Annotated in this window: 55 protein-coding genes and 2 pseudogenes; 33 read left to right on the top strand and 24 right to left on the bottom strand. The window is 37.4% G+C overall.

What is annotated here, in order from left to right; translation table 11 throughout:
- Positions 1–15 precede the first annotated feature (15 nt).
- From HUS24_RS16515 to HUS24_RS16465, 11 genes are all read left to right on the top strand, one after another.
- Positions 16–1,170, top strand: coding sequence for an HlyD family efflux transporter periplasmic adaptor subunit (locus HUS24_RS16515; protein ID WP_173913047.1), 1,155 nt, complete (start codon positions 16–18; stop codon positions 1,168–1,170).
- 6 nt (positions 1,171–1,176) lie between these two features.
- Entirely contained in the window at positions 1,177–2,703 is a 1,527-nt protein-coding gene (locus tag HUS24_RS16510; protein WP_173913046.1) for a DHA2 family efflux MFS transporter permease subunit, read from the top strand.
- 256 nt (positions 2,704–2,959) lie between these two features.
- Complete coding sequence (locus tag HUS24_RS16505; protein WP_173913045.1) at positions 2,960–3,349, top strand: ribonuclease E inhibitor RraB; 390 nt, start codon at positions 2,960–2,962, stop codon at positions 3,347–3,349.
- A 154-nt stretch (positions 3,350–3,503) separates the two neighbouring features.
- Positions 3,504–3,950 (top strand): SRPBCC family protein, encoded by a 447-nt coding sequence (locus tag HUS24_RS16500; protein WP_173913044.1) that lies wholly within the window; start codon positions 3,504–3,506, stop codon positions 3,948–3,950.
- A gap of 72 nt (positions 3,951–4,022) precedes the next feature.
- A complete protein-coding gene (locus HUS24_RS16495) occupies positions 4,023–4,382 on the top strand; it encodes a DUF488 domain-containing protein (RefSeq protein WP_173913043.1) in 360 nt (119 codons plus the stop codon).
- Between the two features lie 87 nt (positions 4,383–4,469).
- Complete coding sequence (locus HUS24_RS16490) at positions 4,470–4,814, top strand: zinc ribbon domain-containing protein YjdM (protein ID WP_173913042.1); 345 nt, start codon at positions 4,470–4,472, stop codon at positions 4,812–4,814.
- 472 nt (positions 4,815–5,286) lie between these two features.
- Positions 5,287–5,751, top strand: coding sequence for a nuclear transport factor 2 family protein (locus tag HUS24_RS16485; protein WP_173913041.1), 465 nt, complete (start codon positions 5,287–5,289; stop codon positions 5,749–5,751).
- A gap of 205 nt (positions 5,752–5,956) precedes the next feature.
- Complete coding sequence (locus HUS24_RS16480) at positions 5,957–8,443, top strand: AI-2E family transporter (protein ID WP_254433892.1); 2,487 nt, start codon at positions 5,957–5,959, stop codon at positions 8,441–8,443.
- A 23-nt stretch (positions 8,444–8,466) separates the two neighbouring features.
- A complete protein-coding gene (locus HUS24_RS16475; protein WP_173913040.1) occupies positions 8,467–9,636 on the top strand; it encodes a low temperature requirement protein A in 1,170 nt (389 codons plus the stop codon).
- A gap of 12 nt (positions 9,637–9,648) precedes the next feature.
- Complete coding sequence (locus HUS24_RS16470) at positions 9,649–10,053, top strand: NUDIX hydrolase (protein WP_173913039.1); 405 nt, start codon at positions 9,649–9,651, stop codon at positions 10,051–10,053.
- Positions 10,054–10,151: 98 nt separating this feature from the next.
- Positions 10,152–11,204, top strand: a complete 1,053-nt coding sequence (locus HUS24_RS16465) for a DUF1176 domain-containing protein (protein WP_173913038.1) — start codon at positions 10,152–10,154, stop codon at positions 11,202–11,204.
- Positions 11,205–11,232: 28 nt separating this feature from the next.
- Here the strand turns inward: HUS24_RS16465 and HUS24_RS16460 are convergent, their stop codons facing one another.
- Positions 11,233–12,168 carry a tRNA-dihydrouridine synthase gene (locus HUS24_RS16460; protein WP_173913037.1) on the bottom strand — a complete coding sequence of 312 codons (936 nt, stop codon included), beginning with the start codon at positions 12,166–12,168 and terminating at the stop codon, positions 11,233–11,235.
- A gap of 146 nt (positions 12,169–12,314) precedes the next feature.
- On the opposite strand from HUS24_RS16460, the gene HUS24_RS17145 reads away from it, so the two are divergent.
- The gene (locus HUS24_RS17145) at positions 12,315–12,449 is read left to right on the top strand and encodes a hypothetical protein (RefSeq protein ID WP_302476110.1); all 135 of its coding nucleotides are present in this window, start codon (positions 12,315–12,317) and stop codon (positions 12,447–12,449) included.
- Positions 12,450–12,624: 175 nt separating this feature from the next.
- On the opposite strand, the gene ccsA is transcribed toward HUS24_RS17145, so the two are convergent.
- Positions 12,625–13,434, bottom strand: a complete 810-nt coding sequence (ccsA, locus tag HUS24_RS16455; protein ID WP_173913036.1) for an inner membrane protein YpjD — start codon at positions 13,432–13,434, stop codon at positions 12,625–12,627.
- Positions 13,435–13,578: 144 nt separating this feature from the next.
- On the opposite strand from ccsA, the gene ffh reads away from it, so the two are divergent.
- Together ffh and HUS24_RS16445 are read left to right on the top strand one after the other, a co-directional pair.
- Complete coding sequence (gene ffh / locus HUS24_RS16450; protein ID WP_173913035.1) at positions 13,579–14,988, top strand: signal recognition particle protein; 1,410 nt, start codon at positions 13,579–13,581, stop codon at positions 14,986–14,988.
- A 121-nt stretch (positions 14,989–15,109) separates the two neighbouring features.
- The gene (locus tag HUS24_RS16445; protein ID WP_173913034.1) at positions 15,110–15,694 is read left to right on the top strand and encodes an alpha/beta hydrolase; all 585 of its coding nucleotides are present in this window, start codon (positions 15,110–15,112) and stop codon (positions 15,692–15,694) included.
- A 59-nt stretch (positions 15,695–15,753) separates the two neighbouring features.
- Here the strand turns inward: HUS24_RS16445 and HUS24_RS16440 are convergent, their stop codons facing one another.
- From HUS24_RS16440 to HUS24_RS16430, 3 genes are all read right to left on the bottom strand, one after another.
- A complete protein-coding gene (locus HUS24_RS16440; protein WP_254433891.1) occupies positions 15,754–16,437 on the bottom strand; it encodes a toxin-antitoxin system YwqK family antitoxin in 684 nt (227 codons plus the stop codon).
- 174 nt (positions 16,438–16,611) lie between these two features.
- Positions 16,612–17,355, bottom strand: a complete 744-nt coding sequence (locus HUS24_RS16435; protein ID WP_173913033.1) for a type III pantothenate kinase — start codon at positions 17,353–17,355, stop codon at positions 16,612–16,614.
- Positions 17,352–18,116 carry a biotin--[acetyl-CoA-carboxylase] ligase gene (locus HUS24_RS16430; RefSeq protein ID WP_173913032.1) on the bottom strand — a complete coding sequence of 255 codons (765 nt, stop codon included), beginning with the start codon at positions 18,114–18,116 and terminating at the stop codon, positions 17,352–17,354. The genes HUS24_RS16435 and HUS24_RS16430 overlap by 4 nt, the downstream gene beginning before the upstream one ends.
- Before the next feature lie 29 nt (positions 18,117–18,145).
- Between HUS24_RS16430 and HUS24_RS16425 the strand changes: the two genes are divergently transcribed.
- From HUS24_RS16425 to HUS24_RS16400, 6 genes and pseudogenes are all read left to right on the top strand, one after another.
- A complete protein-coding gene (locus HUS24_RS16425; protein WP_173913031.1) occupies positions 18,146–18,955 on the top strand; it encodes a sulfite exporter TauE/SafE family protein in 810 nt (269 codons plus the stop codon).
- A 440-nt stretch (positions 18,956–19,395) separates the two neighbouring features.
- Positions 19,396–20,091: a GntR family transcriptional regulator gene (locus HUS24_RS16420; protein ID WP_173913030.1), complete on the top strand. Its 696-nt coding sequence runs from the start codon at positions 19,396–19,398 to the stop codon at positions 20,089–20,091.
- Positions 20,092–20,118: 27 nt separating this feature from the next.
- Positions 20,119–23,571 carry a chromosome segregation protein SMC gene (gene smc / locus HUS24_RS16415; RefSeq protein ID WP_173913029.1) on the top strand — a complete coding sequence of 1,151 codons (3,453 nt, stop codon included), beginning with the start codon at positions 20,119–20,121 and terminating at the stop codon, positions 23,569–23,571.
- A 1-nt stretch (position 23,572) separates the two neighbouring features.
- Positions 23,573–24,595 carry a cell division protein ZipA C-terminal FtsZ-binding domain-containing protein gene (locus tag HUS24_RS16410; RefSeq protein WP_173913028.1) on the top strand — a complete coding sequence of 341 codons (1,023 nt, stop codon included), beginning with the start codon at positions 23,573–23,575 and terminating at the stop codon, positions 24,593–24,595.
- A gap of 236 nt (positions 24,596–24,831) precedes the next feature.
- The gene (ligA, locus tag HUS24_RS16405) at positions 24,832–26,856 is read left to right on the top strand and encodes an NAD-dependent DNA ligase LigA (protein ID WP_173913101.1); all 2,025 of its coding nucleotides are present in this window, start codon (positions 24,832–24,834) and stop codon (positions 26,854–26,856) included.
- A 245-nt stretch (positions 26,857–27,101) separates the two neighbouring features.
- Positions 27,102–29,212, top strand: a pseudogene (locus HUS24_RS16400) (TonB-dependent receptor).
- Between the two features lie 185 nt (positions 29,213–29,397).
- On the opposite strand, the gene HUS24_RS16395 reads toward HUS24_RS16400, so the two are convergent.
- Together HUS24_RS16395 and HUS24_RS16390 are read right to left on the bottom strand one after the other, a co-directional pair.
- Positions 29,398–29,712, bottom strand: a complete 315-nt coding sequence (locus tag HUS24_RS16395; protein WP_173913027.1) for a hypothetical protein — start codon at positions 29,710–29,712, stop codon at positions 29,398–29,400.
- Between the two features lie 560 nt (positions 29,713–30,272).
- Entirely contained in the window at positions 30,273–31,547 is a 1,275-nt protein-coding gene (locus HUS24_RS16390) for an MgtC/SapB family protein (protein WP_173913026.1), read from the bottom strand.
- Between the two features lie 798 nt (positions 31,548–32,345).
- Here HUS24_RS16390 and bfr point away from each other — a divergent pair.
- Positions 32,346–32,810: a bacterioferritin gene (bfr, locus tag HUS24_RS16385; protein WP_173913025.1), complete on the top strand. Its 465-nt coding sequence runs from the start codon at positions 32,346–32,348 to the stop codon at positions 32,808–32,810.
- 85 nt (positions 32,811–32,895) lie between these two features.
- Here the strand turns inward: bfr and HUS24_RS16380 are convergent, their stop codons facing one another.
- Together HUS24_RS16380 and HUS24_RS16375 are read right to left on the bottom strand one after the other, a co-directional pair.
- On the bottom strand, positions 32,896–33,291 hold the full coding sequence (locus HUS24_RS16380) for a hypothetical protein (protein ID WP_173913024.1): 396 nt from the start codon (positions 33,289–33,291) through the stop codon (positions 32,896–32,898).
- A gap of 2 nt (positions 33,292–33,293) precedes the next feature.
- A complete protein-coding gene (locus tag HUS24_RS16375) occupies positions 33,294–33,860 on the bottom strand; it encodes a peroxiredoxin (RefSeq protein ID WP_173913023.1) in 567 nt (188 codons plus the stop codon).
- Between the two features lie 132 nt (positions 33,861–33,992).
- Here HUS24_RS16375 and HUS24_RS16370 point away from each other — a divergent pair.
- The 6 genes and pseudogenes from HUS24_RS16370 to bioD all read left to right on the top strand — a co-directional run bounded on the left by HUS24_RS16370 (position 33,993) and on the right by bioD (position 39,199).
- Positions 33,993–34,316: pseudogene (locus HUS24_RS16370) on the top strand (DUF6176 family protein).
- 83 nt (positions 34,317–34,399) lie between these two features.
- Positions 34,400–35,119, top strand: a complete 720-nt coding sequence (locus tag HUS24_RS16365; protein ID WP_173913022.1) for a YqiA/YcfP family alpha/beta fold hydrolase — start codon at positions 34,400–34,402, stop codon at positions 35,117–35,119.
- Positions 35,120–35,300: 181 nt separating this feature from the next.
- On the top strand, positions 35,301–36,605 hold the full coding sequence (gene bioA / locus HUS24_RS16360) for an adenosylmethionine--8-amino-7-oxononanoate transaminase (protein WP_173913021.1): 1,305 nt from the start codon (positions 35,301–35,303) through the stop codon (positions 36,603–36,605).
- A complete protein-coding gene (locus HUS24_RS16355) occupies positions 36,602–37,762 on the top strand; it encodes an 8-amino-7-oxononanoate synthase (protein ID WP_173913020.1) in 1,161 nt (386 codons plus the stop codon). The genes bioA and HUS24_RS16355 overlap by 4 nt, the downstream gene beginning before the upstream one ends.
- 7 nt (positions 37,763–37,769) lie before the next feature.
- Positions 37,770–38,558: a malonyl-ACP O-methyltransferase BioC gene (gene bioC, locus HUS24_RS16350; protein ID WP_173913019.1), complete on the top strand. Its 789-nt coding sequence runs from the start codon at positions 37,770–37,772 to the stop codon at positions 38,556–38,558.
- On the top strand, positions 38,555–39,199 hold the full coding sequence (gene bioD / locus HUS24_RS16345; RefSeq protein WP_173913018.1) for a dethiobiotin synthase: 645 nt from the start codon (positions 38,555–38,557) through the stop codon (positions 39,197–39,199). The genes bioC and bioD overlap by 4 nt, the downstream gene beginning before the upstream one ends.
- A 148-nt stretch (positions 39,200–39,347) precedes the next feature.
- On the opposite strand, the gene rluB is transcribed toward bioD, so the two are convergent.
- The 3 genes from rluB to HUS24_RS16330 are packed head-to-tail and all read right to left on the bottom strand — an operon-like array spanning position 39,348 to position 41,874.
- On the bottom strand, positions 39,348–40,442 hold the full coding sequence (rluB, locus tag HUS24_RS16340) for a 23S rRNA pseudouridine(2605) synthase RluB (RefSeq protein ID WP_173913017.1): 1,095 nt from the start codon (positions 40,440–40,442) through the stop codon (positions 39,348–39,350).
- Positions 40,443–40,483: 41 nt separating this feature from the next.
- Positions 40,484–41,086 (bottom strand): SMC-Scp complex subunit ScpB, encoded by a 603-nt coding sequence (gene scpB, locus HUS24_RS16335; RefSeq protein WP_173913016.1) that lies wholly within the window; start codon positions 41,084–41,086, stop codon positions 40,484–40,486.
- Entirely contained in the window at positions 41,083–41,874 is a 792-nt protein-coding gene (locus tag HUS24_RS16330; RefSeq protein WP_173913015.1) for a ScpA family protein, read from the bottom strand. Before HUS24_RS16330 ends, scpB begins: the two co-directional genes overlap by 4 nt.
- Before the next feature lie 314 nt (positions 41,875–42,188).
- Here HUS24_RS16330 and HUS24_RS16325 point away from each other — a divergent pair, with 314 nt between their 5' ends.
- Positions 42,189–42,902: a GNAT family N-acetyltransferase gene (locus HUS24_RS16325; RefSeq protein WP_173913014.1), complete on the top strand. Its 714-nt coding sequence runs from the start codon at positions 42,189–42,191 to the stop codon at positions 42,900–42,902.
- Positions 42,903–42,936: 34 nt separating this feature from the next.
- Here the strand turns inward: HUS24_RS16325 and HUS24_RS16320 are convergent, their stop codons facing one another.
- From HUS24_RS16320 to HUS24_RS16270, 11 genes are all read right to left on the bottom strand, one after another.
- On the bottom strand, positions 42,937–43,686 hold the full coding sequence (locus HUS24_RS16320; protein WP_173913013.1) for a hypothetical protein: 750 nt from the start codon (positions 43,684–43,686) through the stop codon (positions 42,937–42,939).
- A 115-nt stretch (positions 43,687–43,801) separates the two neighbouring features.
- Positions 43,802–44,074 carry a hypothetical protein gene (locus HUS24_RS16315; protein WP_254433890.1) on the bottom strand — a complete coding sequence of 91 codons (273 nt, stop codon included), beginning with the start codon at positions 44,072–44,074 and terminating at the stop codon, positions 43,802–43,804.
- A 472-nt stretch (positions 44,075–44,546) separates the two neighbouring features.
- Positions 44,547–45,026, bottom strand: coding sequence for a flavin reductase (locus HUS24_RS16310; protein WP_065994158.1), 480 nt, complete (start codon positions 45,024–45,026; stop codon positions 44,547–44,549).
- Between the two features lie 125 nt (positions 45,027–45,151).
- Positions 45,152–46,180: a methionine synthase gene (locus HUS24_RS16305; RefSeq protein ID WP_173913012.1), complete on the bottom strand. Its 1,029-nt coding sequence runs from the start codon at positions 46,178–46,180 to the stop codon at positions 45,152–45,154.
- Between the two features lie 27 nt (positions 46,181–46,207).
- Positions 46,208–47,200, bottom strand: coding sequence for a DUF1852 domain-containing protein (locus HUS24_RS16300; protein ID WP_173913011.1), 993 nt, complete (start codon positions 47,198–47,200; stop codon positions 46,208–46,210).
- Positions 47,201–47,557: 357 nt separating this feature from the next.
- Positions 47,558–48,031: a peptidoglycan-binding protein LysM gene (gene lysM / locus HUS24_RS16295; protein WP_171531651.1), complete on the bottom strand. Its 474-nt coding sequence runs from the start codon at positions 48,029–48,031 to the stop codon at positions 47,558–47,560.
- A gap of 210 nt (positions 48,032–48,241) precedes the next feature.
- Positions 48,242–48,478 (bottom strand): acyl carrier protein, encoded by a 237-nt coding sequence (acpP, locus tag HUS24_RS16290; protein ID WP_065994154.1) that lies wholly within the window; start codon positions 48,476–48,478, stop codon positions 48,242–48,244.
- A gap of 85 nt (positions 48,479–48,563) precedes the next feature.
- Positions 48,564–49,298: a 3-oxoacyl-ACP reductase FabG gene (gene fabG, locus HUS24_RS16285; protein WP_173913010.1), complete on the bottom strand. Its 735-nt coding sequence runs from the start codon at positions 49,296–49,298 to the stop codon at positions 48,564–48,566.
- Positions 49,295–50,281 (bottom strand): ACP S-malonyltransferase, encoded by a 987-nt coding sequence (fabD, locus tag HUS24_RS16280; RefSeq protein WP_173913009.1) that lies wholly within the window; start codon positions 50,279–50,281, stop codon positions 49,295–49,297. The genes fabG and fabD overlap by 4 nt, the downstream gene beginning before the upstream one ends.
- Before the next feature lie 162 nt (positions 50,282–50,443).
- Complete coding sequence (rpmF, locus tag HUS24_RS16275; protein ID WP_004723964.1) at positions 50,444–50,629, bottom strand: 50S ribosomal protein L32; 186 nt, start codon at positions 50,627–50,629, stop codon at positions 50,444–50,446.
- A gap of 75 nt (positions 50,630–50,704) precedes the next feature.
- Positions 50,705–51,268 carry a DUF177 domain-containing protein gene (locus tag HUS24_RS16270; RefSeq protein WP_171531648.1) on the bottom strand — a complete coding sequence of 188 codons (564 nt, stop codon included), beginning with the start codon at positions 51,266–51,268 and terminating at the stop codon, positions 50,705–50,707.
- A 97-nt stretch (positions 51,269–51,365) separates the two neighbouring features.
- Here HUS24_RS16270 and HUS24_RS16265 point away from each other — a divergent pair, with 97 nt between their 5' ends.
- From HUS24_RS16265 to HUS24_RS16255, 3 genes are all read left to right on the top strand, one after another.
- Entirely contained in the window at positions 51,366–52,028 is a 663-nt protein-coding gene (locus HUS24_RS16265; RefSeq protein WP_173913008.1) for an elongation factor P hydroxylase, read from the top strand.
- Between the two features lie 82 nt (positions 52,029–52,110).
- On the top strand, positions 52,111–52,728 hold the full coding sequence (locus HUS24_RS16260) for an L-threonylcarbamoyladenylate synthase (RefSeq protein ID WP_065994149.1): 618 nt from the start codon (positions 52,111–52,113) through the stop codon (positions 52,726–52,728).
- Between the two features lie 235 nt (positions 52,729–52,963).
- On the top strand, positions 52,964–54,193 hold the full coding sequence (locus HUS24_RS16255) for an NADH:flavin oxidoreductase/NADH oxidase family protein (protein WP_173913007.1): 1,230 nt from the start codon (positions 52,964–52,966) through the stop codon (positions 54,191–54,193).
- A 196-nt stretch (positions 54,194–54,389) separates the two neighbouring features.
- On the opposite strand, the gene HUS24_RS16250 is transcribed toward HUS24_RS16255, so the two are convergent.
- Positions 54,390–55,502, bottom strand: a complete 1,113-nt coding sequence (locus HUS24_RS16250; RefSeq protein ID WP_173913099.1) for an acetoacetate decarboxylase — start codon at positions 55,500–55,502, stop codon at positions 54,390–54,392.
- A 151-nt stretch (positions 55,503–55,653) separates the two neighbouring features.
- Here HUS24_RS16250 and HUS24_RS16245 point away from each other — a divergent pair, with 151 nt between their 5' ends.
- Both HUS24_RS16245 and HUS24_RS16240 read left to right on the top strand, forming a co-directional pair.
- Positions 55,654–56,070 (top strand): MerR family transcriptional regulator, encoded by a 417-nt coding sequence (locus tag HUS24_RS16245; protein WP_173913006.1) that lies wholly within the window; start codon positions 55,654–55,656, stop codon positions 56,068–56,070.
- Between the two features lie 216 nt (positions 56,071–56,286).
- Positions 56,287–57,066 carry a type 1 glutamine amidotransferase domain-containing protein gene (locus tag HUS24_RS16240; RefSeq protein WP_254433895.1) on the top strand — a complete coding sequence of 260 codons (780 nt, stop codon included), beginning with the start codon at positions 56,287–56,289 and terminating at the stop codon, positions 57,064–57,066.
- Positions 57,067–57,671 lie beyond the last annotated feature (605 nt).

Here is a 57,671-nt window from a genome sequence, read left to right as displayed (position 1 = left end):
CAGCTAGGAAATGCGATGACAGATGCCCAACAAACTTCTGTACCACACAACGAGTCAACAGACCTCAAAGATGTAGAAAATCAAAGCAAACGTAAAAAGTTATTGAAAATTTTTGCAGTGATGATTGTGATTGTTGCGATTATTTATATGCTTTGGCACTTTCTTTTTAATCGCTCTGTCAGTACTGATAATGCCTATGTGGGGGCTGAAACTGCCGAAATTACCTCGATGGTCAGTGGACAAGTTGAAAAAGTTTTAGTCAGTGACACACAAACGGTGAAAAAAGGCGATACTTTGGCAATCATTGATCCTCGTGATGCCAAAATTGCATTGGCGCAGGCACAAGCAGAGTTAGCAAAAGCACAACGCCAATATACGCAAAGTTCAGCCAATAGTAGCGCATTGAACTCGCAGATTTTGATGAGTGATGATGATATTCATAGTGCCAAAGCACAGGTTGCACAAGCACAAGTGGCTTTGCAACAAGCACAACAAGAGTTTGAACGTCGTAAGGCTTTAAGTGCTTCAGGGGCGATTTCCAAAGAGGAATTTACCAAGTCGCAAAGTGCTTTAAATAATGCACAAGCTAGTTTAGATGTTGCCAAAGCAGGTGTGGCACAAGCAGAGTCTAAACGTAAAGCAGCACAAAGTAATTTAGATGCCAACGAAGCTTTAATCAAAGGAGCTTCTCAGCAGTCAACTCCCGATGTTTTGGTGGCACAAGCCAAAGTTGAGCAAGCCTTGTTAGACTTACAACGTACTGAAATTAAAGCGCCATTGGATGGTGTGGTTGCACGCAGAACAGTTCAAGTGGGGCAAAGAGTAGCACCAGGCACGTCTTTGATGAAATTAATTCCCCTGTCTGAATTGTATGTCGATGCTAATTTTAAAGAGAGCCAATTGAAAAATGTCAAAGTTGGTCAAAAGGTTGAGTTAACTTCAGACTTATATGGCAAAGATGTGAAATATCATGGCACTGTAATTGGTTTTTCAGGTGGGACAGGTTCAGCATTTGCGTTAATCCCAGCGCAAAATGCCACAGGTAACTGGATCAAAGTGGTGCAGCGTTTACCCGTACGTATTCAACTGGATAAAAAACAATTACAACAACATCCATTGCGTGTGGGCTTATCTATGGAAGCCGAGGTTGATACCTCAACAGCGAAGTAAACGCTTATGAATAGCACAGTTTTTCAAAGCGAGCTAAAAGGCACGAAGTTATTATTCGCTGCTTTATTTCTTTCATTGGCAAATTTTATGGTGGTCTTGGACATGACCATTGCCAATGTGTCCGTACCGCATATTACTGGGAGTCTTGCTGTTTCAAGTTCACAAGGGACTTGGGTGATCACTTCCTATGCCGTTGCTGAGGCGATTTGTGTACCATTAACAGGTTGGTTGGTGGGACGCTTTGGTGCTGTTCGCGTCTTTAGTATCAGTTTGATTGGATTTACCATCTTTTCAATCTTATGCGGTTTGTCCACCAGTTTAACCATGTTGGTGATTTTCCGAATCGGACAAGGTTTATTTGGTGGCCCAATTATGCCACTCAGTCAAATGCTACTGATGCGTATTTTCCCACCTGAAAAGCATTCGCAAGCGATGGGCATGTGGGCAATGACCACCGTTGTAGGTCCGATTCTCGGTCCTATTTTAGGTGGTACCATCAGTGACAATATGTCATGGCACTGGATTTTCTTTATCAATATTCCTGTTGGTATCGTGTGTGCCCTTGGCGTGATGCGTTTGCTGAAATCTGCAGAAACACCAATTGAAAAGTTAAAAATAGACAGTATTGGCTTAGGGTTGTTGGTGTTGTGGATCGCTGCTTTACAGTTAATGCTTGATTTTGGGCATGAAAAAGACTGGTTTAATAGCAGTTTTATCTGTGCGCTGGCGGTGATCATGGTGATTGGTTTTATTGCCTTTGTGATTTGGGAATATTACGAAAAGCATCCTATCGTAAATATCCAAATTTTCCGTTATCGTGGCTTTACCATCGCAACACTGTCTTTGGCTTTTGCCTTTGCTGCGTTTTTCGGCAGTATTGTATTAATTCCACAATGGCTGCAAATGAATTTAGGTTATACCGCCTCATGGGCAGGTTATCTCACCGCCACAATGGGCTTGGGAAGTCTGACCATGTCACCTATTGTAGCTAAGTTAGCCACCAAATATGACCCTCGTGCATTGTCGAGTTTTGGTTTAATGATCTTAGGTGGTGTGACTTTGATGCGTGCTTTTTGGGTCACAGATGCTGACTTTATGGCATTGGCTTGGCCGCAGATTATTCAAGGTTTTGCAGTGCCGTTTTTCTTTATTCCTTTATCAAATATTGCTTTAGGTGCTGTTCAACCGAATGAAGTGGCTTCTGCTGCAGGCTTAATGAATTTTTTAAGAACGATGGCGGGGGCAATCGGGGCTTCCATTGCAGTGACGTTGTGGGATGATCATGCCAAACTTGCACGAAGTGAAATTGTGTCAACAATGCATGTTGCGGATACCCAACAAGCACTGATGCAAAATGGATTTAGCTCAGAAACCGCCTTAGGCATTATTTCGGATTTGGTCAATAAAGAAGCTTTAACTTTATCGGTGAATCATGTGTTTTTAATCTTTGCCATGGTATTTATCTTTGCTGGATTGATCATTTGGTTGTGTCCTAAACCGAAAAATGTAGTTGAGGCAGGAGCTGCACATTAATCTCTAACTAAGGTGAATTTATGCTAAATGACTTAAAATGAATTCACCTTATGTTTATATTTCTTAAAAAAATCAATTAAGGTTAAGACATTTTTAAGATGATGTGATGGGAATGATCAACCAAATATTCTTACTATAATTCTTAAAATCATATTTGTAATCTATTTATATTCAGTAAAACTTTAATCGCCAAATTGAAACAAAACTCAGTTAATCTAAATTGAACCTGCATGGCAAACATAACAAGGATACTAAAATGACACGTGATTTTGAACAATTCCCAGATAATGATAACGGCAATTTATTGTGGCAAATGCAAGAAGATGGTGATGATTTAAGCGAGGTTCATGAGCTTGAATTTTCAATGTATTTTAAAACGCAAGCGCTTGCGGAAAAGTGTGCTTTATATTTATTGCTTGAAGAACAAAAAATTTCAATGTATCTCGATGAAGAGCTTGAACCAAATGAGTGGGTCATTACGGTATATGTGAATTTACTTCCTGAATACGCAGATATCGTTGATCTAGAAGAATGGTTTAATAAAATCGCAAGCCAATTTGACGGTGAATATGATGGTTGGGGATGCACTACTTATGTATTTGACAATGAATACTATGATGATGAAGAGTTGAGTGAAATAAAGTAATTTTCATATAAGTCGATGATAAAAAGCATATTTAACCGTATGCTTTTTTTATTGAAGCAATAGTTTTTAAGTTTGCACATACCAAAGAAATACATAGCCTATAGACACATAGCAGTACACTAAGTTGACAACAATAACAGCAAGGAAAGTAAAAATGGGCAATACAATTCAACTACATCGAGTTTTTAGTGCACCGCCAGAACGGGTCTATAAGGCATTTTTAGATCCAGATGCGTTGGTAAAATGGATGGCACCACATGGATTTACTGCACAAGTTCAGCATTTAGAAGCTCGTGTTGGTGGTACCTATAAAATGTCTTTTACGAATTTCTCCACAGGGACAAGCCATTCTTTTGGTGGAACTTATCAAGAACTAATTCCGAACCAGCGTATTCGTTATACAGATCAATTTGATGACCCAAATTTACAAGGTGAAATTGAAATGTTAATAGAATTAAAAGCGGTTATGGTTGGCACAGAAGTTACTATTACACAATCAGGAATTCCTGCAGTTATTCCTACAGAAGCGTGTTATCTCGGATGGCAGGAGTCCTTACAGCTTTTATCATTACTGGTAAATCCAAATATTCCTGATCAATAAACCTTTTTGTTATTGGAATTCATTACTGAAACTCTAAAGTGATCTGATGTTGATATAGAGATTGAAAATAAAATGAATATTCAAATAAAACGGATTTATGATCCCATAGCACAAACAGATGGTAAGAGAGTGTTAGTAGATCGTTTATGGCCTAGGGGAATTAAAAAAGAAGCAGCTCAACTAGATTTATGGGCGAAACAAGTTACCCCTTCTAATGCCTTAAGGAAATGGTATCACCAAGATCCACAGCAACATTGGGAGGAGTTTCAACAACGCTATTTGTTGGAACTAGAGCAGGTGAAGCCCGAAGTAGAGCGATTACGCCAGTTGGCGCTACAAGGAACAATAACCTTATTAACTGCTGCAAAAAATCAAACCCATAATCATGTGATCGTACTCAAAGATGTTTTGCAAAATTCGGGTAAATTTTAATTCCATAGTTGAAATAAGGAATTAACTACACTTCATCGCCTATATGGGCTATAGTGTAGACTATTTTTCCTTTATTTTGAGGTTGTTATGTCTTTACCCAATTGCCCAAAATGTAATTCTGAATATACCTATGAAGATGGTGAATTATTGATTTGCCCTGAATGTTCACATGAATGGAAAGAAGGAGAATCCTTAAAGCAAGATGAAGAAAGTATTATCAAAGATGCATTTGGCAATATTTTAAATGATGGCGATACTGTGACCGTCGTGAAAGATTTAAAAATCAAAGGCTCTTCATCCATTGTGAAACTTGGAACCAAAGTTAAAAATATTCGTTTATTACCCGATGCAAGTGATGGTCACGATATTGATTGTAAGATTGATGGGATGGGAACAATGAAATTGAAATCTGAGTTTGTGAAAAAAGCATAAACATCAATAAGGCTAATGTTATAAAATGTATGCTGAGTTGATCATCGAAAAACCAGCAAAATATTATTTTGTACTGCCGTATTTATATTGCAAAGTTCGAGTTCATTTGTGTAGGTAATGTATTATTTTTAAGGATAAAATTAACAAAAATCCTTTGTTGGGTATGAGAAGTTAAGCTTCGCAAGATGTCCATATCTTGCAGAGTATTGCTCTTCATGCCCAACGCGATATCCATGTCGCCTACGATAGCTCCAGTCACTCCGTTAAGTTTTCATTGCATATCATGGACTAGCAAGTTCGCTACAGTTGATCTGTATTCAACCTATCTGATTATTAAAATGAACTACATTTTAAATTAAAACAATCTAATTGATTATTATAAATAAATTTATATTTTTTTGAATTTTATCTTGTTCTTTTTATTTAATAGTGAGGAATTAATCACACTAATAAATAAAAGTGAGATTTTAGCGTGATTGCGGAAATAGATGGTGATCAAGCAAGTGCAAATGAAATACTAAAACAAATAAAAAAATGGGATAATGCTTTGAAAAATAATGATATTGATCAAATTATTCAAAGTTATGCCGATGATTTTAGTCTTTTTGATGTGAGTTCTCAGCTCAGTGGACTGGTGCAATATAAAGCAGAACTAGAAAAGCTCAGTCCATATTTGACTATGAATAGTGATATTCGTAGACGCAACATAAAAGTCCATGTTTCAAGTGATCTTGCCTTTTTATATTTTTATATCAAGATTGAAAACAAACAGATCAATCCATTGTTAAAAATGCCATGGTGTCGTACAACATTATGTTTACAAAAGAAAAATCAAAGATGGATAATATTACATCAACATATTTCTATACCAGTAAATATCGTCACTAAAAAAGCAGTAGACCTGCAAGTAAAAGCAAAACTAAAGTTGGTGGGTTAATGGATTTTCATCTGTTGTTAATGGCTAGGTCATTATTTTCGTATTTCTAAGCAATGAATAGTGAACAGCATAAGATTTTAATTAATTTTTGTGTCATAGGTTTGATTTTTACTGAACTGAATCAAAAGATTACAGGAATATATTGGTAAATTATCGTAATTTCTTGAAGAATAATCATATAAATATAAGAATCGTGAGAACATGGATGAAAAATGAAAAAACGAGTGATTTGCAGCAAAAAATAATTGCGCAACAAAACTCACTGCATTTGGAACAACAGGATATTCAAAAGCTTCCAGATGAGTATGCTCCTATTATTTTAGCGCGATTGTTGAAATTACTCGAAATTTCTTCAATGTTAAAAATTATGGCAGGTTTTTTCATCGCTGCTATTTTAATCGTCGCCTTATACGTCGGAAAAGATATTCTGATTCCGTTGGCATTGGCAATTTTATTTGGTTTTTTACTCAACCCATTGGTGAATCGACTCAGTAAATGGGGCTTGCCACGTATTGCTGCAATCATTTTGGTGGTGATGAGTACATTGGCTGTATTGGGTGGTGCAGCAAGTTATTTATTTTTACAACTCAGTGATTTAAGCCAAGAATTACCGCAGTATCAAACCACGATCAAGCAAAAATTACAGTCTGTGCAACGCTATACACAAGGACCAAGTGTATGGGATGGTGCGATTCGAACCGTGGAAACCGTTGAACATTCCATTGAACAAACACCTCAACAAAAGGTCGACAAACCGCATGTGCAACAAGTCGAAGTTGTGGGAGAGGAACAAACATTTGCTGAATCTGCACAAGTATGGGCAGATAAAATTCTTAGTCCAATTACTACAGCAGGGATTGTATTTGTCTTCGCCATACTGATTTTAATTGATCGTAAAGACTTACATGATCGGCTGTTAAAACTGTTTGGAAATAATCTGAATGTGGGCACAGATGCTTTAGATGAAGCAGCGCAGCGAATTGGTAAATATTTGCGAATGCAGTTGATCGTTAACCTGAGTTATGGCGTGCCTATGGCGATTGGCTTATGGTTTATTGGCGTGCCTGCTGCGATTATGTGGGGAATGGTTGCAGTGGTCATGCGCTTTGTTCCTTATGTTGGCCCTTTAATTTCAGCCGCATTTCCTATTATTTTGGCGTTTGCAGTAGACCCAAGTTGGAATATGGTGCTGTTGACAATGGGATTGGTGCTACTGTTAGAGCTTATTACCAATAACATCATTGAACCGTGGCTGTATGGGGAAAGTACAGGATTATCTACCTTAGCCATTATGGTGGCTGCAACATTTTGGACAGCAATTTGGGGGCCGATAGGTTTAATTTTATCAACGCCATTAACTGCTTGTATTTTAGTGCTTGCAAATTATATTCCTGCTTTAGCATTTGTAAAAATACTGATTGGGAATGAGCCTGCACTGCGTCCACCTGAACGTTTTTATCAACGTTTGGTGGCTGATGATACGGACGCTGCGATGGAGGATGCTGTCTGTCGCGTACAACAAGATTTACCACGTAAAGCAGCAGCGGATGTGGTCGCTCGTAAAGTGATCGCATTTTATGATGATGTTGCTGTGCCAGCGATCCAACTTTTTTCAGAGAGTCACAATCAGCGAGCAACAGCAGAACATCGGCTACGGATGAATCAAGGATTGAAGCGTTTCAACCGAGATTTTCAAATAAAATATTCCACTAAAAATGCTGAAGCAGCCAAGATTCTATGTTTAGGTGCACGCTGGGAAATAGATGTGCATAGTTCAGCCATGTTGGCACACGCTTTAACACTCAAAGACATGCCTGCGACCTATATGCAAGATGCCATTTTGCAGACACAGACCAATATTTTAGATGAACTTCCTGAGCAGATAGAAGTACTGTGTATTTCATTGTTTCATGCCCATCCTATTGCGCAAATTCGTTTGATTTTAAATAAAATTCGAGCAAAACGTCCTGATCTTTATGTGATTTTTGCGACATGGAATTGTGATGTAGAACAACTTGAAGAGAAAATCCAGCAGCGTTTTCAGATCGATGCTTTGGTGAATGATGTCAATCAGTTGATATTAAATGTTGAAGCATTCTTTATTGCAAAAGGCGAAAAGTCGATGACCGCTTTATTGCCTGAGGATGAGGCTGAGCGTTTGGCGACGATGCAAGACTTAGATTTATTGAATATCAACAATATACCCATATATGCACAGTATATTGATGAAACCATGCAAGCTTTTGATGTGGGTTATGCTCAAATCTCATGGGTAGATCAGGCACAAGTTTTTACTCCCGAAAGTCCATTAACAGATCGTACACAGGCTTTATCAGCACAATATATTTCACGAGATGAGTCGATTTGTAATCATGTGGTGTATCAAAACGAGGATTTGATTATTGAAGATATTCAACGAGATCCACGCTTTCGCAATGTAGCAGAACTTAAAAAAAATCATATTCGTTTTTATGCAGGCGTACCTTTAAGAAATAAAAAAGGTTTTGTTTTGGGCAGTTTATGTATTTTAGATCGTCAACCCAAAGTCTTGGATGAAGGAGATTTAGACTTATTACATGCGTTGGCCAATGATCTTATGCAAACCATAAGCCATGATAAAAAGCGTGATGAAAAACTGGATGATATTCAACATTTAGAGCAGAACACGCCAAATAATCAGGATAAAATATAAATCAACAGATAGAAAATATACCTATGCCAAACCCACTTTTTGCCAAACATGAATGGCTTAAACCATTGTTGCCACGTAATCCACATGAAAAACATCGTGTTGCGACTTCATTGGAGTTACTGTTTGATTTGATCTTTGTGGTTGCTATAGCGACTGCAGGGCAGCAATTGCATCATGCCTTGATTGAAAATCATATCCAAACGGGTTTGCTATTTTACAGTATGGTGTTTTTTGCATTGTGGTGGGCATGGATGAATTTTACATGGTTTGCCTCAGCCTACGACAATGATGATGCGATTTATCGTGTGATGACTTTGTTACAAATCATCGGGTCTTTAGTCTTAGCCGCAGGCATTCCTTTGGCATTTCAACAGCATAATTTTGATGTCATCATTATTGGCTACGTGATTATGCGTTTAGCTTTAGTCAGTCAATGGTTTCGAGTCGCTAAAAATGATCCAGAGCGCAGGATCACTGCTTTACGTTATGCATTTGGAATTATTCTTGTGCAAATGGGGTGGCTGTTTTTTCATTTTAGCCCTGTGGCTTTTAGCATTTATATTTTTGTATTTTTAGTGATTGCTGAGCTGGCTGTTCCTATTTTTGCTGAATCACATCAAATGACGCCATGGCATCCTCATCATATTGCAGAGCGTTATTCGTTATTAACGATTATTGTTTTAGGTGAGTCAATTGTGGCGTGTTATTCTGCAATTACAGATGCTTTGACAACGCAAGCTTTTGACCAAGCGCTTATTTTGTTAATGATCGGTGGCGTGATTTTAATGTTTACCATGTGGTGGGCATATTTTGATCATGAAATTGCTGAGCGTTTAGACAGTCGGAAACGTGCATTTACTTGGGGATATGGACATTTTTTTATTTTTATAAGTATTGCAGTGATTGGTGCAAGTCTAGCTGCTTCAATTGATGTTGCAACCCATCACGCAGAAATTTCTACACAAATGATGGGCTATTTTATCGCTGTTCCAGTGGTGGTTTATACAGCTTCTTTATGGATATTACATGAGGCACATCATTTACAAGGTATTAAAAAATGGTTATACCCACTGACGTCATTGATTGTATTAGCGATTCCTTTATTTTCAACGGCAATTGGATATACTGTTTTCGCAATTTCAATTACTTATGCTGCACGATTAATATTTTCTAAATGCTATTTGGCTCGATAAGGTAATAATAGTATGGGCTTTCATGATTTTTATCGAATGAGTTCACATGCAGTTATATGTAATGCTCAGAATCAAATTTTAATGCTTAAAGCAAATTATGCTGATTGTGCATGGGGCTTACCAGGCGGTGGTTTGGATGTGGGTGAAACGATTCATGAAGCATTGATTCGAGAATGTCATGAAGAAATTGGCTGTGATGTTCAAGTGGAATATCTATCGGGTGTTTATTTTCATGCGAGCGTAAATTCACATGCTTTTATTTTTAAATGTAGCTTGCCTGAAAATGCCAAAATTCAACTTAGTGCTGAACATTCAGCATATCGCTGGTTGAGTCTAGATGAATTATCAACAATACAAAAAATACGCATTGAAGATTGCTTAAATTTTACTGGAACGGTACAAAGCCGAGCCTTCTAAATGTATAAAGGCTACATTTACAAGAATGCTGCATGAAAACTTAAAAGTCCGATTTAATATGATCAATATATTGAAAAATTTAAAAATAGGATAATGTCATGACAACGCATATAAAACAAAAAATCATTTTAGGGCTTTGCTTGAGTCTTTTAAGCGGCGTAAGTTCGGCAGCCATTCAAGGTATGTCCTTTGAACATAAAGATTGGGAGTTGGCATGTGACAATACAGGGACTTGTCGTGCGGCAGGTTATCAAACAGATGACAATTATGAACATCCTGTCAGTGTGTTGTTGACCCGAAATGCAGGTGCAAATACGCCTGTAGTTGCAGAAGTGCAGTTTGGTGAAAATGAAGAAAATCAAACAAGCAGTGCTAAATATGAACTAAAAATAGATGGAAAATCTTATGGTTGGGTTAAAAATAGTACGCAGTCTAATCTAACTACAAATCAACTCAATGCTTTGTTAGCCACAGCTCAACGTGATGCAGTGGTTGAGTTTGTTGCGGGCAAACAACGATATATTTTGTCTGGGCAAGGCATGAGTGCTGTTTTATTGAAAATGGATGAGTTTCAAAAGCGTCTAGGAACATCGTCTGCATTGATTAAAAAAGGACAAAATTCCAATCAAAATGTTTTAAAAGCCGAAGCTAAACCAATCGTTGTTGCAAAAGATCTGCTCAAAGCCAAAGAAACTAAACTCTTACCTAAAAGTGAGAAAGCACAAAAAATTATTGCTGTGTTAAAAAAGACCACCAACAGCGAAGATTGTCCTATTTTATTTGGTGAATCTGATTATTTTGAATCAGATCGTTTAGTGATTACACCGCTCACCCAAAACTTAACAGCGGTATCCAATGCCTGTTGGAAAGGTGCTTATAATTTTGGCTGGGGAACATGGGTCATGAATAAGAACCTGACTGAAGTGAAGCAATTTGTCAGCAGTGCTATTAGTGATGAAGGGGATAATCAATTGTTTGAAAACCATAAAGGACGCGGTGTAGGTGATTGTTGGTCACAAGCAGAGTGGACATGGGATGGACAGCGTTATATAAAAACTTTTGATGCAAGTACAGGGCAATGCAAAGGCTTTGCGGGTGGAGCATGGCAATTGCCTACTGTGGTTACAGAAGTAAAAGGTTTAAAGCAATAACGGTCTAAATCAAAAACTAAACATAAAATTAGCTTTTGGAGAGGTTGAGCTTTTCAACCACTTCATCAATTTTTTTCAAACGTTTGACTTCATCCCAAAGAGCTTTGGCTTCAGGATAATGTTTTGACATCATGCCTAGCCATTGCTTATAACGACCGACCATATTCATTTCTTTTTTATAAGAACCATTTAAAAAACGAATCTGTAAAGTAAGTAGTTCATTCCAAGTGATCAAAGGTGTGTCGATATTTTGACGAATACATTGGGTTAAATCAGGTGTGGTCACAGCACCACGCCCAATCATCAAATCCTCACAACCTGACTCAACTTGGCATTGTTTGGCATCAGCATTGGTCCAAATTTCACCATTGGCAATCACATTGATTTTTAAGTTTTCACGAATGGGATGCAGCAAATCCCAAAATGCAGGTGGTGTATAACCGTCAGCTTTGGTACGTGCATGTACAGTGACCCATGCTGCTCCAGCATCTTCAATCGCATGGGCATTTTCCATCGTGAAATTTCGATCCATATAGCCTAAGCGCATTTTCGCAGAAACAGGAATATGAGTCGGCACAGCATCACGCACGGCTTTGACTAACTCATGCACAACCTCAGGTTCATCAAGTAATACTGAACCACCACGATGACGATTTACTGTTTTTGCAGGACAGCCAAAGTTCAGATCAATCGCAGGCGCACCCAGTTCAGCCGCTCGAACTGCATTGGCCGCAAGCATGTGAGGATTATTTCCTAAAAATTGCACATGCACAGGTGTACCTGCAGCAGTTTTGCCGTTATGTTTCAGCTCTGGGCAGTACGTATGATAAATATGATCAGGCAGCACAGCGTCTGTCACTCGGATAAACTCAGTTACACACCAGTCAAAGCTGCCAACCGATGTCAAAACATCACGCATAATTGGGTCAGTTAAGCCTTCCATAGGAGCGAGAACGAGTTTCAAAGAATTATCCTAGCGTACGAGTTAAACAAGAGCGTTATACGGTTTTTTACTGAACTTGTCTAGCAATGTAAATTATCAAAGATGCTGGAATGATAAAATGTTTGAGTCAGCGTTTTGAAAAATCAAATGAAAGAATGGACGAAAATATGAATTTAAAGCAAACTCTAGAAGAAATAAATACCTTCTTAAATCTAGATGAACTATTTACACAGTCAAATCATCACATACAGCTTGAACGGATTCAAACTGAATTTAAGCTAAAACTTCCTGTAGAATTATAACAATATATTCAATCATTCTGAGATTGCAAACTGGTATTTTCCGCAAATGAAAAATATGCCAAGCAGTATTATGCAGAATGGTGTGGTTTTTTGATAACGCTTAGATTTAATTTTTTAAATCAATACTTTACTTGGTTTTTCTGACGAGAAAATTCATCCCACCATCAATAAAAACTTAGCGATGCAAAATCATTTCCAAAATAAACTTTGAACCAATAAAACCAATGGCTAACAAGAAAAATCCAATAATGGTAAAACGAATCGCTTTTTGACCACGCCAACCAAACTTATAACGCCCTATTAATAAAGCACCATAGACAAACCATGAGATAATACTAAAAGCAGTTTTATGGGCTAAATGCTGTGCAAAGAAATGATCAACGGTAAAGAAACCAAACACTAAGGCAACCGTTAATAGAGAAAATCCTGTCATTAACATATCAAATAACAAAGATTCCATCACTTGAAAGGGCGGTAATAGATTGACCCAGATACGTGTTTTTTGTTTTTTCTTTAATTCTCTATTTTGCTGCCACATCAAAACGGCTTGAATCGTTGCCATTAACAACACAGCATACGCAGACAAAGACAAAATAATATGAATATCTAAACCAAGAGAATGTACTTCGGTGAACTGACGAGGAACACTAAAAGCAAAACCTAAAATTAAACCCAAAGCAGCAACAGGAATACCCAATAAATTCAGTGCAAGCACAGGTCGATAGGTACTAAATAAAACACTCAGTAACAACATTAAACCTGATGTAAATGACATCAAGTTAAACACATCATAATTAATACCCTGTGGTGTGACCATGTTGTTATAAACTACAACAGCATGTAACAGCAGCCCTAAGCCTAAAACAACGCTAATAAACCAATGATTTGGCGCACGTTTAGACATTAGATGCATAAATAAATACCAAAATGATGTGGTATAGGCAATTAATGCTAAAATGGTGTAAACCAAGGGGAGGCTAATCATGTCAAACCTTTTTCGGGATGATAAATATTCATGTGATAAGATATAAATTCGATATGAACTCAAGTATCCTATAGCATCTTATGCATAAATTTTCTATTTTAAGAAAGATTTTTTTGCTACTAGCTATTTTAAGCGGATTTTGCAATGTTTGATACCTTAACAGAACGACTCACGCAGAGTTTAAGAAATGTTACTGGCTCAGGGCAGCTAACCGAAGACAACATTAAAGACACGTTGCGTGAAGTGCGTATGGCACTTCTAGAAGCGGACGTTGCCTTACCTGTAACTCGTGAGTTTATTGCGAAAGTTAAGGAAGAAGCATTGGGTCAGGAAGTCATGACTCAGCTTTCTCCAGGTCAAGCTTTCGTGAAGATCGTCTATGACGAATTGACCAAAATGATGGGCGCAGCGAATGAAACACTTGACCTTGCTGCAAAACCGCCTGTTGTTGTTTTATTGGCAGGTTTGCAAGGTGCGGGTAAAACCACAACTGCTGCAAAACTGGCACGTTTTTTAAAAGAACGTCAAAAGAAAAAAGTGGCAATGGTATCTGCCGACGTTTATCGTCCAGCAGCAATTAAACAGTTACAAACTGTTGCAGCTGAGGTGGGTGTAGACTTCATCGAGTCTGATGCCGCGGAAGATCCGATCAAAATTGCACAACGTGCAATTGGACAAGCCAAAATTAATTTTAATGACGTTTTGATTGTGGATACCGCAGGTCGTTTACATATCGATGACGACATGATGGACGAGATCAAGGCATTACATGCTGCGATTAATCCAACTGAAACTTTGTTCGTGGTCGATGCCATGACAGGTCAAGATGCGGCAAATACAGCCAAAGCATTTAATGATGCTTTACCTCTTACAGGTGTGATTCTTACCAAAACTGATGGTGATGCACGTGGTGGTGCAGCACTTTCTGTTCGTGCGATCACTGGTAAGCCGATCAAATTCTTAGGTATGGGTGAAAAGCTCGATGCCTTAGAGCCATTCCATCCTGAGCGTGTTGCACAACGTATCTTAGGTATGGGTGACGTACTTTCTCTTGTCGAAGAAGTTGAACGCAAAATCGACAAAGAAAAAGCTGAAAAAATGGCGAAAAAATTGCAAAAAGGCGGCAGCTTCAACTTTGAAGATATGCTGATGCAATTTGAACAAATGAACAAAATGGGCGGCATGATGGGCTTCTTAGACAAGTTGCCTGGCATGAGTAATTCAGGGATTCAAGATGCAATTGCACAAGCAAATCCTGAAAAACAAGTGAAAAAAATGGAAGCGATTATCCAATCGATGACCATCAAAGAGCGCCGTAACCCAGATTTGATGAACCCAAGCCGTAAAAAACGTATCGCAGCAGGTTGTGGTATGGATGTGGTTGAAGTCAATAAATTGATTAAACAACATGCACAAATGGCGAAAATGATGAAGAAATTTGCTAATCCATCAGGTATGGCAAAAATGATGCGTTCATTGAGCGGTTTGCAAAAGCAATTCGGTGGCGGTGGTGGTATGGGACCTTTATTTGGCAACAACGAACCGAAAAAATAAGTCTGACCAAATATCCAAAAGAGCGCTTTAAGCGCTCTTTTTATATAAAAAATTACATTTAAAAATTTAAATTTGCATTATGCTAGTTTTGCTAAAGCAATTGATAAGAAGAACTATTTAAATGAAGACCGTTTTTGTTGTGCATGGCTATCAAGCCTCTCCAGAAAAGCACTGGTTTCCTTGGCTTTCCCAAAAAATTCAAGCTGTAGGCGTTGCCTGTGAAATTATCCATTTAGAAGATCCAGATATTCCAAACTATGCTGTGTGGAAAGAGTGTTTACATATGCAAGTTTCCCCTTTAGATGAAAATAGCATTGTCGTGGCACATAGTTTAGGTTGTATAAGTGCGTTGGACTTTTTATCCCAAGCATTAAAGGGAAAGAAAATTAAAGCGATATTTTTGATTTCACCTTTTAAAGATCCTTTATCATCTTTACCTGAACTCAATGGATTCATACAACATACCCAAATAGATGACTTTGTGATCAGAACATCTATTCAGAAACGCTTTGTATTTTTGTCTAATAATGATCCTTATGTTGCAGCACCAATGAGTATTCGTTTGGGACAAGCGATTCATGCCCAATTGATTGAGGTGAAATATGCAGGACATTTTATGCAAGAAGATGGATTTACTGAGTTTCCTCAACTGTGGGAGAAATTGGCATTACTTTTAGATCAACCTGTGCTCTCTAGCGTAGAATAAATAATTAAAAAAACGGCTGAGTTTAGCCGTTTTTCTCACATGATCTGCTCGCAGAGTGATTAAATTTGACTATAAATTTGTTGAATAATTTCATCACTTTGTTCAATGTCTGAAATTACATTACCATTTTGATCCCAGACTTTACTGTCGATAATTTGAAAATCTTGCTCAGCATCCATTTTTAAATCAGCCGCAATTTTACCATTTTCATACCAGAGTTTTTGTAGAACTGTTTTTTCATCTATAAACTCGGTTTTTAAAGCAATTTGCCCATTAGGATAATAATTTTCAGATTTTCCTATAGCGACTTGATTTTGATAGGTGCTTTTAAATTCAACTTTTCCATTTTCATAATAGCCAACAACATCGCCATCAGTATATTGTCCTTCAAAGCTGTTTAAACCTTTAGGTTCAATCATCCAAAACGGATCAGTTTGTTTGTTATGACTATTTTGATAAAAGTCTTGTACTAAGAAACGGCCATTTTTGTCACGACCTAAAAGCTTACGATAGTAACCATTTTCAACGGGGGTAGCAGAGTAGCCGTGTCCTACGTTGCTATTGCAGCTACAGTTTTCCTCTTCACCTGCATCAGGTGTGAAATAAGCAATAATAGGCTGAGAGGTTGTGAGTTGCTGTTGTAATTCACTTGGAATATGTTGCGTTGTACTTTGTAAGTTTGCACAGCCTGTCATCATCAGCCCCATCAAGCTGGCAATAACGAATGGTTTTATTTTATTCATTTTGTATTTCCTTATATGATTATGAGTTTAAGAATAATTCGAGCTTTATAAGTAGTCTATACAAATTAAACATGTAATAAATTTCCTATAATTCATACAAAATAAGCAATACAAATCTTTTATTACATGTTTACTTAAAGTGTATTACTTATTTAAACTTTAAGTTTTAATACATCAAGCCTGATGCTCAATATAAATTTGTAAGCCTTTGAGCAGTAAATCAGGCTCAATATGTGGTGCATATTCTCCAAGAAATTGGGCAAATAATGGCGCATCACCACCTGTTAAAATGAGTTTACGTGGAGATTGTTTAAGCACATGCTGAATGGTACTGAGCAGACCTAAAAAAATGCCATGATGCACAGCATCAATGGTATTGCGTCCGGGACTGAGTTCCTCAAATGCCGCATCAGGAATTTTAATACCTTTGGTGTTTTGAATGAGTGAATCTCGTTGTAAGTACAGGTTTGGTACGATATAGCCGCCCAAGTGTTGTTTACCATGCGTAAGGTCAATAGTTAGTGCTGTACCACAACTAATTACACACAAATCTTCTTCGGCATTGGCAACTGCTAAAACTTGCAGCCAACGATCAATTCCGAGTTGTGTTGGATCATCATAACCACATTCTAGCCCCGCATATTCAGTATGTACTTTGGCAAAAGATACCGGTACACCGAGTAATTCTAAAATTTGCGCAATGCGCTGGTTATTTTTCTTATCTTGTACAGAAGAAATGCCGACTCGGACAATATCTAAATTTTTAAAGTGTTGAATCAAACCTAAAAGTAAGTCCGCAGGAGATTGTAAATGCAACTCTGCCACATGTTCTACAATGCTATTCGCTTCTGTTACCCAATATTTTAAACGGGTATTACCAATATCGAGCCACAGTTTTTTTTCATTTAATGTATTCATGCTTGATCTTGCTCCGCCAAACGTAAACGTCCTTGATAGACATTGAGCAAGCCTTGAGGGGTTTGTAGATTTACAGAACCATCATCACAAATGCCTTTGAAAATACCTTCTACATTGCCTTTAATCTGCTCAAAATGAACATTCTTGTCCATAAAGGCAGCATAGTGATTGAAACGTGAAGCAAGGTTATAGCAACCATGTTCAAACCATTGTCCCGCCTGTTGAATAGCAAGATATAATTCACTGATCATTTGGATACGATTAGGAAATTCTACACCGAGCTGTACGATTGAGGTGGCTTGTTGGTCGATTTGTTCTTGAGGTAAAGGTAATAAGTTAATTCCCACACCTACAATTGCTTCATTTGAAGAAATTGGTTCAACCAAAATACCGCCCCATTTGCCTTGTGTACTGTATAAGTCGTTAGGCCATTTGATTTGTAAATTATTTAAGTTCTTAAGACTCGGCATTTGTAGAATATTTAATGCTATTTCTAAAGCCAAACGTCCATCTATTGTTGTTTGGGTTTGTAACAATGTGCTTAAATAAATATTCCCGATCGGAGAAACCCATTCACGTTGATGCTGTCCTCGACCTTGAGTTTGTACTTCACTACAAACTAATACCGTTTTAATGCCTTTTTGAGCAATGTCACGAACATCATCATTGGTTGATGTAGTGCTATGTTTTAATAGCAAAATTTCAGGAAGTTGTTGTGCATTGGTCAGTAACTGACGTAAATGACGAGTTTCTAAATCCATGTTGAATAGAAGATAATGGAAGAATATTTATGGAGTTAATCATATATCTAGGGATTGGTGCAATCGCTGGTTTTGCTGCTGGGCTATTTGGTGTAGGTGGTGGCTTAATTATTGTACCGATTCTATATGTGGTTTTTACCCAAATGGGCTATGACCCTGCGGTGATTATGCACCTTGCGTTAGGGACTTCACTTGCCACCATTATCGTGACCTCGATTAGTTCCTTGATGGCACATCATAAAAATGGTGCTGTGCTTTGGGATGTGGTGAAAAATCTTGCACCAGGCTTAGTGCTCGGTTCATTTTTAGGGGCAGGTATCGCAGGTGTACTTTCAGGTGCAAACTTGCAATTGATCATTGGATTATTTGCGATTTGGGTTGCTTATAAAATGTTTAAGGGCGCAAATGTCAAAGTGGATCAGAGCAAACAATTACCTTCTACGCCGATGCAGATGTTAGCTGGTGGCGGTATTGGAATTGCTTCTGCAATTTTTGGGATCGGTGGGGGAAGTTTAACTGTACCCTATTTAAATAAAAATGGGGTAGTGATGCAAAAAGCGGTTGGCACATCTGCAGCATGTGGTTTACCGATAGCAATTGCAGGGGCGTTAGGCTTTATGTTTTTTGGTGCGAAAGAGCAAGTAAGTGTTCCAAACACGATTGGTTTTGTACATCTTTATGCTTTTATTGGCATTAGTATCATGAGTTTTATTACCGCAAAATTTGGTGCAAAAGTTGCACATGCACTTTCCCCAGCGATGCTGAAAAAGTGTTTTGCGTGTTTACTGACAACCATTGGTTTGTTCTTTATTTTTAAAGGTGTTTCCGCTTTTTTCTAACTAAAGTTTTAGAGATGAGTTGATGGATTATTGAGCGTGTATTTTTATATCATGGACTTCTTGCGTAAGTCATAAAATGTTCAAACTTTAGATTTAAAACCTATTGAAAATATTGTGAGTTCCTTCTCTTCTTGTGAGAGGGAAATCACGAGAGTTTTAGTATTGGAGCTGAATCAATAGGGAGCTAACTTTCGCAAAAGTTTTAAACTATTTGAGTAAATAGGATGTTATCGTTTAGTTTGAATAAAACACGATTGAACAATAAGAATATATTCAGCAAAAATTTAAAAATTTTTCTATTCATCGAAATCTAGGTGCAATTGGCTCAAAATCCAATAAAATTGTCTGACAATGACATAGAAATATCAGCATTGAACAGGTTAAATAAAAAACTCAATGATTGATATTGATCATAATAAAACAAATAAGATAGGATTTTTATGCATTTGGAAGAAGTCGAAAGCCTTTCAGAGCAAATCGCCAAACATATCAGTGAACAAATTATCAGTGGTGAGTTGGTCGAAGGGGAACGTATACAAGAATTACGCATTGCTAAAGAACTTGACGTGAGCCGTGGCTCAGTACGAGAAGCATTATTGTTGCTAGAGCGTACTCATTTAATTGAAATTTATCCAAGACGTGGTGCGATTGTTTCCGAAATGTCGCCGCAACAAGTCCGTGCTTTATTTGACACAAGTAGTTTATTTTTAGGGCAAATTGTACAGCGTATCAGCGAAACATGGCGTAACCACGAAGCAGAAGGTTTACAAAAGCTGATGCAACAACTCAATGAGCATGTCAAAAACAGCAATACCGAAAAATTTTATGACAGTATTTTTCAATATTTGGCTGAACAAGCAGATATGGTCGGCAATCCTTACCTAATGAAGTTTTATAAAGAATTGTTACCTTCTTTACGCAGAAGTTATTTTTTAACCTTAAATACCTCAAGACGTGAGCTACAAGAGGCTTTAGAACTGATAAAACTGGTGATTGATGCAATTTTAATCCGAAAATCACAACAAGCTACTTTATTTATGGAAGATTTTTGTCGACACTTGCGTAATCTCGTGTTGGAATCGCTAACACGTATGAAACAAATCGAACTCGCATGGGCGAGGAGATCACGTCGCTAAATGGCGTTGGCAAGTAACTAGGACATTATGCGTTTAAGCAGCTTAAAACTTTCAGGCTTCAAATCTTTTGCTGATAGTGCAACATTACAATTCAAAGCAAACCGTACTGCGGTCGTTGGCCCAAACGGTTGTGGTAAATCCAATGTGATTGATGCCATCCGTTGGGTAATGGGGGAGTCGAGCGCGCGTCAACTGCGTGGTGGCAGTATGCAAGATGTCATTTTTACAGGAACGAGCAAACGTAAACCTGTAGGGATGGCAAGTGTAGAGCTACGTTTTGAAAATACCTATGGCAAGCTCGGTGGCGCATACAATGCCTATAGTGAATTAGCGGTTCGGCGTCAGGTCAACCGAGATGGCAAATCTGAATATTTTTTAAATGGCACCAAATGTCGTCGTCGTGATATTACTGATATTTTCTTGGGAACAGGTTTAGGGCCGCGTTCATATGCCATTATTGAACAAGGTATGATTAACCGTTTGGTGGATGCCAAACCTGAAGAAATGCGTGTCTTTATCGAAGAAGCGGCTGGGGTTTCTCGTTATCAAGCGCGTCGTAAAGAAACGTTGCAACATCTAGAACATACCACGCAGAACTTAGAACGTTTAGAAGATATTTCCAGTGAATTACAGTCACAACTCAAAACCTTAAAGCGTCAGTCTGAATCTGCGGTGCAGTACAAAACATTAGAAACGCAAATTCGCACTTTAAAAATTGAGATTTTATCTTTTCAATGTGAACAAAGTTTTCGTTTACAAGAACAATATTCGATAGAAATGAATGAATTGGGCGAACATTTTAAGTTGGTTCGTTCAGATATGAGCACGTTGGAGCATGATCTTGCCGCTACGAGTGAGTTATTTCAACGGCTGATTCAACAATCCTCACCCTTGCAACAAGAATGGCAATTGGCAGAGAAAAAACTGTCTGAATTAAAGATGACTTTAGAGCAAAAGCAGACTTTATTTCAACAAAATTCAGAAATGGTTGGACAATTACAACAACAAAAAGTTCAAACCAAAGAACGTATCCAACTGCTTGAATTACAATTGGATACTTTATTTGCGCAGGTTGATGAGCAAAGCCAAAATTTACAACAATTAGAGTCTGAAACCCAACTTGCTCAGCAAAGTGGTGTAGATTTAAAAGCGCAGCAAATCGAAGCACAACAACAATTTGAACAGATCAAAACTCAGGTTGAAAAACAGCAACAACAAAAAGCACAAATGCAGGCACAGATTGAGCATTTAAGTAAAAATGTCAGCCGACTTGAGCAGCAAAAAGATACGTTGAAACAACAGGTTGTACAGATTCAAAATCAATTTCAAAACGAAGATTTAAGTCAATTTGTGCAAGAGAAAAGTTCAATTCAAGCGCAGACTATTGTGTTGGAAAATGAAATTATTGAACTTAAAACACAATCTGAGCAAGCGCAGGAACAGTACAATCACCAGAAAATAGTTTGTGCCAATCTAAAAGCTGAGATTCAGGTCTTACAATCTGAACAAAAAAATCTTAATCAATTGATGGCAAAAACTAGCCTCAAAATAGATAGCAATGCTGTACCGTTGATGCAAGTTTTACAGTTGACTGAGCAAGGTAAAGCCCATGCACACCTTGTAGAAAAATTTTTAGCAAAATGGTTGTCGGCACATCTTATCGATGCGCAGCTTGATTTTGCTGAAAGTGCCGCACGTCAGCTTAAAGCATCTGATGCACAAGCGCAGATTCAACTGAATGATTTAACGTGTTTAGCAGATTGGATTGAAACACCACAAAACTCATTGTGGAATCAAGTCGCAATTGCTGAAAATTTAGCGCAAGCTTTAGCTACACAAAAGCAGTTAACTGCTGGACAAAGTATTCTGAGTCTTGATGGTTATCATGTGGGACAAGATTGGGTGATTGGACTGTTCTATGATGAAGCCAGTCAAGCAGCACAAGGGGCGCTCAGCCATCGGATTCGTTTAGATGAAATTGAGCAAAAACTTGTTGAATTACAACCGCAGTTGACGGCTGCAGAAGTATTATTACCTCAAGTACAACAACAGATTGCTGCGTTAAAAACACAATTACAACAGCAACAAGAACAACTAAAATCACAGCAAAAACAGTTGCAAAGTGTTGATGTGCAGATCGCCAAACAGCAAAGTGCAAGCCAAGCTTTTGATTTACAAAAGCTACAGCTCAATCATCAATTACAACAGTTGGATGAGCAGCTTGAAGAAGATGCCATGCAAAAAGATGATTTGGACATTGATTTGCACGCTTTGCAATTTAAACTTGAGCAAAATCTGCCTGAATATAAAACTTGGCAATATAAACTTGATCAGCTCAATGAACAGTTAGAAGCACAGCAACAGGCAGCACAAAGCAAACAACAAAATTTAGAAGCGACACGTCGTTTGTTGGAACAAAATAAACAACAAACAGAGTTATTAGAAAAAGATCTAAATTTTTCTAAAGTACAGTATCAACAAGTCTTGGCACAAATGGAGCAAGCTAAAAAATTTGTTGATCCGATTCAGCTCGAATTGCCAACGCTACAAACACAATATACAGAACAATCACAACTGACTGAGAAGTTGCAAAAAACTTGGGCAGAATGGCAAGTTGAGTTAAATAGTGTACAAGCGAAACAGCAAAATCTTACTGAAATGCGCCATTTACATCAGCAAAATGATGAAAAATTACGTACGCAGTTAGAAGAAAAACGTTTGGCATGGCAAGTGGCAAAGTCTGACTTACAACATTATTCAGAACAGCTCAATGATCTAAATGCCAAAGTCAAACAAGGTCTTAGCATTGATATGGCGAGTCATCAACAAAATCTAGAAAAAGCGCAACGTCAGTTTGAAAAATTAGGTGCGGTAAATTTAGCAGCATCAGAAGAATATTTAGAAGTATCGCAGCGTTATGAAGAACTCAGCCATCAAATGCAAGACTTGGAAAATACTGTTGAGCAACTCAAAAATGCCATGAAAAGTATTGACCAAGAAACTAAAAAATTATTTATGAATACCTTTGATCGGGTCAATGCCGAACTCAAACATTTATTCCCTAAAGTATTTAATGGTGGTGAAGCCAGTTTAAGCCTTGAAGATGACTGGCAATCAGGTGTTAAATTAATGGCACGTCCACCAGGTAAACGTAACAGTTCACTGGCATTATTGTCAGGGGGCGAAAAAGCACTCACTGCGTTGGCATTAGTGTTTTCTATTTTTAGATTAAATCCTGCGCCTTTTTGCGTGTTGGATGAAGTAGATGCACCATTAGATGATGCGAATGTAGGAAGATTTTGTAATTTGGTAAAAGAGCTTTCTGAACAAGTACAATTCATTTACATTACGCATAATAAAGTTGCAATGACGATGGCAACCGATTTGCTGGGTGTGACGATGCCCGAACCGGGAACATCAAAACTCGTCACTGTAAATTTGGAAGAGGCAAAAGAATACGGTTTAGCCGCGGAGTCTTAGTATGGAAATCACCACAATCGTTGGGATTGTTGTTGCAGTCATTATTATTCTTATTGGTCTAAGAATGGTTTTACGCAAATCAGATGATACAGCACCTTCTTTAGAATCAGAGTTACACATTAACTCAGAAAGTAATCAGCCTGTTATTCCACGTCATGTTCGTGATCAACTTCAAGCCGTTCCTGTAAAAGAAACAGCGCGTGTTGAACCTGACTTACACAATTTAGATGCAGCACCTATTGCTGAAGCAGCCCAAGGGATAGAAAAAGAACAAACTGTTACTACACCTACTACACCAGTGACAGCATCTGAAACCCATTCAGGCAGCCTTGAAAATAAAACTGCGGAAGTCGAAAAAGAAACAACTGTTGAAGCTACAACAGTTGAAAAAACAGATGATGCTGAAAATACGATAGAAAATAATCAAAATGCTGAACAAACAGAAGCTACGGAAACCACAGAACTTAAAACAGAAGAGTTTAGTTTAAATCCAAATATTGAAACGGCTGAAATCAAAGACTTTGATGAAGAAAGCAGTATTTTAGATGTACATTTACATGAGCAACAACGTTTTGATGATGAAAGCAGTTTAGCCAATGCGGAAAGTATCATTGCTTTGAATGTTTATCCAAACCCACGTAAAGCACTGTCTGGCGATAAAACCTTAAAAGTTTTACTTAAATACGGCTTACGTTTTGGTGAGCTTTCATGTTTCCATCGTTATGACAATATTGATGAGCCAAGTCCGTTAATGTTCTCTGTATTACGCATTACTGATGAAGGCCCAGCAGGATTTGACCTTGAAACGTTGTCGACGGAACAAGTCAAAGGTTTAGCATTTTTCTTGGCGTTGCCACATAGCAATGTACAAAAAGGTTTTGATACCATGGCAAGCATTGCAGGCTTAATTGCTCGTGAAGTGGATGGCACGGTATATGATGAGAATAACCTAGAATTTACGCCACAGTTAAAAGAACATTGGCGTCATAAAGCCATCGATTATCGTTCAACACAAGAAGCTTAAAACATAAATTTATGTCATCAAAATCCCGCCATAAATATATGACGGGATTTTTTTATTTGGTTGAATTGTTGAAAATACAAAAATAATGGCTGTTAATTCAGCTTAAGATATTGAAACGACAAAAACTGTCGTTAAGCGCATAGCATTTACTTATTTCATGCAACAAAATTCATTTATAATTGCGATCAAACTTATTTAGGGCGGACTTTTCGCCTATGTCTATGGTGAAAAACTATATGGATAAAACTGCCGTAATTTCTCAGATGCGTCAATTGATCCAAATCTTGGCAAAACACAATCATGCTTACTATGTCATGGATCAACCGAGCATTGCTGACAGTGAATATGATCAACTCTTTCATCAGCTTAAAGCATTGGAAGAACAGTACCCAGATTTGGTTCAGGCGGATACCCCAACGCTTAAAGTAGGCGGTAAAGCCTTATCAAAGTTTGAAAGTATTACCCATACTGTGCCGATGTTGTCTTTGGGAAATGTGTTTAATCAAGATGAGTTATTTGCTTTTGCAAGACGTATCGAAGAACGTTTGCCCAACCAAGTAATTCAATATGATGTTGAACTCAAATTTGATGGTTTAGCTATTTCACTGTGGTATGAAAATGGTGTGCTGGTTCGTGGTGTGACACGGGGCGATGGCGAAACAGGCGAAGTCATTACCCATAATGTCAAAACTATTCGCAACTTACCCAAAGTCCTCAGTTCTGCCAACGCTGAAATTCCACGTTTGTTGGAAGTGCGTGGTGAAGTGTTGATGCCAAAAGCAGGTTTTGAAAAGCTTAATGCTGAAAATGAAGCCAAAGGTGAAAAAACTTTTGCCAATCCTCGTAACGCCGCAGCAGGTAGCTTGCGCCAACTCGATCCAAATATTGCCGCTTCACGTCCATTGGCTTTTTATGCCTATGGGATCGCACAGTGCGAACCGCATCATGGCTTAACCAAAATGTCAGAGAGTTTAGAATGGTTGAACCACTTTGGTTTTGCCATTGGTGAGCAGCATTTTGTATGTAACAGCATCCAAGAAGTACAAGAAAAATACGACCAAATTAATCAACAGCGTGCAAGTTTATCTGTTGAAATTGATGGTATGGTGGTCAAAGTCGATGACCTTAAACAACAAAAACAATTAGGTTTTTTAAGTCGTGAGCCTCGTTGGGCAACTGCGTATAAATTCCCTGCGGTTGCTGCATTAACGACCATTGAAAATATTGATTGGCAAGTGGGACGTACAGGAACTTTAACCCCTGTGGCACGTTTAAATCCTGTAGCAGTCGGTGGTGTGACAGTTTCCAATGTCACTTTGCATAATATTGGGGAAATTCACCGTTTGGATGTACGCATTGGCGATACCGTTAGCGTGTATCGTAGTGGTGATGTGATTCCTAAAGTTGAAAAAGTATGGTTAGAATTTCGTCCAGATAACCTTGTCGAAGTAACCTTACCTGAGAGTTGTCCAGTGTGTGCCTCACCTGTCGTAATGCCTGAAGGCGAAGCTTTGGCTCGTTGTTCAGGGGGACTTTACTGTTCGGCACAACGTATCGAAGCGATTCGCCACTTTGTTTCACGTAAAGCGATGGATATTGAAGGTCTGGGAGATCGCTGGGTGGAGTCTTTACTACATTTGGATTTACTCAAAGATGTATCTGATATTTACCATTTACATGAACACCGTGAAAAGCTTTTAACCATTGAAAAAATGGGTGAAAAATCCGTTCAAAATTTATTTGATGCGATTGAAAATAGTAAGAAAACTTCTTTGGCTGCATTTATCTATGCGCTTGGAATCCGAGGAGTAGGGGAAAATACCTCAAGAATGTTGGCACAGACATTCCAAACGTTTGAAGCTTTACGTCAAGCTGATTTGGAGGCGTTGAAGAAAACCCCAGATGTTGGTGACATTACTGCGGAATGGATTGTTGACTTCTTTCAAGCACCGCACAATCTTGAGGTGATTGATCGTTTATTGGCAGCAGGTATTCATTGGGATGCACCAACAGCACCGACCCGTCAGCCTTTAAATGGTGAAAGTTGGGTGATTACAGGAACATTAGCCACGATGGGGCGTGATGATGCAACACAAATATTGCAAGCTTTAGGCGCACGGGTGAGTGGCAGTGTTTCTAGCAAAACTAAATGTGTGGTGGCTGGCGAAAAAGCGGGTTCTAAGCTTGAAAAGGCTGAAAAATTGGGTGTTCCAGTGTTGAGTGAAGAACAGTTTTTAGCGTTTGTGCAACAATACCAATAAGATATTCATCCAATTGGGAGAGTTTAAGCTCTCCTTTTTTATTGTTAAAAATAATCAATTAAACTTATTTTTATAAATGAGAATAGTATTCATTATTGTTAATTTAGATAAAAGTTCATATCAATCATATATTACAATATTTAACATAAATAATTATGAATATAATAATCATTCTCATTATTTTTTTATGTGTTTAACTATGTTTTCATTTTCAAAAAGTATTAGCCAGTTCAATTGGACTTGCCATGATGACAAGCACTTTAAGCACTTTTGTATGGGCGGAAGATGATGTTGCAACTTTGCCCACAGTTTTACAAGCACGAAAACCAAAAAAGATGAGACTTTTGCCAATGGTCAACTTAAACAACAAACCCATTTAGGTCCATTAGGCAACAAAAAAATTGTAGATACACCTTTTACGATAGCAGCATATAGTGAAAAACTGATACAAGAACAACAAGCTGCTACGGTTGCTGAAGTTCTTAAAAATGATCCAAGTATTCGTATCACGACCAATCAAGGGCATTTAAATGAAAATTTTAAAATCCGTGGATTTGATGTGAATCATGAAGATATGTCTTATAACGGATTTTATGGTGTTGCACCGTATGGACGTATTCCCACTGAGTTTTTAGAAAATGTCACAGTGTTAAAAGGACCAAATGCCTTAGTCGCTGGTGTTGCACCGACTGGAAGTGTGGGTGGTGTTGTGGTTGCCAATTCAAAACGTGCTGACAAAGAACTTACTCAAGTGTCAGCATCTTTTGAAGATGGGGGCTATTATCAATCTGGTTTTGATATTGCTCGTCGTTTTGGTGAAAACAAAGAATTTGGTATTCGTGTAAATGGTGTATATGGACAAGGTGAGCATATCATCGACGCAATGGATGACCGTCATATTTCAGGGGCAATTGCTGCCGACTATAGTACTGATAAAATAAAAATTAATTTTGACTCATATGCAATAAAAGATAACCGTAAAGGTGGTTCACCTGCGATGATTGCAATGGGGGTTAAAAATGCGGATAAACAAGGCATTGACCAAGTACTTTCAGCACCAGCAGGGGATTTAAATTATTTTCCATATTTACAAGGAAATACCCAAAGTAATTTTGTAGGATTATCAGGAGAATATAAATTCACACCTGATATTAAAGCATTTGCTGGTGTGGGTTATGTAGAAAAACAATACGCAGGACATTTATTTGGTACACGTATGATCGTGACCAATGTCGATGGTTCAGCAAGTTCGCAATATTATCGTGTAGGTTCACAAGAAAAAAATACTGTTGCGAATGCTGGATTTGAAGCGAAATTTGCTACGGGTTCGATCCAGCATACTTTGGGTTTAAGAGCAGATTATTTAAATCGAAAATATAGCCAACATAAAGCACAAGGTGCAACACCAGTTCCATTTAATACTAATATTTATCATCCTGTTCATGCGGGAAATATGCCAAACCAGAAGCCAACGATTTCTCCATTTGGTGATAATGATTATGTAAGTTATACATTAACAGATCAACTTTCTATGCTGGATGATCGTTTACAATTGATTCTTGGAGCTCGTTACCAAGACATTGATACTAAAAATTTGCATAAAAATACTGCCTATAGTGAAGACAAAGTTTCTCCAAGTTTAGGCATTGTAGTGAAACCATTCGGTGAGAGCCTTTCACTTTATGCAAGTTATGTAGAGGGATTATCTGAAGGTGTGGACATTTCAGATATTACTTATCCAACAGCAACAAATAAAGGTGAAACCTTAGCACCATTCCAAACTGAACAATACGAAGTTGGTGCTAAATATCAAGCGGGTAAGTGGTTAAATACCTTAGCACTTTTCCAAATTGAAAAGCCTAATGTTTATCAAGATACTATAACTAATGAGGTGAAAGATGATGCAGAAACACGCTCACGTGGTGTGGAATGGGCTGTTTCAGGTGAAATTGTCAATGGTTTAAATTTGATGGCTAATGTTGCATATACTGAAGCTGAAATCACCAAAGCTTTAGCAAACGAGGGTAATACAGTCTATGGTGTTCCTGAGTGGACAGCTTCTTTAGGTTTGGATTATGCAATTCCATTTGTTGATGGTTTAAATGTGAATACTCGTATCAACTATGTCGGTAAACAATATATGAATAATGCCAACAGCTTAGAATTACCTGATTATACAATTGTTGATGTGGGCGCACGTTATAAAACTCAACTAGGTGGCGTAAATACCACTTTCCTTGCTAACGTGGATAATGTGACAGACAAAAAATATTGGGAAGGCATGTTTACTGCGGAAAACTATGCGTTAGTAGGAGGCGCACGAACTTATAAGCTTGGTGTAAGTTTTGATTTCTAAGTTTTAGTTTCTAATTTTTAGTTGATTTAGACCTATTTCTCATCAGAGCCATAGGTCTAGGTGCTTTTAGAACAATTGATCTCTGCTATTAAACTGTGTGTAAAATCAAAAATAATAGAATTTCTGATTTAACTTAGACATTTTGTCTACTTAAAAGCATAGCAATTTAAAAGTACATTCATCTATTAATTACATTGGAAGGTTACTTTTGCAACGCCATTAATCCATAAATGTGACGCTGTTTCATTTTTAATTACTTTTAATGATTTATTTTGCTTAGCACAAAAATCTGTCGCATTTTTAATTGCGTAGCTTTCAGCACCACCTTTACGTCCAGCACCTGGAGCTGCTTCAACTTCAGCCACATAGTGTCCATTATCATCCTGTTTAATATTTGCTTGATAAGTTAAACCTAGTCCTTTTACTTGTGTCTTATCGTTGCTAACAGCACAAGCTGAAAAAAATACAATAACTAAAGGTAATATAAGTAACTTATTCATATTAAAACTCACTAGAAAATTCAAATTTTTTAGATAAAAAAACCTGCATCGATTGTGTATTGATACAGGTGTGATTTTTATCTTATTAAATTATAATTTTGTTATAATTAAATGTAAATCACATTTTTTTAATAAACTGATATTTATCTCACGCTATTTATATATTATTTTGTTTTTTAATAATATTTTTTTCAAAAAAGCTCATCTTTCGATGAGCTTTTTGTTATATAAGACGTTCTAAGCCAAAAGATATATTCCCAATCAAATACACGAGCGTCGTAAGTAATACAAACATTAAAAAAAAGAACATGTAGTTAATGTATCTAGGAATCATATTATTTCTCCGTATTATTATTGTTCTTTTTTTATACAACTTCTCCTGTGATTATTCAATATTTATAACAATAAAAAGTTTTGATATTTATATATAAATTTCTAATATCAAAAATTAAAAACAGTTTGCGAAGTTGTTACATAGTTTGAGATAGACTTACTTTGGTTTTATAAATTAATTAGTAAAATCATAATCCTAATTTATGCTTATATCTTAAAACTTAAGCCTAAAATTGCTGAATAACCATCCAAAACACTGCGATTAAAATTAGCATATGCAGTATTTGTGCAGGGGCAAAATATAGAAAATATTTCTTTCCGCCAGTTAAAAAAGCATTAATGCTTTTAGAAAATGCGTGTGCAGTCAAACCAATCATCAAAGCATATACCAAAGTCATCTGTTGAGGTGTTCCTTGAAGCACAACCGTTGCCATTGCAGCATGTACTTCAAATAAAGAAGCAAAAAATGTCGCAATAATCAACCCTTTATCACCGAATAATAGATTCAAGCCATATACTGCTACTTGAATCACGGTTAGGGTGATGACAATGATTAAGGCTTTTTTAATACTAAACATACGGCTGTCCATATGTGTAGCCTTAGTTTGAATCGCAGCCTGTTGATCCGTTGTTGTTTTAGATAAGTGAATTAATAACAATGCAAAGATTAGCAGCACTGTAATCCCCATAATGCAAGGAAACAGCAATACCTTAAACCAAGCGAAATTAATTCCTGCCACAATAATGAGCAGCTGTAACAACGTTGCCACACAAGAAATTAATCCCGCACCTGCATTCGACTTAGCGTCGGCTTGACCTGAACGTACTTCCATTCCCAAACTGGCAATAGTGGCAGTACTAGAAACGAAACCCGATGCTAAAGATGACAGCATGAGAGCTTTATTGTTGGGTAAGAGTCGTTTAGCAATATGCGCCAAAGTCTGTACACTCAAAATCATGATCAGCAGTTTTAAGATCACATAAGGGTTCAGCACCGTACCCCACATCGCCTCATTTGGCATCAGGGGCAGCGCAATTAAAATCAGTGCTAGTAAAAACAAACCATCACGTAGTTCATAGTGCTGAATCCAATTGCCAGCAAAATAATGCAATGAATGCTTAGCCATTAAAATCAAACACAAAACAACGGATAACCCTGCTGCTAGTGGGATATTAAATACACATAATGCACCAATAAAATAGGTCATTAAAAATGCCAGTTCAGTGGTGGTACCAATATCTTGGGTTTGTTTGATGAGGCTATAAACACAAAAAACCGTTACTGAAAATGCACCAAATATTCCTACTGCAAGATGTAGTAAAAAACATACCGCTCCAAGTAAAGCACAAATAGCAAATGAACGCAGTCCAGCAAAACTGGGTGTATTTTCTTTAAGATTATTTCTTTCTCGCTCTAAGCCAATTAATAATCCACAACCTAAAGCAGAGGCCATCACGCTCAATAATGTTTGAAAGGATAAATCAAGTAATACAGTATTCATCGTGCGCCCTCTTAAAAGGTGATTATCACAACATCAAAAAATGATGGCTATACACAATTCAACGTTCCATCCAACGCTGTGTAGCCAATAAACCTACTCCTTTAGATATATTTAATTGATTTAGCCTAGTGTATTAGATGTTTTTCTTCGAGTTTCAGCACGATGTTTAATTGATTATTTAAATGGGTTTAAACTTACTCTAATATTTTTGATTCCTGAGTAAACTGTTAACCAGTTTATATTTAAAAGCTGACTTTCTAAATGAAGTAATAATCCAATATTAACTGAAGAAATCGGTTGTGTTCTTAGCAATATGATTTTATCTAAATGTTAAAAATCATTATATAAGACAAAGATATAAGACGATTAAATAAAGTAATAATAATTTTTTGAGAGTGAAAAGTTTTTAGATCTTGCTATCCTTTTCTAAATATTAAGCAATAATTTTATCTAAAAGTATTTAAGTTGGATGAGTAGGGGGAGTCATGAGTTTTCTATACGTCGTGTGCATGAAAATAGGAATACGATTGTGTATTTTGTCACTTAAAATAAATGAAATAAGACCCATTCCTAATCGTTACAAATCTTAAAATAGAGTAATTTGCTCGGATTGATAAATTTATCAACGCTCAAAAGTTTGCAAGGGCTTATTTTTTATCTAGAAAATTTATGAATGTGACTGTAAATGCGTATGTTTCTCATTTTAATTTTATAAAAATCATAAACTTACACATTTTATTTTTTGCATTGTTGAAAAAACTTGTCCATAATGTCGCGAAAGAGTATGGAGTAATTGAAATGCGTGGCAATCCAGAAGTTATAGACTATCTAAATATGTTGATCGGTGGTGAACTGGCTGCTCGTGATCAATATCTTATTCATTCTCGTATGTATGAAGATTGGGGCTTGAGCAAAATCTATGAACGTATTGACCATGAAATGCAAGAAGAAGCATCTCATGCAGATGCGTTGATCCGTCGCGTCTTGTTCCTTGAAGGTACACCGAACATGAACCGTGATGACATTGTTACTGGTGAAGATGTGGTGACATGTTTAAAAGCAGATTTGGCACTTGAGTATCATGTGCGTGATAAGTTGGCGCAAGGTGTGAAACTTTGTGAGGAAAAAGGCGATTACGTAACCCGTGATATGCTTCGTCAGCAAATGAATGATACTGAAGAAGATCATACGTATTGGCTTGAAAAACAGCTTCGTTTGATCGAGTTGATTGGCTTGCAAAATTATATTCAATCGCAAATGTAAGATTGCTTTGTTCACTCCTTCTCCTTGAGGAGAAGGTTGGGATGAGATGAAATAAAAGCCTTTAGATGCATGTCTAAAGGCTTTTTTATTGGTTGAATGTAAATTGTTGAGTTTGTATATTGAAAATATATTGCTCACCAAATTCTTTGGTGAATAAAATCTTATTATCTGAAATTTGAACAATATTGATAATCCACCAAATATTTTGTGGATCACGATAATATTCATCATATTGTTTACTTGCCTGATTGTAGCTATACGATTTGAAAGGTTCATTTAAATAATAGACGATGAAACCACAGCCTGCGCATACACACCAATTTTGATTTTTATCAATGATTGCGACTTTAGGATCACCATAAAAATCCCCAATAATAATTTCACCATGTTTACCCTGATTTTTTGTTATTGTTAAATAAACTGTTTCAAAGAGATGAGTAATTATATAATTTTCTGAAATTGCTAATAATTGATTCATCATAATCATTCCTTAGAAAATTTCTGAATATCCTCCAAAACTTTGCCTGCATGAGTTTGAGTATTTACACTGCTATAGTGATAAACAATTGTACCTTTAGGGTCAATCAGGAAAGTTTCTCTCTTAGCAATTTTAGCAATTCCCAAATTACGAACTACACCCATTTTGTCTGCCAGTTCACGCTTTTCATCGGCTAAAATCGGAAATGGTAAATTTAACTTCTCAGAAAATTTTTGATGTGATGCGACATCGTCTAAACTTGCACCTAAGACCACTGCATTATTTTTTAAAAATTGTGGATATAAGGCTTTGAATTGATTCGCTTCTTGCGTGCAGCCAGACGAGTCATCTTTAGGGTAGAAATATAAAACGATCCATTTCCCTTTATATTGTTTTAATTCATGCCATTTTGAATTTTGATCTTGTAATCTAAAATTTGGTGTAGGTTTGCCTATCCATTGTTTTTGCGCTAATGAGGTAAAAATAGAACTTTCTGCATAAGTATTTGCGTTTAAAGTAAATAGTGACAATGTAGCGAGCATTCCAATCGCAAAAAATTGAACAGTTTTCATCAAGCATGTCCGTGAAGGCGTTGAGTTTGATCTTAGCAAAAATTTCGATGGTTGCACGATGTAAAATGTTTGTATTTATTCCAAATTATTTTATGCTTTATTTTCTTTAAAAATAAATACAAAGAGAACATGATGGATGTTGGCGCTGTACTCATCAAACTAAAAACCAATAGCATGCAAAATGTCAAAGCATGGCAAGCCGAGTTGAATACCCGAAAAACCGAAGCAATTGAAACCCTGAAAGCTGAAGGGGTATGTGTTGAATCTTAGTTTCATGTCGAGCTTGAAGGACAAGATTATCTGATTGCTTATATGCGAGCAGATGATATTCAAAAAGCACAGCAAATTGGACGTGAAAGTCAGTTTCCAATTGATGCAATGCATAAAGCTTTTAAGCAAAATTGGGAAAAGAGTTGTAAAGGAACTTTGTTGGTGGATTTGGAAAATGCTGAATAGAGATCGTTATTTGAATTTAATCGATTAAATTGCTTCATCAAGTTTTATACTAAGCCTAATTTTTTAATTTAATCGAGTTTGTATTGAATCAACGTATTTTACTTATCACAGGTTGGGGCGGTGGCACGAAACTGTTGAACCCACTTCAACAAGCTTTGCAAAGCAGAGGGCATCAGGTTGATCTGATTAATATTTTCAATGCCTTAGATGAGCAAGAATTACAACACCAAACAGAAAACGCTAAAAACTATGATGTGATCATCGGTTGGTCTTTAGGTGGACAACTTGCCACAATCTTAGTTGATCAGATTTCCAAGCGTTATCAGCAACAAAAAGTATTAATTACTTTGGCTTCTAATCCCTGTTTTGTTGCTAATGCTACATGGCAAACAGCAATGAGCCAGTCGGCATTTCAAAACTTTAAACAATCCTTTGAGCATGATGCGATTGCAACTTTAAAGAAGTTTGGTTTTATGGTTTGTCAGGGAACTGCGACCACCAAACAAGATTTTTTAATTTTACAAAGTTTGATACAAGCACAAAATTTAGACCGACTAAAACAAGGATTAGTATGCTTAGAAAAATTAAATAATGTCAGCATCTTAAAAAATTACATGGGTCATCAATATCATGTGTTAGCAAAACAAGATTATTTAGTTAGCTACAAAGTTTTAGAAAATCTTCAAAACTTAGATGCAAAGTTTTTAAAAGCTGAACTGGTGAGTGGTTCACATGGCTTTTCAGTTTTTCAATCTGACAGCCTAACTGACAAAATATGCCAATATTTGGAAAAAATAGAATGATCAGTCAGATTACTGGTAAATATCGCAATTTCTTTTTTAGGCATGCAGGTTTAATATTTCAAAAATTAAATTAAAAACTTTTCATCCTTGTTTATTCCTCATTATTTTTCTTCCATAGGGAGAAATAACAATAAATGATGAAAAGTTTTAATATCGTTGTCAGAAATAAAGGAGGTTAAGGATGACCGATTCAAATCATGGATTAACTGATCAGCAATTTGATCTGGAACATATTTGGCATCCTTATACTTCGATGATCAATCCACTACCTACCTTTAAGGTCAAAAGGGCACAAGGGGCACTGATTGAACTTGAAGGTGGTCGACAACTGATAGATGGTATGTCGTCATGGTGGTGTGCGATTCATGGTTATAATCACCCTGAACTCAATCAAGCCGTAACGGATCAATTACAAAATATGTCGCATATTATGTTTGGTGGTTTCACCCATGAGCCTGCGATTCAACTTGGCAAATTACTATTAAAAATTACGCCTCCCAGTTTAAATAAAATCTTCTTTGCGGATTCTGGTTCAGTTGCAGTCGAAGTGGCATTAAAAATGGCAGTACAGTTTTGGAGTGCGCAAGGCAAACCAGCAAAGACCAATTTTGTGACACCTCGTTCGGGCTATCATGGGGATACTTGGAATGCCATGTCGGTCTGTGATCCAGTCACAGGCATGCATCAGATTTTTGGTTCAAGCCTGCCTAATCGGATTTTTGTACCCGCACCGCAAATTGCGTTTGATGAAGAATGGAATCAAAACGATATTGTCGAACTTGAAAACACTTTAGCCGCACAACATGAAAATATTGCTGCTTTTATTGTTGAGCCGATTGTACAAGGTGCAGGCGGAATGCGTTTTTATCATCCTGAATACTTACATCAAGCCAAGCGACTTTGTGAAAAATATAATATTTTGCTGATCTTTGATGAAATCGCGACGGGGTTTGGGCGCACAGGTAAGCTTTTTGCATGGGAATGGGCAGGTGTTGAACCTGACATCATGTGCATTGGCAAAGGTTTGACAGGTGGATATATGACTTTATCAGCGACACTAACTACAAAAAAAGTCGCTGAAACCATTAGTCAGGGCGAAGCAGGCGTGTTTATGCATGGCCCAACTTTTATGGCTAACCCATTGGCGTGTGCAGTTGCTGTGAAAAGTACTGAACTGCTGATTTCACAGGATTGGCAAAGTAATATTCAACGCATTGAACAACAATTAACACATCAGCTTGCGCCATTATCAACTTTAGATTATGTCAAAAATGTACGTGTTTTAGGTGCAATTGGTGTGGTAGAACTGACTTTTAATGTCGATATGAAAATTTTACAACAGGAGTTTGTCGAGCGTGGTATTTGGATTCGTCCATTTGGCAAACTGGTCTATGTGATGCCACCTTATATTATTTCTGAGCAACAACTCAACACTTTATTAGAACAGTTGGTTGAAGTCGTACAGAACATGGAGAATGTCAAATGAGTCATTTGCTTGAACATTTTTCAATACAATTGGACGACTTAAAGCAGCAAGGTAATTTTCGTCAATTCACTGCCAATGTTCAACAAGGTCGCTATATTCAGATCAATGATCGAAACATGTTGAATCTCGCATCTAATGACTACTTAGGTTTAAATGCCGATCTACAGTTTCGTGAACAGTTTTTTGATGAAACACCGAATGATCAGCGTTGGATGAGTTCTACATCTTCACGCTTGCTCACAGGCAATTTCCCTGAATATGAACAGCTTGAAACAAGTTTAACCCAAGCTTTTCATGGTCGTGCAGCACTGTTATTTAACACTGGTTATCATATGAATATCGGAATTTTACCTGCACTTGCTGACAGTAAGACTCTCATTTTGGCTGATAAGTTGATTCATGCCAGTATGATCGATGGGATTCGTTTATCGACTGCAAAATACGTGCGTTATCGTCATAATGATTTGCTGCATCTTACTCAACTCTTACAAAAGTATCATGATGATGAGGCTTTTGAACGCATTATTGTCGTGACTGAATCTATTTTTAGTATGGATGGTGATGAAACAGATTTGGCAGAACTGGTGCGTATTAAAAAGCAATTTTGCAAAGTGATGCTTTATGTCGATGAAGCACATGCAATCGGGGTACGGGGTGAGCAAGGTTTAGGCTGTGCTGAACAATATGGCATGATTGATGAGATTGACCTTTTGGTTGGAACATTTGGTAAAGCACTTGCTTCGATTGGTGGTTATTTGATTTGTCATCGCATTATTCGTGATTATTTGATTAACTCAATGCGGCCACTTATTTTTAGTACCGCACAACCACCGATCTGTATGGCGTGGACAGATTTTATTTTTAAAAAAGTGTTACATCTAAATTCAAAACGTCAGCATTTACAGCAGATTAGTCAAACTTTACAGCAAAATGTGCAAGCCAAAGGTTTTGCTTGTCCTTCGACTTCGCATATTGTTCCTGTAATTATTGGCGCATCTACGCAGACTGTAGAAAAAGCCAAAGCTTTGCAAGATGCAGGCTTTTATATCATGCCTGTGCGTCCACCGACTGTGCCGCAACAAAGTTCACGTTTACGCATTTCGCTCACTGCTCAGATTACTCACACTGATCTTGAACAGTTGATTCAGCTATTGTGAGCCAATTGTGAAGAATTTAAATATTGACAAATCCAGAGTTGCTTTGCGCTTTGCTCAAGCAGGACAAAGTTATACAGAACATGCCATTGTACAAAAACAGATAACACAGCATTTATTTGATTTAATAGAAAAATATTGTCCAGAATTGTTTAGTAAATACTTGGAAAATGTCTTGGAAATCGGTTGTGGTTCGGGTAACTTAACTCATTTAATGATTAAAAAAATACAGATTAATTATTTGATTTTAAATGATTTATATCCTGAGATTCAGCAGCACTTTTTAAATTATCAAAATCTTGATTATCTGATTGGTGATATTGAACAACTTAAATTTCCACAAAATTTAGATCTTGTTGCTTCAAGTTCAGCCTTACAATGGATCAATGATTTAGATGGGGTGTTGAAAAAGATTCATCACAGCCTTAACTATCAAGGTTTTTTATGTTTTTCTACTTTTGGGCAGCAGAATTTAAAGCAAATTAAAAGCTTAACAGGGCAAGGTTTGGAGTATTTAAGTCTTGAAAATATTCAGGAAAAATTACAACAACATGGTTTGGAAATTTTACATATTTCTGAGCAAACCCAAGTATTAAGTTTCGAGCATCCAAAGCAAGTTTTACAACATTTAAAAGCCACAGGCGTGACGGCAACAGCCTCTAATTTTCGTTGGACTAAGCACAGTCTGCAAGATTTTTATTCAAATTATCAGCAGTTTCTATTTCAAAATGAGCATGAACAGCAAGTGTACGCACTAAGCTATCATCCTATTTATTGTATTGCACGGAGAATGTCATGACAGGTTCAGTTTACTTCATTAGTGGCATTGACACAGGCATTGGCAAAACGTATACCACTGGCTATTTGGCAAAACTTTGGAATGAACAAGGCAAGAAAACCATTACCCAAAAACTGATTCAGACAGGTAATACCGATATTTCTGAAGATATTGAACAGCATCGTCAGATTATGGGGATGGGGTGGTTTGCTGAAGACGAAAGCAAGCTTACTATGCCTGAGATTTTTACTTATCCTGCATCGCCGCATCTTGCGACTAAAATTGATGGTCGTGAGATTGATTTCTCAAAAATTGAAAATGCCACAGCACAACTAGCTGAAAAATATGACGTTGTATTGCTTGAAGGTGCAGGTGGTTTAATGGTGCCTTTAACCACAGATCTACTCACGATTGATTATGTGGCTGAAAAAAATCTTCCTGTCATTCTGGTTACTTCAGGACGTTTGGGCAGTATTAACCACACCATTCTGAGTTTAGAAGCACTAAAAAGTCGTGGTTTAGCATTATATGCTTTGGCTTATAATTTAAAAGATGGATCACAGGATGAATTAATTTCTAAAGACACCGCAGAATACTTAAAAGCATATTTAGCAAAATATTTTCCTGATAGTCTCTGGTTGGATATTCCTGTCATCTCTTAGAAAAATTATAGGAACAATGCCTAAAAAATGAGTTGATCATAGATAAAAATGAGCCAATCTATTTTTTATTGTTTTAGTAACATATTGATTGAAATCATAAAAAACCACTATCGAGATAGTGGTTTAATTTTTTAGATTAATTTACCATTTAGGGTTTGTTAAATCCCTTTTTTAAACCGAAAGGTTTACGTTGAGAGAATTTATTTTCATCACGGCTTTGGTTATTAAAATTATTGCCAGAGCGTTCACGATTTGCATCAAAACGTGGAGCAGGGCGTTCAGAACGAAAATCGCTGCGCTCACGATTGCCATAAGAACGATCTTGACGGTCTGAACGATTATCTTGACGTTGATTATAGTGATGATTGTCTTGACCTTCATGTTGGTCTTGCTCAGTATCACGACGTTGTTGACGTAAATATCCCCCACGACGTGCAGCCATAGGTTTGTCTTGCATACGATCGTTACGGCGTTTCGCCATACCAAATAAGCCTGTACCTTGACGTGGTTTAAGCTCTACGATTTTTGCTAAGTTGTCGATGTCTTGTTTATCAAGTTCCATCCAACGACCTGTACGAAGCTCACGTGGTAAAATCACCGTACCATAACGCGTACGCAATAAGCGACTGACTTTTAAACCTTGTGATTCAAAGATACGACGAACCTCACGGTTACGACCTTCTTTTACAACCACTTGATACCAACGGTTGATGCCTTCACCACCAATTTCAGTAAATGACTCAAATTTTGCAGGACCGTCGTCTAAAACTACGCCATTGAGCATGTTTTTACGCAATTCTGGCGTAACTTCACCCATGACACGCACTGCATATTCTCGTTCGATTTCATTCGATGGATGCATCAAACGATTGGCAAGTTCACCATCATTGGTAAATAACAACAAACCTGTTGAGTTGATATCTAAACGACCCACCATAACCCAGCGGTCATTACTGATCGGTGGTAAATGTTCAAATACAGTAGGACGGGATTCAGGGTCGTTACGTGAACAAATTTCACCTTCAGGTTTATAGTAAATCAAAACACGGCGGCGAATTTCATCTTCAATTTGGAACTGAACTTTACGACCATCGATGCGAAGCTCATCAGTTGGTTCAATACGTTCACCCACTTGAGCAACTTGACCGTTGACACTCACACGACCAGCAGCGATGACTTCTTCCATATAACGGCGAGAGCCTAATCCTACTCGTGCGAGTACCTTTTGCAATTTTTCACTCATGACAGCATAACCTTAGAAATAATGATCAACAGTGTACCTATTCACGACTTTGGTGCTTGCGCATCCAATGCCATAAAAGCTTCCTTGGCATCCTGTAGGGGAGGCAATTGACCTAATGAAGCTAGACCAAAAGCATTTAAAAACTGGGGCGTTGTGACTAACAACGCAGGTCGTCCTGGGAGTTCACGAAAACCAGATTCTTTAATCCAGTTCCATTCAAATAATGTTCGGAGTATTTGACTATTATTTGTTACTCCACGGATTTGCTCAATATCAGCTCGGGTCACGGGCTGATGATAAGCAATCACTGAAATGGTTTCTAACAGTGACGGGGATAACTTGGTTGGACGTTCAGGCCAAACTTGGGTAATGATATTGCGATATTTTGCACGAACTTGAAAACGATAACCCTGTGCAACTTCAACCAATTCAATCGAACGACCGTGTTGTAAGACAGACAATTGCTGCAAATAATTTTGCAATTGTTGTTTTGAATATTGATTTTGAAACGCTTCTTTTAAGCGTGCAATAGACACGGGTGCATCACTGGCAAAAATAATCGCTTCGATTTGCATCAATACTTCATGATGATGCTCGTGTTGAGAGTCATCTATATTAAACACATTATTTTGATCAATGGTCATGCGGCAGCTCCTTGAATTGCAAGCGGCATATCCAGTCCACTAGAAATAATCTGTATTTTCTGTTGGCGTGTCAGTTCTAAAACTGCCATAAAAGTAACCACCATGCCCATACGACCTTGAGTAGGCAAAAGTAAACTTTCAAAGCTTAAAACCTGTCCAGATTCGATCATTTTTTCAATATAAGCAATACGTTCTTCAAGTAATACAGGCTCATGCTCAATTTTATGAATGATAGGTTCAGGACGATTAAAAATACAATACAAAGCATCACGCAGCATGTCTACGTCATAACCTTCGTATACGGTAGCTGTTTGCCCAATAGACACATTTGTTGGGAAAATATCACGTTCAAATACAGGCATTTGCCCTAAACGCTCAGCAGCTTGTTTAATTCTTAAATAGGTTTCTAAACGATCAATTAACGCTTGTTTTGGATCTTTCTCCAGCGTCATTGTTTTCGGTTTAGGTAACAACAAACGAGATTTTAAATCAGCTAACAACGCAGCCATCACCATATAATCTGCGGTCAGCTCTATATTCAACGACTTCATGCTGTCCATATAGGCTAAATACTGACTAGCAATCGGGGCGATATCCAACTGAAGTAAATCAAAGCCATTTTTTTGAATGAGATAAATCAGAAAGTCGAGTGGTCCTTCGAAATGATCTAATAAAATTTCGAATGCAGCAGGTGGAATGTATAAATCCTCAGGGATGGAATCTTGCCACTCATCGAGTACTCGTATGTGTGGTGTATTTTCCATTGAGCTATGGACTGATTGCGTCATTACCGTTTTTAGCCACGCGAATTTTCAAAGGCATGTTAGGCGATTCGGGAGATCACTTTTCAATGTTAGGAGAGGTGAAGTGATATTCGAATTGCATTGAATATAAAAGTGTTCATATTCTAAATTAAAAAGCAAAGAGAATAAATTGTTAATATCAATAAAAATGAAAAAACCTTAAAATAAATAGGGGACATTTTTTTCCGTGATACAGGTTTTTAAGCTGTATTGTCCAACAATTATACTGAATTCAACTAGAAAAATAGATAAAAAACGGGCATATTGCTAAATGTTTTTATGGTGAAAAATTATCAAAAATGCAGAATTTTCAACAATATCAACTTAATGCGTTTGGACAAAAAGTTGGCAAAACTCTAACATCAACTTCACCTAAACACTTTCAAGCCGATATTTTAACAGGTCAAGCTGTACGCTTAATCCCGATACACCGTGATATTTTACACAGTAATGCTTTCTCATATTTGTGGCGTGCCATAGAAAGTGAACCAAGTCACGCTTGTTGGACATATTTGCCTTATTCAGCATTTAGTTTTCAGATTCAACTTGAGCAAGCGCTAAAAAATAATTTTGGTTTTGTTGGTTCGCACCATTTTTTAATTGAAATTGACCACAAAATATTGGGGTGGATTGCTTTGATCAATCAACGTGCTGAGCATGCTGCGATTGAAATCGGCAATGTATATTTTTCCCATCAAATGAAACGCAGTATTGCAGCCACCGAAGCAGTTTATTTGCTATTAAAAGCATGTTTTGAGCAAGGCTTTAGACGTGTGGAATGGAAGTGTGATGATTTAAATAAGCCTTCTCGAAAAGCAGCTTTACGTTTTGGTTTTCAGTTTGAGGGGATTTTCAGACAGGATCGCATTTCTAAAGGCAATAATCGCAATACTGCTTGGTTTTCGATGTTGGATGAAGAGTGGCAAACGATTCAAAACGCCTATGAAACGTGGCTCAACCCTGAAAATTTTGATGAAAATGGTCAGCAAAAAACACGTTTGCAGACCGTATAGTATTGTTAAAGTATTTCTTGTAAATGGCAATGGTTTAAATTTCAAACCAAGCCAACATGAAAAGACACAGTACAACGCCCACGATAGTACATATCTTTAAAGCAGTTGGAAAATATTTCCAAGACAGTTGTGTACTGCCATATAAATATAAGCTTTCAGCTTTAGAAATGGGATGGATGATGATGCCAAGTCCGAGCATCAGCATGAAAGGCAGTACGAAAGCAAGTTTGATGAGGTTTTGTGGTGGAGCAATCAGGATATATGCAAGAAGTCCCCCACTTAACAGGCTCATAAAAATACCAATGAAACGTGTCTTGCGTCTTTCTGGAGCAAATTGTTGCGCTAAGGTATTTTCATCTACATGCGATGACCGACGTTCAGGATCGGCTTGAATTTGAGTGACTTGTCGAATGGCGTTAAAAATTTGAACATATTGTTTAAACTTGAATAAACAAAATATAGTTATGAGGATGGACAATAGCGCGACACCTAAAAATATAGGTTCAAAAATCTGTTTTTGTAGTTGTTCCCAACTCATCCATATACAAACTAAAGCAACCAACATTGCAATGAGTGCAGTAAAGAAAAACTGAACACATTTCATAAAAATCTGAGCATTGATCATATTTTTACGGGTTGCAAAGGTGGGGGCGTCCGCACCACTTGGAAGCTGTCCAGTCAATTTGTCAGTTAAAAGATCAAGGTCTAAACCTAAACTTTGTTGACCTACGCCAAATTGAATAATATTGCTCAAACGTTGGATTTCTAATTCTACTTTATTCATTTTATACTTTTGGTTTTTAATGGAAGCTTGGACAATATTAAATCGAGTTGTATGGTTTTTCTAATTTATTATTTCAATAAAAATAAAGTTTTAAGTGAATGATTTTAACTAGTGTTTAAGCATCATGAATAGCATATTCAATGATGCGTAAACACTGATCTTGTAAACAAGTATTGGAGGTTTGCATTTCCTCAAAAAGCTCAAGAACGATAAAAATCTCTAAAAAATACTCAAGTTTTTCATCGTTAATGATGGTTGGCAGAGAATCTGTAATAACTTTGGCATTGGACTGCAAATGCCAAGGTTTTTCTGCATAAATGATTCCATCTTCAGCAAACTCTTGAATATTGAGCAACACATAAAATAAATCCATAGACACTTTCTGCATGCTAAAACTTATACCATTCTTGGAAAATAACATAATATAAGTGGTTTTTTTTGACGGAGTCTTACATCTAAAGTTTATATTTAGGGGCTAGCCTTCGGCTCGACCTACTTTTGTTTCGACAAAAGTAGGCAAAACCATTGTCATCCGCAAAACTCGACAAATACCGCAAATTGATTGATGTATTGCAAAAACATATTCAATCTTTGGTAGTCCTGCCTCGGACAATTGCGGATGACGTTTTCACGTCTCAATTTATGATTGGAAGCAGAAAAAGTCATTTCAAAAATATATTATAAAACTTTTATTGATTGGTATTAATTCTAAAATGTCTGGATCATTAACACCATGAGAAGTTTTAGGGTTTACTCGTGATTTAGCGATATCGTTGCTTAGCGAAAACTTGATTGATCTGTGTAGTCATTCAGGCAATATGAAGTCACATTTGTGTCGTGACCTAAAGTTTTATGTTTGTTTACACAGCCACTTGATGATAGGCACGATTAAAATAAACCAAACTGTGATCTTGTGGATTTTGCTGAATGGCAACAATTGGACAGATAAAGATCGTATGCGTACCCACCTCTTGAATCTGTTCAATCTGACAATCAAAACTGACCAACGCATCTTCTAGAACAGGAGCACCTGTTGCTAATTCAGTCCAAGTGCCATGTTTAAAGCGTTCTTCAGAACTCATTTTTGATGCAAATACATTGGACAAATGTTCATGTTGTGCAGCCAAAACATTCACAGTTAATATTTTACTTTCAACAAAATAAGCATGTGAACGAGATGACTTATTCATACAGACCAATAATGTCGGTGGGGTATCAGTAACACTGCATACAGCCGATGCTGTGAATCCATGATAACCAGACTCGCCTACAGTAGTTACAACATTGACTGCACTTGTTAATGACGACATTGCATTTTTAAAGACTGTTGCTTCAACCATGACTATATTCCTATGTATCTGAAGAATCACATTGAACTGTGAAGTTTCTTCAGATTCAGCTTTGAACAATGAAGGATTTTTTGACAATCCTATAGCATCCTTTGTTTGCAAAGGATGCTTGAAAACTATTTGGATAATTCTTGACGAATAATAGCTGCACCAGCACTTAAAGCATGTAGTTTGCCACGCGCCACTTCACGAGCAAGGGGTGCCATACCACAGTTAGTTGAAGGATAAAGTTTATCTGCATCAACAAATTGTAGTGCTTTACGCAAAGTATTTGCCACTTCTTCAGGAGTTTCGATATTATTGGTTGCGACATCTATCGCACCTACCATGACTTTTTTACCACGAATCAATTCGATTAAATCCATAGGTACGCGTGAGTTTTGGCATTCCAAAGACACGATATCAATCTTGGACTTTTGCAGTTTTGGGAAGGCTTCTTCATATTGGCGCCATTCTGAACCGAGCGTTTTTTTCCAATCAGTATTGGCTTTAATACCATAACCGTAGCATATATGCACCGCAGTTTCACATTTTAGTCCTTCAAGCGCACGTTCTAAAGTGGCTACGCCCCAATCATTGACTTCATCAAAAAAAACGTTAAATGCAGGCTCATCAAACTGAATAATATCTACACCTGCAGCTTCTAATTCACGTGCTTCTTGATTTAAAATTTTAGCAAATTCCCAAGCCAATTTTTCACGGCTTTTATAATGACCATCATATAAGGTATCAATCATGGTCATTGGGCCAGGAAGCGCCCATTTAATTGGTTGATCAGTCAATGAACGTAAAAATTTTGCATCGTCTACAAAAACAGGTTTTTGACGGGAGACAGCACCAACCACAGAAGGAACGCTGGCATCATAACGATCACGGATTTTTACTGTTTCACGTTTTTCAAAATCTACGCCATCAAGATGCTCAATAAAAGTCGTCACAAAGTGCTGACGAGTTTGTTCACCATCGCTAACAATATCAATGCCTGCCTGTTGCTGCTCATGCAAAGACAAACGCAATGCATCGAGTTTGCCATCAATTAATTCCTGATCTTGCAACTTCCACGGTGACCAAAGTTTTTCAGGTTCAGCAAGCCATGATGGTTTAGGTAAGCTGCCTGCGGTAGAGGTCGGGAGTAAAATATTCATGCTGTATATCTTCTATCTTCAGTAAATTTAAGCGACTTGATTGTTCAGGGAGAATCTTGCAGCCCATCGCTGAAGAACATCATGGTAAGGCTTAATGAAGTTTTCTTCCGTCCATTTACCTTGTTTTACAGCCAACTGACCACGTTCAACACGGTCATAGACGATACGCGTTAATGAATAATCAGGATACTCTAAACTTGGTTGATAAACCTGACCTGCATTTGAATTAGCATTGTAAATTTCAGGACGGTAAATCTTTTGGAAAGTTTCCATCGTGCTGATAGCACTGATCAACTCAATATCCGTATAATCTTGCAATAAGTCACCGCTAAAATAAAATGCTAATGGTGCTACTGCATGAGCAGGCATAAAATAGCGAACCGTTAAGCCCATTTTTGCAAAATATTCGTCCGTACGTGAATACTCATCATTGGTATATTCCACACCGAGTACAGGATGAATATTCGCAGTACGATAATAGGTTTTAGAGGTAGAAACACTTAAGCAAATCACGGGTTGCTTAACAAACTCGGCTTTAAATACCTCCGAATTTACAAGAAATTGATATAATTTACCGTGTAAATCCCCAAAATCTTCAGGTTTATTGGTACCTGTATTTTCTTTTAAATATTCAGGAAGAACCACACTAAAATCATAATCACGCACATAAGAAGAAAAACTATTACCAATCATGCCTTCAAAACGCTGTTGGGTTTTATGATCTATAACTGTGCTTTTCAACATTTCAATAAATGGAAATGTCTGACCATTCCCTTCAATATCAATATCAGCAGAGATGATGTCCAGTTCAATTGAATAACGATCACCTTTTGGATTGTCCACATTTGCTAGGGCATTGAAGCGATTATTGATCATTCTTAGGGTATTACGTAAGTTTTCTTGGCGGAACTCACCACGTGCAAGGTTTGCAAAATTAGTGGTCAAACGAGTGCTGTTCGCTGGAAGATAGTTTTCATCAAAACGAATACGTTTAATTGCACATGTAAATTTTTCACTCATGGGATATGTACCTCAAAATTTTTTAAAACTTAAAATTTCTGTATGGCGTTATTTATACTTGAATCCAAACATGAATAAAAATGATTTAATCTAAGTCAAAGATGAGAAAAATTCACTTTATATCTAAAAGGTCTGTTAAGTTGTTTAAAAAGCAAATTTATTTTATAAAAATATGATATAAAAATTTATTAAATATTTAAATGAATTTTTAAAATAAATTATTATTACAATAGCTTATTTTTTTGTGAGTGTGTTTTATACGTAAATTAGTGAGTGCTATTTTTGATGATTTTAATCCCTAAATAAATTTCTAACATAAAAAACGCACCGAAAATCGGTGCGTTTGTATGTCTATCCTTACGCAGGAATACGTAATACTTGACCTGGGAAGATATCATCCGCATTTTTTAGTAATGGGCGATTTGCTTCAAAGATTTTATTGTATTGGTTTGGATCACCATAAAATTCTTTAGAAATCTTAGATAAGTTATCACCAGATTTTACTGTGTAGAACTTACTTTCAGGTTCTGGCGCGGCAACGGTCATTTGATCGTCTACTTGCGCAACATGGTCAATATTACCCACGGCTAAGATGATTTTTTCTTTATCTGCCTGTGTTTGGACTTGACCTTTGATGGTTGCTAGATCTGATGCGCCATTATAACTGACCGATAAACCTGTAACAGGTAAACCAAGTGCTTTGATGTGACCGAGTAATTTGTTTGCAATTTCTTGTGCAGATGGTTCAGCAGGTGTTGCTGGCGCTGCTTGTGGCTCAGCAGGTGCTGTATTTTTTTTACCAATACCTTTAATAAAATCAAAAAGACCCATTGTGTTTCTCCGTATAAATTTAAGTTTTATCTAATGAAGCGTTATAAAAATTTGCACTCTATTTTTATAACTAAAAAATATACTGAAATTGGTTGTCATTGGTGAGAGAAAAGTAACGATATGTAACCAATGTTTTTGATTTATAAATAAAAAAAGCCACCAAAATGGTGGCTTTAATTGTTGATGATTACGCATCAAACATTCAACAGATTAACCAAGTTTTTTAGTCACATAGTCAATAGCTGATTGAACAGTGGTAATTTCATTTGAGTCTTCATCAGGAATTGTGATGTCAAAGTCATTTTCGAAAGACATTACAAGCTCAACTAAGTCTAGAGAGTCAGCACCTAAGTCATCCATGAAAGATGCTTCGTTTTTGATCTCTTCAGCTTTCATACCTAATTGTTCTGCAACAGCTTGTTTAATGCGTTGTTCGATATCGCTCACAGGAATTCTCCTCATTGCTTGTGGCGGCTTTTGATTGCCTATAGTTTAATTGAATATTGAAATTTTTCAAAGTTAATACATGACATTAAGCCATGTATAAACCACCATTTACATGTAATACTGTACCAGTGATGTAACTTGCTTTGTCAGAAGCTAAAAAGCTCACTGCATTTGCAATGTCTTGTGGCTCACCAAAACGATTTAACGCTACTTGATCACTCATTTTTTTGCGAATGTCTTCGCTCAACTGCTCAGTCATTTCTGTGGCAATAAAACCTGGTGCAATGCAATTCACTGTGATTTGACGGCTTCCCATCTCTTTGGCAAGACTACGGCTAAATGCTTCAATCCCTGCTTTGGCAGCAGAGTAGTTTGCTTGACCTGGATTTGCAAAGTGTGCAACCACAGAGCTGATATTAATAATACGACCGAAACGTGCTTTGGTCATACCTTTGAGTACACGTTTAGATAAACGGAAAACAGCTTTAAGATGAATATTTAAAATATCATCCCAATCTGCTTCTGACATACGCAGTAACAAATTATCTTTGGTAATGCCTGCATTATTCACCAAGATCAACACTGAACCATATTTTTGTTCAATGTCTGAAACCAGTGCATCAATCGCTTCACCATCACGTACATCTAATACTGCACCAGCACCATTTTCGGCAAATGTTGCTGTTAATTTTTCTGCACCAGCGTCAGAAGTCGCTGTACCTACTACAAAATAACCGTCTAAAATAAGTTGCTGAGCAATGGCTGCGCCAATCCCTCTGCTTGCGCCTGTCACTAATGCGACTTTGCGTTGTTGTGTCATGCAATTTTTCCTTCTGCCACTAAGATGGCATTCAGTGCATCTTCCATGCGACTTTGTGTGTCAATTGGGAATGCTTTTTCGATGTTCGGCAAGCGTTTTGCAAGATTCGCCAATACATTACCTGGACCACATTCAACCATATATTGAATACCTTGATCTTGTAGGTATTGCATGGTTTTGGTCCATTGAACTGACTGATATAATTGTGCAGTCAATGCTTGGCGTAAAGTAGCAACATCAGTTGCAATCGCTGCGTTGACATTTTGTATTACAGGAATACTCGGTAGCTCAATGGCAGTTTGTTCCAAAGCTTGCGCAAACTGTTCTGCTGCAGGTTTCATCAGTGAACAGTGCGACGGTACCGATACGGGCAGGGCAATGGCTTTCCCTCCATTTTCTTTGGTACTTTCCATGACTGCATCAACTAAGGTTTTATCACCTGCAATAACCACTTGACCTTGTGCATTGTAATTTGCCGCTTCAACTGAGCCACGACCTTGAATATTGACTTGTTCGCAAAGTTCGATGACTTTGGCATCATCTAAGCCAAGAATTGCAGCCATAGCACCTTGACCTTGTGGGACAGCAGATTGCATCAGTTGACCACGTAAATGCACTAATTTCACTGCATCTGCTAATGAAATGGCATTTCCCGCCACCAATGCACTGTATTCACCGAGTGAATGTCCTGCTAAATATTTAGGGGCGATACCGCCTAAGTTTAGCCATACACGCCACATTGCAATACTTGCTGTAAGCAAAACAGGCTGAGTATTTTCTGTTTGATTTAAACCTTCACCGCTTTGTGCAATGTGCCATAAGTCAAAACCAACAGCTTCTGAAGCTTCTGTAAATGTTTCTGTAACCACAGCAAACTGTTCTGCAAGTTCAGCCAGCATGCCCACTTTTTGTGAGCCTTGACCAGGAAACAAAAATGCAGTTTTGGTTGCTTGAGCTGCTTGCTCCAGTTGTTTAGCAGACATATAAAAGTCCTTTCTTCATACTTAGCTCGTTTCCGATGCGGCAATTTAACATTAAAAAAATTAAAATTTAATTGCCAAATACAACAAAAATCAAGGTAAAAAAAAGGGAGCTGAATGCTCCCAATTTTTTCACCAAGCTTTCGCTTAATGCATTATCAACAATTATTCAGCATCAGCTGCTTTAGCGAATAATTGACGACCACGGTAAAAACCATCTTTAGTCACGTGGTGACGACGGTGAGTTTCACCTGTAGTTTGGTCTACAGTTAATGCATTCTCGGTTAAAGCGTCATGTGAACGGCGCATGTCACGGCGAGAGCGACTTTTACGGTTTTGCTGAACGGCCATGATGGCTCCTTACAAAGATCGAAAAAATGGATCAGAACAATTCGGTTGTCTTAACTAACCATTATAACATAAAAATTAGTTAAGTTTACCTTTTAAACTTGCTAAAACATCAAACGGATTGTCCCGTTTTTCTTCAACAATGTCCTGATCGACTGGCTGATGTTTATGTTCACAAGCAGCATGCTTAGGAGACATGGGCATCAACGTTATCAACTCATCTTCTATTAGTGAAAGTAAATCAGCTGTAGCAGGGGTATTACTTGCATAATCTCCCTGAGAAGTTGCTTCACTTTCGCCTAAGACGATGTAATCAGCATCCTCATCCAAGCGCTCTATCAGTGACTCATCATCGATCAAAGCTATATGGAAATCTGAACTAAGTTCAATTTCAACAGGTTCCAAACAACGTTGGCACTCCATTGGAACTTTGGTTTCAGCGTGACCATCTAACCATACGATGCGATGATAGGCATCCATTGATAGTGTACAGTCTATATTGACCAATTGATCATCAATTGATCCAACAGCTTCACGAGCAATACGAACACAGCGAGACAATGGCAGTGTACCTGACCATGTAAAGCCCTGTTCAGCCCATTTAAACGGCTCAATCTGTGCCGGAAAGGTTTTTGCTGACATAATTAAGGCGGCAATTCTACAAATTCATCGGTACTCTGTCAAAGATTAAGATACAATTTTGTACTTATTTAGACAGATCATTTGGGTAATTCAAGTCATGCATCAGTTGCAGCCGCAACCTGAAGTCAAAACTTCATTACAGTTAAACACTTCTTCGACATTAAATTCTGCTGAAAAATCAAACGCTGCGCAACGTTTACAGTGGAATGATTTAAATACAGAAGCTCAACACGTCGATTGGCTTATCTTACACTTTAATCAATGGTTTTCCCACTTAAATGTACAACTTGTTCGTGGTGATTTTGAACCTGAATATTTTCCAGCAACAAAAGATATGCCAGCGCGTATTCAGTTTGCACATGGCTATTTTAATAGTGCATTACATGAAATCAGTCATTGGACAATTGCAGGGGAGCAGCGCCGTTTATTACCTGATTTAGGTTATTGGTATGCACCCGATGGTCGTACTGCCGAACAGCAAGCATTGTTTGAGCAAGTTGAGATTAAACCACAAGCCATCGAATGGTTATTTGCTCAAGCCTTTGGGCGAAAATTTCGTGTATCTTTAGATAATCTTACGGGTGAAGGTGGAGATGGCGCGACATTTAAAGATGATGTTTTTGCCCAAGTACAACGCTATTTTTCAGGTGAAGCCAAACTTCCTCGAGATGCAAAATATTTTATTGAACAGGTTTGTGCTTGTACAAGAAGTGGCAAAACATTACAAATTGTTGAGTTTCAGCGTGAAATGCTTGATTAATTTACATAAATCAACATAGTGAGATTGCAACTGTTGCTTTAAGCAAGTGATAATGAATGAAAAATATTCAGGAGAGAAAAATATGCTGCATTTAAGAGTTCATCCTGACAATCCACAACCTCGTCTCATTAGCCAAGCTGTAGAACGCATTCGTGCTGGCGATGTAGTGGTCTATCCAACTGACGCTGCCTATGCGATTGGCTGTCAGATTGGAAATAAAAATGCGATGGAACGTATTACACAAATTCGAGGTTTGGGGCCAAAGCATCAATATGCCATTATTTGTGCCGATTTATCGGATATTGCAACTTATGCAAAAGTCGATAATGCAATGTATCGATTACTTAAGGCAAATACCCCTGCAGTGACCACGTTTATTTTACCTGCAACCAGTGAAGTGCCACGTCGTTTGATGCATCCTAAAAAGAAAACCATTGGTTTGCGTGTACCGAGCAATGCGGTATGTCAAATGCTACTCAAAGAGTTGGGTGAGCCTTTGCTGACCAGTACTTTGATTTTACCGAATCAAGAGCAACCTTTAGATGATCCTTTTGATATCGAACAGCAATTGGAGAAGCGTATAGATGTATTTATTGACAGTGGCTTAGGCACACTTACAACCACGAGCATTGTTGATCTATCAGGTGCTAATCCTGAAATCGTGCGTCGTGGTGTCGGTGATGTGAGTGCTTTTGAATAAGTGCTCAGATTAGAAAATAAAAAACATAACAGTTATTTAAAATTTCTTCACGGAATTTAATGCTGAGCTCACCAACAGGAATTGATTGAAATGTATTTAAAGTGATGGATATTTTTTGAAGTGATTGAGCAACTTTGTGGTTGCTCTTTTTTTTTGAGAAATTTCAGATTTACCACTTGACCTTAAAGTTTACTTTAAACTTAAAGTGTATCTTAACTTAAATGAGGTACACATCATGCATATTTTTAAATCATTAAATCTTCCCAATGGTCAAGTGATTGTAAACCGTCTTGCCAAAGCTGCGATGGAAGAAAACATGGCAGATTTAGACCATCTTCCTGCACAAAATTTATTTAACTTATATCAAGCTTGGGCTGAAGGTGGCGTAGGTCTAATCATTACAGGCAATGTGATGGTGGATCGTCGTGCAATGACAGGGCCGGGCGGTGTGGTTTTAGAAAGTGATGAACATTTAGCAGTATTTAAACAATGGGCAAAAATTGGACGTTCCCATAATGCACAATTTTGGATGCAAATTAATCACCCAGGGCGTCAAATGCAGTCAAATATGGGACAGCAAACTTGGGCACCTTCAGCAATTCCTCTTGATTTAGGGAAAATGTCGAATAAATTTGCTCTCCCGATCGAAATGACACAAGCGATGATTGATGAAGTGATTCAACGTTTTGCCCATACAGCGCAACTCGCTGAACAAGCTGGTTTCACAGGTGTGGAGATTCATGCTGCACATGGTTATTTGCTTAGTCAGTTTTTATCACCATTGAGTAATCAGCGCAAAGATCAATGGGGCGGTTCGTTAGAAAATCGTGCACGACTTCTTATAGAAATCGTGAAAGCAGTTCGTGTAGTAGTCTCAAAAGAATTTGCTGTTGCGGTTAAACTTAATTCAGCAGACTTTCAACGTGGTGGCTTTAGTGCAGATGATGCCAAGCAAGTTGTAGAGATGTTAAATACTTTAGCTGTGGATTTGGTTGAGTTATCAGGGGGCAGTTATGAAGCACCTGCGATGCAAGGACAGGCACGTGATGGGAGAACTTTGGCACGTGAAGCTTATTTTTTAGAGTTTGCGACAGAAATTAAAAAAATTGCCAAGATGCCGATCATGATCACGGGAGGAATCCGACGTAGAGCAGTGGCTGAACATGTACTAGAAAGTGGTGTAGAAATGGTGGGAATTGCAACTGCTTTAGCAATCGAACCCAATTTACCGAATACATGGAAATCAGCAAATAACGATGCGCCACAATTAAAACCGATTCGTTGGAAAAATAAAGCACTTGCCTCAGTGGCAAATATGTCAGCTGTAAAATATCAATTACGCAAACTTAGCAAAGGCAAAGCGACCAATGCGAAGGTTTCTCCAGTTTGGGCATTGATTTTGCAGCAATGGGCAATGACCAAACGAACAAAACAATATCGTCAAGCAATGGCAAGTAGAAGCTAATTCAACATTTAAAAAATCAAAAGAGTGTCGTATGGCACTCTTTTTTATACATTTTGGTTTTATATTTATTAAGATCAATCAAAAATACATTATGGATCATGTGTATTAAATGGATGGTGAAGGATGAAGTTCTGTTTTGATCAAAAAAGAAAAGCGTGATGTATTCACCACGCTATTGTTCAGTCAAAAAGAAAATCTATTGATTATTCCACTCATCAATGGGTGTTGGCATATGCAAAGCCAGTTGAGTATCTTTAATCACGTCCATGCGCAAGATTTTTTTTGCGCCAAGTTGATCAAGTAGTTGACTGACAGGCCCACCATTGCGTTTTAATTCAACTTTTTTAGGAAATAATTTTTGTGCAAATGTCAAATGATTGGCTTGTACATAAGAGCTATACCAAATGCCATCAACTTGATTGAGCATGGTTTTCTTTTCTTGATGGGAAAGGTTTTTGACCGCTTTTAGTTTTGGGGTCGGTGCAGACAAGCTGATATCAATATTGCCATGTGTATCATATAAATTTGCTTGCACACGATCCTCTATTTTTACATCGATTGCAGTCAGCCATTTTGGTAAGTTGTAACCATATACACCACGCACGCGCGCAATTTCAGTGTCTACAGGCAATGCCAAAACATACCCATAATAATCACGTTGGCGAATAGATGACATTAACTCACTAATATTTGAACCTTCGGCATTGGGACGACGTACCACCACAGCCACGGAAACCTCATCATAAGGATCGTTATCACAAATGTTATAGGCAAAAAAAGTAAGAGAAACTAAACCATAACCTGGAATAGGACTTAATGCTTCAACTTTGGCAGGTAATTTGGCTTTTAGCTTGTCCAAGGGCGCAAGCATAAGCAATTGTACTTGGCTACTTTGGTAATAATAGTTTGGTGACCAGACTTTTCCGACCCGAGTATCGACGAGTTTTTTTGGAGTTTTTCTAAAAAATTCAACATTTCCAATCCCAGATTCTTTCGCTACTTGCTCTAAATCAGGTTGTGTATGAAAGCGATCATAGAAACCCCCTTTAGGTACTTGAACTTTATGAGTTCCAAACTCAACCGTGACAAATTCCGTCGCATTTGGATATTGTGTACGTGGTTGATCTGCAATGACAAGATTTGGACTGAAAGTATGGCTTTTATTTTGCATTGCTAACTTCTCTGAAGGATTGGAACTATTAAGGTCATGCGTAACTGCACTATTACTTGTTGCAAAAGCAGCATGTGCACATGTCAAACTTGTAAAAAGGGCAAGCACAGATTGCCTTAAACTTAATTTTTTCAACATCATCTTTGGCTCAACTTGAAATGTTGAATTTATGCTATGTTTAAAGTTGACTTTAAGGTCAATAGGTTTTTTAAAGTTTTTAAAAATGAGGAGTACTTGAATATTCTTTATAAAAAGCCTAAAGTAAACTTGAATGTATATGGGTTTTAATATGAACATTAGTGAGCTTTCAAAGTTAAGTGGCTTAAATGCACCGACGATTCGTTATTATGAACAGATTAAGTTATTACCCAAACCACAACGATTGGCAAATGGCTATCGTCGCTATTCAGAAAATGATTTACAACAATTAATGTTAATCAAACAAGCGCAACAAGTCGGATTTACTTTGGAAGAAATAAAAGCATTAGTTCCAGCCAATATGAGCAGTTGGAATCATGATACGATCATCGCAGCTTTGGATGAAAAAATTAAAGATATCAATAAAATGCAAAAAATATTGACTGAAAATAAAAAGAATATCTTACAACTAATTGATTCAATTAAAAATAAACCTGAAGACATGAGCTGTGGTGAAAATGCACAACGTTTGATGAAGATGTATTTGAGCGAACCTGAGCAGGTTTAAGCAAATAAAAATATCAATTCAAAGCTCAATTCTACGCAACGCCTATATTTTTATTAAAAACACGGATGTTTAAAAACCCACATTTAAAATTAAGTAAAAAGATTAAAAATAGGCTTGACCTTCAACTTAACTTTAACCTTATACTCATTGTGACATCTCTAAAAGGTTAGCACCATGATCAATCGTGAGTGGGTAAAATCTCATATTATTCAGCAAATGCTTGTTGTTTTGACAACTTTGTTTGCAATACCTGTTAGCTCTGCAAATCAGTCAAATACTGCAGATCGGGTTTCGGCACAATCCAAAGGTAAGATTTTGGTGGTGATGACCAATCACGCTAAATATCCCTCACGTGAAGATACGACAGGGCTGTGGGTGACTGAACTAACACACTTTTATGATGTCGCACAGCAAGCAGGCTATGAAATGGACTTTGTCAGTCCGCAAGGTGGTGTTGTACCTTTAGATGAGCGTAGTCAAAAATGGATTTATATGGATAAAGCGGCACGTGCTCATCTGGCTGATCTTGATTTTAACAGTCGTTTAAATCACACCTTAAAACCAAGTGAGGTTAAGGCTGCTGATTATAAAGCGATTTATTTTACAGGTGGGCATGGGGTGATGTGGGATTTTCCTAACAATCTTGAACTTACGGCATTGGCTGAACAAATTTATGATCAAGGCGGTGTCGTGTCTGCAGTTTGTCATGGGGTTGCTGGAGTATTGGCACTGAAAGATCAACAGGGCAAGCCTTTAATTGCCAATCGTAAAGTAACGGGATTTTCAAACTTGGAAGAATCTCTCTCAGGGATGAAAAAACAAGTGCCATTTTTCCTTGAAGATAACTTGAAATCCAAAGGGGCTTCTTACTCAAAGGGATTATTGCCCTTTACCTCTTATGTTGTGGTCGATGATCGAATAATCACAGGACAAAATCCACAGTCGCCACGTCAAGTAGCTGAGGAAGTTGTGAAAAGATTGAATAAGATCAAGTAATCAGTAGATTTTCTCTGACTATTAAAAATAGGATGGTGTTTTTAACGTACATTATTAATCAAAATGACCGCTGTAAAGAATGTAAAAGATAGTTTGTAAAATCAACTATGATGAATCATGGTTGATTTTACTTAGATGACTTTAGATATTTTGTTTTTAAATAATTGATTTAAAATAAATTTCTTGCAATAGGTTTTTTTGATTTCAACGTAAACGCTGCTGTATTTTTTTGTGGAACAATTTTTGATCCCAAAACTATCTAAGAAAAAATGATTGTTATGAACAAGACTGTATCTCACTTATCTTTGTGATCTTCATCCTGAACAAACGGGAATTCCCTAAAAATAATTAAACTTAAAAGTAGAAAAATGTGGGGGGATAGGCGAAGAAAAGAGAGAATGGCTCATTGGTTTGAGAAATACTCTTTAAAGCTATTCTGTAGAATGTATGAGAAATTAAGTATTTTCTATATTTTCGAATGGATATGTTAAAGGCGATGCGGATGCTACTGTCAGCATCGCAAAACTGAGAAAAGATAAGAAAAAAATATAGCTATATTTCACTTTAAAGCCCCAATTATTTTACTAATGCTTTAAGGATTATGA

The organism is Acinetobacter sp. Marseille-Q1618 (genome assembly GCF_902809855.1).
Lineage (GTDB): Bacteria > Pseudomonadota > Gammaproteobacteria > Pseudomonadales > Moraxellaceae > Acinetobacter.
This window is presented reverse-complemented; position numbering and strand designations above follow the sequence as displayed.

Bases quoted from the DNA above. Each gene is read 5' to 3' on its own strand.
- HUS24_RS16515 (WP_173913047.1), top strand. From the start codon at position 16: ATGACAGATGCCCAACAAACTTCTGTACCACACAACGAGTCAACAGAC.
- HUS24_RS16510 (WP_173913046.1), top strand. From the start codon at position 1,177: ATGAATAGCACAGTTTTTCAAAGCGAGCTAAAAGGCACGAAGTTATTA.
- HUS24_RS16505 (WP_173913045.1), top strand. From the start codon at position 2,960: ATGACACGTGATTTTGAACAATTCCCAGATAATGATAACGGCAATTTA.
- HUS24_RS16500 (WP_173913044.1), top strand. From the start codon at position 3,504: ATGGGCAATACAATTCAACTACATCGAGTTTTTAGTGCACCGCCAGAA.
- HUS24_RS16495 (WP_173913043.1), top strand. From the start codon at position 4,023: ATGAATATTCAAATAAAACGGATTTATGATCCCATAGCACAAACAGAT.
- HUS24_RS16490 (WP_173913042.1), top strand. From the start codon at position 4,470: ATGTCTTTACCCAATTGCCCAAAATGTAATTCTGAATATACCTATGAA.
- HUS24_RS16480 (WP_254433892.1), top strand. From the start codon at position 5,957: ATGAAAAATGAAAAAACGAGTGATTTGCAGCAAAAAATAATTGCGCAA.
- HUS24_RS16475 (WP_173913040.1), top strand. From the start codon at position 8,467: ATGCCAAACCCACTTTTTGCCAAACATGAATGGCTTAAACCATTGTTG.
- HUS24_RS16470 (WP_173913039.1), top strand. From the start codon at position 9,649: ATGGGCTTTCATGATTTTTATCGAATGAGTTCACATGCAGTTATATGT.
- HUS24_RS16465 (WP_173913038.1), top strand. From the start codon at position 10,152: ATGACAACGCATATAAAACAAAAAATCATTTTAGGGCTTTGCTTGAGT.
- HUS24_RS17145 (WP_302476110.1), top strand. From the start codon at position 12,315: ATGAATTTAAAGCAAACTCTAGAAGAAATAAATACCTTCTTAAATCTA.
- ccsA (WP_173913036.1), bottom strand. From the start codon at position 13,434: ATGATTAGCCTCCCCTTGGTTTACACCATTTTAGCATTAATTGCCTAT.
- ffh (WP_173913035.1), top strand. From the start codon at position 13,579: ATGTTTGATACCTTAACAGAACGACTCACGCAGAGTTTAAGAAATGTT.
- HUS24_RS16445 (WP_173913034.1), top strand. From the start codon at position 15,110: ATGAAGACCGTTTTTGTTGTGCATGGCTATCAAGCCTCTCCAGAAAAG.
- HUS24_RS16440 (WP_254433891.1), bottom strand. From the start codon at position 16,437: ATGAATAAAATAAAACCATTCGTTATTGCCAGCTTGATGGGGCTGATG.
- HUS24_RS16435 (WP_173913033.1), bottom strand. From the start codon at position 17,355: ATGAATACATTAAATGAAAAAAAACTGTGGCTCGATATTGGTAATACC.
- HUS24_RS16430 (WP_173913032.1), bottom strand. From the start codon at position 18,116: ATGGATTTAGAAACTCGTCATTTACGTCAGTTACTGACCAATGCACAA.
- HUS24_RS16425 (WP_173913031.1), top strand. From the start codon at position 18,146: ATGGAGTTAATCATATATCTAGGGATTGGTGCAATCGCTGGTTTTGCT.
- HUS24_RS16420 (WP_173913030.1), top strand. From the start codon at position 19,396: ATGCATTTGGAAGAAGTCGAAAGCCTTTCAGAGCAAATCGCCAAACAT.
- smc (WP_173913029.1), top strand. From the start codon at position 20,119: ATGCGTTTAAGCAGCTTAAAACTTTCAGGCTTCAAATCTTTTGCTGAT.
- HUS24_RS16410 (WP_173913028.1), top strand. From the start codon at position 23,573: ATGGAAATCACCACAATCGTTGGGATTGTTGTTGCAGTCATTATTATT.
- ligA (WP_173913101.1), top strand. From the start codon at position 24,832: ATGGATAAAACTGCCGTAATTTCTCAGATGCGTCAATTGATCCAAATC.
- HUS24_RS16395 (WP_173913027.1), bottom strand. From the start codon at position 29,712: ATGAATAAGTTACTTATATTACCTTTAGTTATTGTATTTTTTTCAGCT.
- HUS24_RS16390 (WP_173913026.1), bottom strand. From the start codon at position 31,547: ATGAATACTGTATTACTTGATTTATCCTTTCAAACATTATTGAGCGTG.
- bfr (WP_173913025.1), top strand. From the start codon at position 32,346: ATGCGTGGCAATCCAGAAGTTATAGACTATCTAAATATGTTGATCGGT.
- HUS24_RS16380 (WP_173913024.1), bottom strand. From the start codon at position 33,291: ATGATGAATCAATTATTAGCAATTTCAGAAAATTATATAATTACTCAT.
- HUS24_RS16375 (WP_173913023.1), bottom strand. From the start codon at position 33,860: ATGAAAACTGTTCAATTTTTTGCGATTGGAATGCTCGCTACATTGTCA.
- bioA (WP_173913021.1), top strand. From the start codon at position 35,301: ATGACCGATTCAAATCATGGATTAACTGATCAGCAATTTGATCTGGAA.
- HUS24_RS16355 (WP_173913020.1), top strand. From the start codon at position 36,602: ATGAGTCATTTGCTTGAACATTTTTCAATACAATTGGACGACTTAAAG.
- bioD (WP_173913018.1), top strand. From the start codon at position 38,555: ATGACAGGTTCAGTTTACTTCATTAGTGGCATTGACACAGGCATTGGC.
- rluB (WP_173913017.1), bottom strand. From the start codon at position 40,442: ATGAGTGAAAAATTGCAAAAGGTACTCGCACGAGTAGGATTAGGCTCT.
- scpB (WP_173913016.1), bottom strand. From the start codon at position 41,086: ATGACCATTGATCAAAATAATGTGTTTAATATAGATGACTCTCAACAC.
- HUS24_RS16330 (WP_173913015.1), bottom strand. From the start codon at position 41,874: ATGACGCAATCAGTCCATAGCTCAATGGAAAATACACCACACATACGA.
- HUS24_RS16325 (WP_173913014.1), top strand. From the start codon at position 42,189: ATGCAGAATTTTCAACAATATCAACTTAATGCGTTTGGACAAAAAGTT.
- HUS24_RS16320 (WP_173913013.1), bottom strand. From the start codon at position 43,686: ATGAATAAAGTAGAATTAGAAATCCAACGTTTGAGCAATATTATTCAA.
- HUS24_RS16315 (WP_254433890.1), bottom strand. From the start codon at position 44,074: ATGCAGAAAGTGTCTATGGATTTATTTTATGTGTTGCTCAATATTCAA.
- HUS24_RS16310 (WP_065994158.1), bottom strand. From the start codon at position 45,026: ATGGTTGAAGCAACAGTCTTTAAAAATGCAATGTCGTCATTAACAAGT.
- HUS24_RS16305 (WP_173913012.1), bottom strand. From the start codon at position 46,180: ATGAATATTTTACTCCCGACCTCTACCGCAGGCAGCTTACCTAAACCA.
- HUS24_RS16300 (WP_173913011.1), bottom strand. From the start codon at position 47,200: ATGAGTGAAAAATTTACATGTGCAATTAAACGTATTCGTTTTGATGAA.
- lysM (WP_171531651.1), bottom strand. From the start codon at position 48,031: ATGGGTCTTTTTGATTTTATTAAAGGTATTGGTAAAAAAAATACAGCA.
- fabG (WP_173913010.1), bottom strand. From the start codon at position 49,298: ATGACACAACAACGCAAAGTCGCATTAGTGACAGGCGCAAGCAGAGGG.
- fabD (WP_173913009.1), bottom strand. From the start codon at position 50,281: ATGTCTGCTAAACAACTGGAGCAAGCAGCTCAAGCAACCAAAACTGCA.
- rpmF (WP_004723964.1), bottom strand. From the start codon at position 50,629: ATGGCCGTTCAGCAAAACCGTAAAAGTCGCTCTCGCCGTGACATGCGC.
- HUS24_RS16270 (WP_171531648.1), bottom strand. From the start codon at position 51,268: ATGTCAGCAAAAACCTTTCCGGCACAGATTGAGCCGTTTAAATGGGCT.
- HUS24_RS16265 (WP_173913008.1), top strand. From the start codon at position 51,366: ATGCATCAGTTGCAGCCGCAACCTGAAGTCAAAACTTCATTACAGTTA.
- HUS24_RS16260 (WP_065994149.1), top strand. From the start codon at position 52,111: ATGCTGCATTTAAGAGTTCATCCTGACAATCCACAACCTCGTCTCATT.
- HUS24_RS16255 (WP_173913007.1), top strand. From the start codon at position 52,964: ATGCATATTTTTAAATCATTAAATCTTCCCAATGGTCAAGTGATTGTA.
- HUS24_RS16250 (WP_173913099.1), bottom strand. From the start codon at position 55,502: ATGTTGAAAAAATTAAGTTTAAGGCAATCTGTGCTTGCCCTTTTTACA.
- HUS24_RS16245 (WP_173913006.1), top strand. From the start codon at position 55,654: ATGAACATTAGTGAGCTTTCAAAGTTAAGTGGCTTAAATGCACCGACG.
- HUS24_RS16240 (WP_254433895.1), top strand. From the start codon at position 56,287: ATGCTTGTTGTTTTGACAACTTTGTTTGCAATACCTGTTAGCTCTGCA.